The sequence below is a fragment of the Herpetosiphon geysericola genome (assembly GCF_001306135.1).
Classification (GTDB): Bacteria; Chloroflexota; Chloroflexia; order Chloroflexales; family Herpetosiphonaceae; genus Herpetosiphon; species Herpetosiphon geysericola.
Window position 1 is genome coordinate 1 of record NZ_LGKP01000018.1, and the last position, 57,671, is coordinate 57,671.

Annotated in this window: 45 protein-coding genes, 1 pseudogene and 1 CRISPR repeat array (1 of these 47 running past the window's edge); of the genes and pseudogenes, 24 read left to right on the forward strand and 22 right to left on the reverse strand. The window is 52.0% G+C overall.

Features of this window, described 5'->3' with window-relative positions; genetic code table 11:
- Positions 1–104: 104 nt before the first annotated feature.
- Complete coding sequence (locus SE18_RS10670; protein ID WP_054534446.1) at positions 105–599, reverse strand: hypothetical protein; 495 nt, start codon at positions 597–599, stop codon at positions 105–107.
- Positions 600–1,265: 666 nt separating this feature from the next.
- Between SE18_RS10670 and SE18_RS10675 the strand changes: the two genes are divergently transcribed.
- Entirely contained in the window at positions 1,266–1,697 is a 432-nt protein-coding gene (locus SE18_RS10675) for a response regulator (protein WP_054534447.1), read from the forward strand.
- A gap of 115 nt (positions 1,698–1,812) precedes the next feature.
- On the opposite strand, the gene SE18_RS10680 is transcribed toward SE18_RS10675, so the two are convergent.
- The 3 genes from SE18_RS10680 to SE18_RS10690 all read right to left on the reverse strand — a co-directional run bounded on the left by SE18_RS10680 (position 1,813) and on the right by SE18_RS10690 (position 4,296).
- Positions 1,813–2,352, reverse strand: coding sequence for an RNA polymerase sigma factor (locus tag SE18_RS10680; RefSeq protein ID WP_054534448.1), 540 nt, complete (start codon positions 2,350–2,352; stop codon positions 1,813–1,815).
- Between the two features lie 611 nt (positions 2,353–2,963).
- Positions 2,964–3,254, reverse strand: a complete 291-nt coding sequence (locus SE18_RS10685; protein ID WP_054534449.1) for a hypothetical protein — start codon at positions 3,252–3,254, stop codon at positions 2,964–2,966.
- A 169-nt stretch (positions 3,255–3,423) separates the two neighbouring features.
- A complete protein-coding gene (locus SE18_RS10690; RefSeq protein ID WP_201783490.1) occupies positions 3,424–4,296 on the reverse strand; it encodes a ketopantoate reductase family protein in 873 nt (290 codons plus the stop codon).
- Between the two features lie 751 nt (positions 4,297–5,047).
- Between SE18_RS10690 and SE18_RS10695 the strand changes: the two genes are divergently transcribed.
- The 6 genes from SE18_RS10695 (at position 5,048) to treY (ending at position 14,388) form a co-directional block, all read left to right on the forward strand.
- A complete protein-coding gene (locus SE18_RS10695) occupies positions 5,048–6,232 on the forward strand; it encodes an acetate and sugar kinases/Hsc70/actin family protein (RefSeq protein ID WP_054534450.1) in 1,185 nt (394 codons plus the stop codon).
- 2 nt (positions 6,233–6,234) lie between these two features.
- On the forward strand, positions 6,235–6,642 hold the full coding sequence (locus tag SE18_RS10700) for a hypothetical protein (RefSeq protein ID WP_054534451.1): 408 nt from the start codon (positions 6,235–6,237) through the stop codon (positions 6,640–6,642).
- Between the two features lie 187 nt (positions 6,643–6,829).
- Positions 6,830–7,471 carry a hypothetical protein gene (locus SE18_RS10705; RefSeq protein WP_054534452.1) on the forward strand — a complete coding sequence of 214 codons (642 nt, stop codon included), beginning with the start codon at positions 6,830–6,832 and terminating at the stop codon, positions 7,469–7,471.
- A 10-nt stretch (positions 7,472–7,481) separates the two neighbouring features.
- Positions 7,482–9,026 (forward strand): FtsK/SpoIIIE domain-containing protein, encoded by a 1,545-nt coding sequence (locus SE18_RS10710; protein ID WP_054534453.1) that lies wholly within the window; start codon positions 7,482–7,484, stop codon positions 9,024–9,026.
- Positions 9,027–9,454: 428 nt separating this feature from the next.
- Positions 9,455–11,350: a malto-oligosyltrehalose trehalohydrolase gene (gene treZ / locus SE18_RS10715; protein WP_054534454.1), complete on the forward strand. Its 1,896-nt coding sequence runs from the start codon at positions 9,455–9,457 to the stop codon at positions 11,348–11,350.
- Entirely contained in the window at positions 11,347–14,388 is a 3,042-nt protein-coding gene (gene treY, locus SE18_RS10720) for a malto-oligosyltrehalose synthase (RefSeq protein ID WP_054534455.1), read from the forward strand. The genes treZ and treY overlap by 4 nt, the downstream gene beginning before the upstream one ends.
- A 9-nt stretch (positions 14,389–14,397) precedes the next feature.
- Here treY and SE18_RS28330 read toward each other — a convergent pair whose 3' ends face one another.
- The 5 genes and pseudogenes from SE18_RS28330 to SE18_RS10740 all read right to left on the reverse strand — a co-directional run bounded on the left by SE18_RS28330 (position 14,398) and on the right by SE18_RS10740 (position 22,885).
- The gene (locus SE18_RS28330; protein WP_407928478.1) at positions 14,398–15,225 is read right to left on the reverse strand and encodes an alpha/beta hydrolase; all 828 of its coding nucleotides are present in this window, start codon (positions 15,223–15,225) and stop codon (positions 14,398–14,400) included.
- 9 nt (positions 15,226–15,234) lie between these two features.
- Positions 15,235–17,364, reverse strand: a pseudogene (gene glgX / locus SE18_RS10725) (glycogen debranching protein GlgX); the annotation flags it as partial.
- Positions 17,365–17,970: 606 nt separating this feature from the next.
- Positions 17,971–18,525, reverse strand: coding sequence for a hypothetical protein (locus SE18_RS10730; RefSeq protein WP_054534456.1), 555 nt, complete (start codon positions 18,523–18,525; stop codon positions 17,971–17,973).
- Positions 18,519–18,740: an SWIM zinc finger family protein gene (locus SE18_RS10735; protein WP_054534457.1), complete on the reverse strand. Its 222-nt coding sequence runs from the start codon at positions 18,738–18,740 to the stop codon at positions 18,519–18,521. The genes SE18_RS10730 and SE18_RS10735 overlap by 7 nt, the downstream gene beginning before the upstream one ends.
- A gap of 476 nt (positions 18,741–19,216) precedes the next feature.
- On the reverse strand, positions 19,217–22,885 hold the full coding sequence (locus SE18_RS10740) for an NACHT and WD40 repeat domain-containing protein (protein ID WP_054534458.1): 3,669 nt from the start codon (positions 22,883–22,885) through the stop codon (positions 19,217–19,219).
- Positions 22,886–23,071: 186 nt separating this feature from the next.
- On the opposite strand from SE18_RS10740, the gene SE18_RS10745 reads away from it, so the two are divergent.
- Entirely contained in the window at positions 23,072–25,219 is a 2,148-nt protein-coding gene (locus SE18_RS10745; protein WP_054534459.1) for a hypothetical protein, read from the forward strand.
- Positions 25,220–25,277: 58 nt separating this feature from the next.
- Here SE18_RS10745 and SE18_RS10750 read toward each other — a convergent pair whose 3' ends face one another.
- On the reverse strand, positions 25,278–26,435 hold the full coding sequence (locus SE18_RS10750) for a glycosyltransferase (RefSeq protein WP_054534460.1): 1,158 nt from the start codon (positions 26,433–26,435) through the stop codon (positions 25,278–25,280).
- 325 nt (positions 26,436–26,760) lie between these two features.
- Between SE18_RS10750 and SE18_RS10755 the strand changes: the two genes are divergently transcribed.
- Both SE18_RS10755 and SE18_RS10760 read left to right on the forward strand, forming a co-directional pair.
- Entirely contained in the window at positions 26,761–28,098 is a 1,338-nt protein-coding gene (locus SE18_RS10755; protein WP_054534461.1) for a cytochrome P450, read from the forward strand.
- An 89-nt stretch (positions 28,099–28,187) separates the two neighbouring features.
- Entirely contained in the window at positions 28,188–28,673 is a 486-nt protein-coding gene (locus SE18_RS10760) for a hypothetical protein (protein WP_152976611.1), read from the forward strand.
- A 79-nt stretch (positions 28,674–28,752) separates the two neighbouring features.
- Here SE18_RS10760 and SE18_RS10765 read toward each other — a convergent pair whose 3' ends face one another.
- From SE18_RS10765 to SE18_RS27470, 11 genes are all read right to left on the reverse strand, one after another.
- Positions 28,753–29,262, reverse strand: coding sequence for a hypothetical protein (locus SE18_RS10765; protein WP_054534463.1), 510 nt, complete (start codon positions 29,260–29,262; stop codon positions 28,753–28,755).
- Positions 29,256–29,789, reverse strand: a complete 534-nt coding sequence (locus SE18_RS10770) for an SWIM zinc finger family protein (protein WP_054534464.1) — start codon at positions 29,787–29,789, stop codon at positions 29,256–29,258. The genes SE18_RS10765 and SE18_RS10770 overlap by 7 nt, the downstream gene beginning before the upstream one ends.
- Before the next feature lie 22 nt (positions 29,790–29,811).
- Entirely contained in the window at positions 29,812–30,420 is a 609-nt protein-coding gene (locus tag SE18_RS10775) for a JAB domain-containing protein (protein ID WP_054534465.1), read from the reverse strand.
- A gap of 71 nt (positions 30,421–30,491) precedes the next feature.
- Entirely contained in the window at positions 30,492–30,716 is a 225-nt protein-coding gene (locus SE18_RS10780) for a hypothetical protein (protein WP_054534466.1), read from the reverse strand.
- Positions 30,717–30,840: 124 nt separating this feature from the next.
- Entirely contained in the window at positions 30,841–33,162 is a 2,322-nt protein-coding gene (locus tag SE18_RS10785; RefSeq protein WP_054534467.1) for a hypothetical protein, read from the reverse strand.
- Between the two features lie 93 nt (positions 33,163–33,255).
- Positions 33,256–34,671 (reverse strand): DUF6094 domain-containing protein, encoded by a 1,416-nt coding sequence (locus tag SE18_RS10790; RefSeq protein WP_054534468.1) that lies wholly within the window; start codon positions 34,669–34,671, stop codon positions 33,256–33,258.
- 74 nt (positions 34,672–34,745) lie between these two features.
- The gene (locus SE18_RS10795) at positions 34,746–35,915 is read right to left on the reverse strand and encodes a hypothetical protein (RefSeq protein WP_054534469.1); all 1,170 of its coding nucleotides are present in this window, start codon (positions 35,913–35,915) and stop codon (positions 34,746–34,748) included.
- An 86-nt stretch (positions 35,916–36,001) separates the two neighbouring features.
- Positions 36,002–36,289 (reverse strand): hypothetical protein, encoded by a 288-nt coding sequence (locus tag SE18_RS10800; RefSeq protein WP_054534470.1) that lies wholly within the window; start codon positions 36,287–36,289, stop codon positions 36,002–36,004.
- 94 nt (positions 36,290–36,383) lie between these two features.
- A complete protein-coding gene (locus SE18_RS10805; protein WP_054534471.1) occupies positions 36,384–36,950 on the reverse strand; it encodes a hypothetical protein in 567 nt (188 codons plus the stop codon).
- 80 nt (positions 36,951–37,030) lie between these two features.
- On the reverse strand, positions 37,031–37,459 hold the full coding sequence (locus SE18_RS10810; RefSeq protein ID WP_330218465.1) for an ATP-binding protein: 429 nt from the start codon (positions 37,457–37,459) through the stop codon (positions 37,031–37,033).
- A gap of 2 nt (positions 37,460–37,461) precedes the next feature.
- A complete protein-coding gene (locus tag SE18_RS27470; protein ID WP_160319497.1) occupies positions 37,462–37,629 on the reverse strand; it encodes a hypothetical protein in 168 nt (55 codons plus the stop codon).
- Positions 37,630–37,937: 308 nt separating this feature from the next.
- Here SE18_RS27470 and SE18_RS27475 point away from each other — a divergent pair, with 308 nt between their 5' ends.
- The 14 genes from SE18_RS27475 (at position 37,938) to SE18_RS10880 (ending at position 56,112) form a co-directional block, all read left to right on the forward strand.
- Positions 37,938–38,081: a hypothetical protein gene (locus tag SE18_RS27475; RefSeq protein ID WP_160319498.1), complete on the forward strand. Its 144-nt coding sequence runs from the start codon at positions 37,938–37,940 to the stop codon at positions 38,079–38,081.
- 121 nt (positions 38,082–38,202) lie between these two features.
- Positions 38,203–39,129 carry a tetratricopeptide repeat protein gene (locus tag SE18_RS10820; RefSeq protein WP_054534474.1) on the forward strand — a complete coding sequence of 309 codons (927 nt, stop codon included), beginning with the start codon at positions 38,203–38,205 and terminating at the stop codon, positions 39,127–39,129.
- A gap of 153 nt (positions 39,130–39,282) precedes the next feature.
- Positions 39,283–39,690: a CRISPR direct-repeat array (repeat unit 37 nt; unit sequence GTTCAACAAGCCATAATCCTTGCGAAGGGATTGAAAC).
- A gap of 230 nt (positions 39,691–39,920) precedes the next feature.
- The gene (locus SE18_RS10825; RefSeq protein ID WP_054534475.1) at positions 39,921–40,253 is read left to right on the forward strand and encodes a hypothetical protein; all 333 of its coding nucleotides are present in this window, start codon (positions 39,921–39,923) and stop codon (positions 40,251–40,253) included.
- A 14-nt stretch (positions 40,254–40,267) separates the two neighbouring features.
- Positions 40,268–41,032, forward strand: a complete 765-nt coding sequence (locus tag SE18_RS10830; RefSeq protein WP_054534476.1) for a hypothetical protein — start codon at positions 40,268–40,270, stop codon at positions 41,030–41,032.
- Between the two features lie 17 nt (positions 41,033–41,049).
- The gene (locus SE18_RS10835) at positions 41,050–42,282 is read left to right on the forward strand and encodes a hypothetical protein (protein WP_054534477.1); all 1,233 of its coding nucleotides are present in this window, start codon (positions 41,050–41,052) and stop codon (positions 42,280–42,282) included.
- A gap of 73 nt (positions 42,283–42,355) precedes the next feature.
- Entirely contained in the window at positions 42,356–43,216 is an 861-nt protein-coding gene (locus SE18_RS10840; protein WP_054534478.1) for a type IIL restriction-modification enzyme MmeI, read from the forward strand.
- 102 nt (positions 43,217–43,318) lie between these two features.
- Positions 43,319–44,437 carry an SAVED domain-containing protein gene (locus tag SE18_RS10845; RefSeq protein ID WP_152976612.1) on the forward strand — a complete coding sequence of 373 codons (1,119 nt, stop codon included), beginning with the start codon at positions 43,319–43,321 and terminating at the stop codon, positions 44,435–44,437.
- A 2-nt stretch (positions 44,438–44,439) separates the two neighbouring features.
- Positions 44,440–45,195: a nucleotidyltransferase domain-containing protein gene (locus SE18_RS10850; protein ID WP_054534480.1), complete on the forward strand. Its 756-nt coding sequence runs from the start codon at positions 44,440–44,442 to the stop codon at positions 45,193–45,195.
- Between the two features lie 39 nt (positions 45,196–45,234).
- Positions 45,235–46,263, forward strand: a complete 1,029-nt coding sequence (locus tag SE18_RS10855) for a tyrosine-type recombinase/integrase (protein ID WP_054534481.1) — start codon at positions 45,235–45,237, stop codon at positions 46,261–46,263.
- Positions 46,260–48,578: a tyrosine-type recombinase/integrase gene (locus SE18_RS10860; RefSeq protein ID WP_054534482.1), complete on the forward strand. Its 2,319-nt coding sequence runs from the start codon at positions 46,260–46,262 to the stop codon at positions 48,576–48,578. Before SE18_RS10855 ends, SE18_RS10860 begins: the two co-directional genes overlap by 4 nt.
- A gap of 79 nt (positions 48,579–48,657) precedes the next feature.
- Complete coding sequence (locus SE18_RS10865; RefSeq protein ID WP_054534483.1) at positions 48,658–51,459, forward strand: restriction endonuclease; 2,802 nt, start codon at positions 48,658–48,660, stop codon at positions 51,457–51,459.
- 81 nt (positions 51,460–51,540) lie between these two features.
- Positions 51,541–53,451, forward strand: coding sequence for a class I SAM-dependent DNA methyltransferase (locus tag SE18_RS10870; RefSeq protein WP_152976613.1), 1,911 nt, complete (start codon positions 51,541–51,543; stop codon positions 53,449–53,451).
- A gap of 14 nt (positions 53,452–53,465) precedes the next feature.
- Positions 53,466–54,764 (forward strand): hypothetical protein, encoded by a 1,299-nt coding sequence (locus tag SE18_RS10875; protein ID WP_054534485.1) that lies wholly within the window; start codon positions 53,466–53,468, stop codon positions 54,762–54,764.
- Between the two features lie 133 nt (positions 54,765–54,897).
- Positions 54,898–56,112, forward strand: a complete 1,215-nt coding sequence (locus SE18_RS10880; RefSeq protein ID WP_054534486.1) for a serine integrase family protein — start codon at positions 54,898–54,900, stop codon at positions 56,110–56,112.
- 1,008 nt (positions 56,113–57,120) lie between these two features.
- Here the strand turns inward: SE18_RS10880 and SE18_RS10890 are convergent.
- Positions 57,121–57,671 carry the 3' portion of an FHA domain-containing protein gene (locus tag SE18_RS10890; RefSeq protein ID WP_054534488.1) on the reverse strand. 16 nt of this gene lie beyond the right edge of the window, so 551 of the gene's 567 nt are visible here — the last part of the coding sequence; the start codon falls outside the window, past its right edge; its stop codon occupies positions 57,121–57,123.

Here is a 57,671-nt window from a genome sequence, read left to right on the forward strand (position 1 = left end):
GCTCGGCGGTGCTCAAGGTTGGTCGGTCAATTGGGTGGGTCATGTCGTCCATGGAAAGTTCCTCGCGCCCTGATCAGAACGGATCTCAGCCAATGGAATCTGTCTCATCTGATATTAGCACACAGGGAAGCGGCATGTTCGCAACGTGGTGCGCGATCCATGCGCCATGCATGGATCCAGCGTAGCGTTGAGGGCTGACAGGTGTTTTCCATCGAACATGTTGGACAGTTATGGAAGGTTATCAAAGTCTGATGACCACATGCCCAGCAGGTATAGCCAGGACATGCTTGACGGGTTGTTTGTTTCAGGAGATATCCAGGAGCAGCGGTGCGATCAACCATCCACAGCAGGTGTGATTGGGCATTCATCACGGTAGCCGTTTGAATCTGCGGGTCAGCCATGACCATCGTATCGATGCGCGCAATAAGGTGGTCAACTGATTCACCCACCTCAGGAATCCAGTAGGTAACGGTTTCGATGCCATGATACTGAATACACGCATAAGGCTTTCCTTCTTTGGCGGTATTGAGCGCATTCCGAACGGTGGTCATTGCCCAATCAGAGAAATCGCCCGCGTGGGTAATATCGAATGCTTGCATACTCGCCTTTCCGCCAACCGATTGCGATTCCTCAACCGACAAGCGCAGTGTTCATTAACGCGTGGTGTCATGGCGTGCTCTAAGGTTTTTTGCTGGCAAAAGCACCATCATGATCCACACCTCCTAAGAATACGTGCTCCTCCACGTGGGAATGTGATCGTTCTTTCACGCACGGTTAAGCGGTGGCAACCAACGAGAACAAGGTCGGTGCGCGCAACGCGCTGCGGTGTGGTGGCGAATCGATCACGCATCATTGGGGACGGAGACACCCATCGCAGGTGGTCTGGACCAAAACACTGCTTCGGTTTGGGCGGGCGTTAACGCAACGCATCTCATCCTCTCTCGTTGTATGCCATGTCTGCGCTAACCGTGCTATACTAAATGCACATGTTGTAGTCTATTGCGAAGGGACTACAACGATACGACACAAAAAGTTCCTGTCTGAGCGTACTGAAGCCTATCATCTGCTCAGACAGGAATTTTTTGTGCCCCTCCATGGCTGAGAGGACGTTGTTGGCTCCATTGACCCGCGTAGACGATCCTTCGCATGGCATCCGTGCTTGATGAATCTTAAGCAGCCGATGTCGTGTTTGCGCTTCCCCATTCCCCATGTCGTGCCATGATCGAAAGATTAAGCCCACGGGATACACGAAGGACAGAGCATCGATGCATACCCGCATCCTTGTCGTTGATGATGAACCAATCATTCGGGACTTGTTCGAAGACATGCTTGGCGATGAAGGCTCTATCGTGCATACGGTTGCCACCGGACAGCAAGCCTTAGCCGCCTATCATGCAATGCCACTCGACCTCATCTTTATCGATAGTATGATGCCTGAGATGGATGGGATAACCCTGTGTCGACTCATTACAACCGTTCCGGAGATCACCACGCCGCCCATCATTCTTATGAGTGGGGGGACAACGGTTGCCACGATCGATGGCCTCTATCAGGCCTTTCTTGCGAAACCGTTTGACCTTACGAATTTGCTTCAGCTCATTCCAGACACTCCTCCACCCTGCCGCATAATGATCATCATTGGCGTGCTGGACCGGTATAGGAGCAGCACGCCACCTCCTTTTCCTTGGAATGGATGACCGTCTGCATGCTGACGGATCTGCATCGTGTGTCGCTGGTCACACCCTGCTTCAGGATTCTACTGGAGACCATCAATAACTTCGTGATAGCACCGAGCGAACGCACGACGGTATCCTATTCGTCGCTCGTGTCTTGTTCAATCCGCATCCGTAATTGACCAAGCGATCGGCGTATGATCGTTTTAACCGTCCCTAAAGGCATCTGGCAATGCTCCGCAATCTGTTGATGGGTCATTCCCAAGAAAAAGGCGGCATGGATGATCCGCTGTGCCGGGGGTGGAAGATGTGAAACGAGGGTGGTGATGAATTGATGTTGTTCTGCTTCGATCAGGGCTGTCAATGCGGTACAGTCCGTTGCCATCGGTATGGCACTATGCCTAGCTGGGGATGCATGGCGATACATGCGGCGTAAGAAATCCAAGACGGTATGTCGGGTAATCCCTGCAATCCATGCACCCAATTCACCCTTGCTGGGGTCAAAGCGGGCGGCATGTTTCCAGACAGTCACCAAGACCTGCTGGACAAGATCATCAACATCGGTCGGGTTCTGAATCGCGGCGGCAACATGGGCACGAATCTGGTGCTGATACTGGGTGTAACACACGGCAAGCACGGTATCAGGGTGATCGACTGCTAAAGAGTGGTCAGCGAGCATCGGACATCCTTCCATACATCATAATGGTCGGCAATGCAAGCAATGATGGGGTGAGCCATAAGACACCAACGGAAGCGTGTGTGACGGTCCCAGAGAACGGCGTATGGTGGAATGTTTGGTGACAATGCACGGATCAATGGAGTCACGAGAGACCGATAGTCGTGCTGGTTGGACTAATCATGGGGTGTGATGATGTGATGCGGTGGTGTGTTTCAGTATACCGCAGGCAGGATGCGATTGCGAGGCTTTTTGTCCGGATTCAAACGGTCGCATGCCACGCACCGGATGACGATGACCAAGGATGTGCGAGGAAGGCCGGACTATCGACACAAATTGATGCTAGTAGTCTGTATGACTGCTGCATCCAGTGTCTCCAAAGACCGCTAATGCTCCGTTACAGCAGTGATTTATCGAGGACGGTATGACCACATCCTGCACGTCGCCGCTATGCTATTGCCAGGTCGCTGAGGACTCGACGGAATGCGCAGAAACCGTTAAAATAAAAAGCCCCACCCTATCTCGACCATAGGGTGGGGGTAGCATGAAGGAATGGCCGCTCAATTCCATTCCTTCGTGCGTCCTCTGCTAGTATACCATATTAATTAGTATGGTCAAACAGACGGCGGTTTTGGTCGCCGACCTCGTTTTCGACTTTGCATGTAGGTCTGCATCTGTTCATGGGTTGTGACCCAGATGCCGCCTTTCTTGGTGGCATTCGCTTGGGCATAGGCATCCATGCGCTCCCAGATCAGCGTGGGAATGGACTCGCGTTCGATCCACGTGGCCTGGAGCCGTCCGACAAAGACATATTTATAGAGCGCATTATACTTAAACCCATAGTGACTTGCCGCCTCGGTTAAGGTCATGTACGCATGGGGTGACGAGTGAGCGTTGTCCGTCACGCCGAGATCCTCCGTGCTAGCGTGTGCTGGTATCCCTCTATTGTAGCAAGCTGCGCGGATTGCGTTGTTCCTGTGGGCTCGTACCGTCGTGCGACCTCATTCCGTTGCTGGTTCATCCACCGCAAAACCACTCCCCTTTGGTGCGCCCATGGATGGTCTCCTACAGGTTTCACGCAGCGGATTGGCTCTCTGGTCGGATATGCACGAGCATCGGCGTTTGACCAGGGGCGACAGCCCGCATGGCATCAATCAACATCTGTGGCTCGCGTGGCCCTGCCGCCCCCATCGTGCGCATGAACGTGAATCGGCTGAGTACCCAGAGGAGCAGGGTGATGATCGGTGCTGGCACACGACTGAGCAGGGCGATTGGGGCTGGGGTCAGCGTGTTGCCAAGCTGCCGCACCATGCCAAACCCTTCCCGCATGGCTTCTGCTGCACGGCGGGCCTGTGACCACGACACCCCTGCCTGACGTGCATGGGCCTGAACACTGATGACCATAATGGGGACTACCAAGGCCGCATGCGTCCGGAGCCAGCTTTCCATGGCTGGTTCGACGGTCGCAGGAATACCCGCCTTGGTGAACACCGTTGCCCACCGCGCATCCGTTACGGGAGTCCGTTGGCCCCGCGTCACAATCGTTGCGCGCAGTTTGCCATCCTCAAGGCTTGCCAAAATCGATGGAAACCCAAAGGCAAAGCGCTCTTGCCCGACAGCATCACGTAGCCGATCCAGCGACGCAACCGTATTAAACATAAACATGATGGTTTTGGCGTTGCTGCCCGCAAGGGTTGGAAGCAGCACGTCGACCTGGCCGACTAGTACGGTCACGAGAACGAGATCCCACGGTGTTGTCAGGTCAAGGGTTGTGGCTACCGATACCGGAGCGCGTTGACCCGTGACGCTGATGATGGCCTGGTCATGCTGGAGTTGCGCGAGTCGTTTGCCACGGGCAACGACGGTAACCGTATGCCCTGCTTGCGCAAGGTGAAAGGCAAAGGTGCTCCCAATGGCACCGACTCCAAGAATCGCGATCGTCATCATGGCACTACCATCCTTGTCTCAAGAGCGGAACTGCATCCACACTATGGGCGAATCCTTCATGGTGGATCGCCACACCCATGAAAATCATAGCACGGTCTTCTGCTGATTTGCGTTTTAATGCAAACCCCTAATCGGCGATGCCTCGTGATTAAGCACGGGCATGGGCGACACGCCGTTGAGCATCGACTATCACGATGGACGCAGTTTCCCAATGTGCGCAAGCAAGCATCCTGGAATAATCGCGTTTTTTGGCAATGCCTGTGACTGCTGACGAGCATCATGGTCATGCCTTCACGTCGCCCAGATCCCCAAGAAAACACCCAGCGTCGTATCACGCACCATTGTTGGTCGCTGTTGTTCCAACTTCAGCTGCGCACTCCCGATGGATTCATCACGCATTCCTCCTGATCGGGGTGCTTCCCATCATCGTGCTCCAGCATTCCGTCAACAAAGCACGACGGTTTGTTGTTGGTTTATTGTCGAAACTGTGAAAGTACCAGCGGTAATTAAGAAATAAAAAAGCGCTTTATTGTTGTTTTATTCTTGCTTTGTTGTCGTTTTATTATCGGTGCATCGATACATTATGGAATATAATCGCGTTTTATTGTTGCTTCATTACTGCTTCGTTCGCGCTTCATTGTTGCTTCGTTAACATCCTTCTGTTATACTAGCGCGCAGCAACCATCAAATGTTATCGTTTTATTGTTGGTTTATTGTCGTTTTGGCAAGCGCCGCATGAAGGAGACCTCCGATGACCCTCTTAGAACGTAAACGTGCAACCGTCTATGACCATGTACGGGTAAGCCAACCACTCCGCGATACCCATTATCAATTGCCCGCCTGGATTACGATTGGGGATCAACCCTATCTTGCGGTGGGTGATGACAATGGCAATGGGGCCAAAAAGATCGCTGTCCTTGATGAAAAATCGCGTCTCATTACAACCCGTACTCCCACAGCCTATAAATTAGCAAAAGCGATTCGGGCAGGCCAAGGGGTGGTGACCTACCGCGTCAACGGGGGCGATAGCTTTTGGATTGGTGATGATGCCTTGCGCTTTGATGGTGATGCTTTGCCCATTGGTGGCACCAGCCAACGCCTCTCGGATACCCGCCAGCGCTCGTTTAACGCCGCCTGTACAGTCGAAACGCTGATTAAAGCCCGCTATAAACCAGGGGTGTATCCCCTAGCGGTGGGCTTCGCTATCCCGAACGAGGAAATTGAGGCCCGCGACAATGACAAAATGGGCGTGAATCCTGAAACGCGGAATGCGCTGAAAACCCACCTGAATGGCCAAACGTTTGTGGTTGAGCGCACTGATTCCCAAGGCATTGTGACGAACTGGACACTGCGCTATGAGAAGATCATTCCCCAAGCCCAGTCGATTGGTACCTTGTATGCGTGGTCACGGACGGTTGATGGCTCGTTAGAAGCTGATGGGATTCGCCGCGTTTCGATTGTCGACATTGGCGGTGGTGACACCCAATTGACCGAAGTGGAACTGAATCCCTACCGGATGAGTGCTGAGCGGCTCGGCGCAGGCACGATTAGTATTGCCCGTGAATTAGCCGCGAAATTCCATCGGTTACGGCTCAGTGATGCCCAAGCCCAATATGCCTTAGAAACCCAATTGCTTGAGGAATCAGGCCGTGAATTCCCGATTGAAGGCGAGGTCAATGCAGCGATTCAAAGTGCCGGGCAAGACTTGGTTGGTCGGATGCTCAAGGTGCTCCAGCAGCCGAGTGCGTATGTGATCATTACGGGTGGTGGGGTGAAACTTCAAGGGTTGCGGCGCTTGATTGAAGAACGCGCGGAAGCCTCTGGCAAGACGGCTCCCCGCAACTATACCATCATTGATCCGAGTGTGGCGGATATTCTGAATGCAACTGGTGCCCTCTTGGCCGTGGTGTATGCAGCGGCTGGGAAAGGAGCCTAAGCATGACCGTGCGTGTGAAAGGAATTCGCTGTACCGAGGATGATCTGGAGCGCAATCGGTTGTTGCGTGTGCATCGTGATAATGATGAGAGTGAATCCGAGTTAATGCTGAAGGCCATGCGCCTTGGCATGCGGTTGTTATCTGCCGAAGCGTGGGCAGGGGGTACTGGTCAATACGGCGGCTATGATCCACAAACCTTGGCCCAACGATTACAGGCTGATTTGTTGCCGGTCTTGGAGTTCTTAATTCGTCACGATGCCCTGCCAGCCTTACTTCAAGGCTACACAGCTCATGCTGGTTCTCCGCTTCCTGCGCCAGTTGCGCCCGTGCCACCGCCTGCTGGCATTCACCGGGAAGCCAGTGGTGCGGTCTTAGCCTTTAGTGGGGGGTTTTTAGATGATGATGACTAGCATCGTGTGGAGAAATCCCTGTTTGTGCCGCTGTCAAACCATATTTACAAGGATGGTATACTAGGGGCAGATTGGGTGGCAGCTTGGTGTACTAGACCAAGCTGCCATAACTGCCAATCTCGATTAAGCCAACTTGGCAGTACATGCCAGTATAGCATGGCTGCCTCAGCGAAGGATAGCAGCACATATGAACCAAGATCAGCTTCTCAAGCAACAAGCAACCCGCACGCTTCTTGAGGAACTCCTGAATGCGATTCCTGCCACTCCTGCCCCTGCGCCAACACCCAGCATTGCCCTTCCTGCGCCGACGGTCGTGGTGGAAAGTGTGAGCCAGCCGGTTGAAACGCGGACGGCAACCCAAAAAATCGTCAAGCCAGCTGTTCAAAAACAAGGTCCCACCCTCTATGATAAGCTCATGGTTAGCCTCGTGGATGCAGGCCTGCTGCTGTTTGGCTTTGGCATGTGGTGGATTGGGGCGCAGTTTACCTTGGCTTTTGCCGCCTCGATTGGGATTCCGGTAGCCAAACTTGGGGTGGCACAATGGTTGCTTCCGGCGATTATCACGGCGATTGAAATCAAGTGTTGGCCTAATAAGACGCTTGATTGGCATCACTTGAGCATTTTTGGCATTATCGCAATCGTTGACTTGTTTACGTCGACAGTCGGGGGCAAAGCCTGGTTAGCCGGTCGGATGATTGCCGAGTGGCGCTTACCGTCGGATGGAACCGTGATTTGGCTCATTGCGCTGGTTGCGTCCATTGCCTTTGCCTTTTGGCCAGAACGTCTGACCCGCTCCGCGGTGCGCAGTTTACTCAAGACCTGGCGTTAGGAGGATGAGTATGGGTTGGATGTACGGTTTTCTCTGTGGAGCCATTGTGCTCACCATCCTCCGCTATGGCCCAGGGTTATGGCGCGATTGGCGTGCCTTTCAAGCCTGGCGGCTCCAGCATGAGACCCTTGTCCCGGCGGTTGCCCTCGCGACGGCGGCTCCTGCCCCTGTTCCTACGCCCGAGCCACCGCTCACCTCCTACGAATTGCCCGCCTATGATCCGACGATCTTGGCGGGTGCAGGCCTTGCGCTGAAGAACCCACCGAGCAATATCGCCTATATTGTTAAGGCTAAATTGCACGATCCCGAGCCGTATTGGTTTCCCTTAGGCTGGAGTTATGGGGTGACTGATGTTGCCCTCAACAGCGCTAAATTCGTCGGCGATGTCAATCACGTGGCTTTGACGGGCTTTACCGACTCAGGGAAAGACTCCTGGGCCGTGCAAGCCTTGCTCTATCTGGCCCTGATGAACACGCCGGACAAGTTACAACTGGCCATTGTGGACGGCAAAGGCGGCTTAAGTTGGCTTGGCTGGGGCGATAAGGCTCATACCTGGCTCTTGGCCAAGCGCATCGACGATATTCGTCCCGCCATGGAGAAGCTGAAGCAGGAGCGTGAGCGCCGGATTGAAGTCTTGGAAGCCGCAAATTGTGAAAAATGGGAAGAATACGACAAGGGCGATATGCCACTGCTCGTCGTCTTCGTTTCAGAATTGATGTTGTTGCAAGATGCAACGAGTAAAACCGAGCTTGCCGATTGGCTCAATACCGAATTGACCAGCTCGCGCGCCGCCGGCATTCGCTACATCGTCAGTGGGCAAACGTTCACACGGATGGATACCCGCTGGCGCAGCCAAATTAGCTTGTATATTGCCGGCTATCAGCCTCGTGGCGATGCCGATGAACCCAATACGACCTTCACCACCGCCGAACTCAAGAAGTTGGGAATTCGCCGTGATGGGGCCGTGATTGGGGTTCCTCCCTCGGAATTACCGGTTCCGCCGGATGGGGCTGGGGTCTTTACCTGCGTCCAAGGCCGGATGGTCGTGACCATGCGTGCCCCCTATTACGATAAGGCGCACCGCCAAATGATCTTGTCCAAGTTGCCGGATAAGCCGAAAAAGGCTTTACACCGCAATGCGGATCAGGCCCTGCATGACAGCCTGCTACGCAACCTAATTGGCCTCGATACGACGCTTCCGAGTACTGCTTCCAGTGTGCTTCCGAGCGGTGATCTGCTTCCTGTACGTGAAGCAGCTGCTTTATCCCTTGGGAAAGGGATGGAAGCGGATTTGAGTGCTTCCGAGAAACGTGGCAAAATGGCCGGATTTGAGCCGCATCCATTGACCGTAAATGGGGTAGCACTGCCGGTGGTAGCACTCGATGAAGTGCCTCTCGATGAGCAACGACGGATTGTTGAAACCGCCGCAACCGTGTCGAGTCGTGGTCAATTGTGTCAAGCGTTATACGAGACACGCGGTGGCCGAAAATACACGATTGTCCAAATCGTGTGCGATGCCGCTGGGCTCTTGATGCCGCAAGCAAAGGCAGCATAACCCCACAAGCGCCCCTGGATGGACAAGGCCCGCGATCACACGTGTGATCGCGGGCCTTGTCCGTTCATGCTGTCGTTATTGATGGCGGCAGTCACGCATGGCGAACCTAGTGGTGCGTGCTGCTCAGCGGATGCCCAGTGCCAGTGCTTGAACGCGCAAGCACACGGCATACCATGCCGCAGTGGCACGTTAGGCATCTGCACAGATTTGTGCGCGACTTCCTGAGCACCTGCCTAATGGCGTGTCGGATCGGTGTTGGTAGACTTGTTAAGGGTGTGCGCATTCTGGGAATAGTGGCAGATGGACGATGCGCTGTGTTTGTCGGCATGGCGGTTTTTCGATGCGTCTGTCCATTCCTTGATTCGGCACATAGATTGTTGTGTGTTGTTCTCATGGCGTGCCATGCAGAATCGTTGGTTGGAGACTCTATGCATCATGATCCCTTTTGGCATCCGCCGCTTGGCCCAATTCCGGCTGAGCATGGTTGCTATCGCTTTCGCGTCTGGGCACCCCATGCTGATTCCATGACCGTGGTACTTGAAACGGTTCCGCCGCGCCGGATTCCCATGGACGCGGTTGGTGATGGCTACTATGAGGCGCTGGTCGCCGATGTTGGCCCCGGAACCCTGTATCGCTATGGCTTAACGGAAACGCTCATACGTCCTGACCCGGCTTCTCAAGCCCAGCCCCAGGGCGTGCATGGGCCATCAATGCTTGTTGATCGGGCGTTTGCCTGGCATGATGCGGATTGGGATGGCCTCGCGCTCCACGACTATGTGATCTATGAACTGCATGTCGGAACGTTCACGCGTGCTGGGACGTTTGATGCCATCATTCCTCATTTGGACGGCTTGAAAGACCTTGGCATTACCGCGATTGAATTAATGCCGCTTGGTCAGTTTCCCGGCACGCGCAATTGGGGCTACGATGGGGTCTATCCGTTTGCGGTTCAGGATTCCTACGGTGGGCCGCTTGGCCTCAAGCGCTTGGTTGATGCGTGTCACGCGCGTGGCCTCGCGGTGGTTGTGGATGTGGTCTACAATCACCTCGGGCCGGAAGGCAACTATCTTGCCGACTATGGCCCATATTTTACCGACCGCTATTCGACCCCATGGGGGACCGCCATCAATTTTGATGGGCCAGGCAGTGATGCCGTCCGCGACTTTTTTATCGCCAATGCCTGCTTCTGGTTCAGCGAGTTTCATATTGATGCGCTGCGCCTGGATGCCGTGCATGCCTACCTCGACTTTGCGGCGGTCACGTTTCTTGAACGCTTGACGGCGGCGGTGGCCGATCTGGCGACCGTCCTTAGTCGTCGCTGCTTGCTGTTTGCTGAAAGCAATCGTAATGATGCTCGCACCATTACGCCTCGTGACCAGCATGGGTTTGGGTGTGATGCGCAGTGGAATGACGATTTTCATCATGCCTTGCGTACCGTCCTTACGGGTGACCGAACGGGCTACTATCAGGATTTTGGTGCCGTGGCCGATGTGGCGACGGCTTACCGTGATGGGTTTGTCTATACGGGGCAGTATTCCCCCTTCCGTGACTGCCGCCATGGATCACCAGCTAGCCATCTGCCTGCGGCGCGCTTCATTGTCTTTGCCCAAAACCATGATCATGTTGGGAATCGCATGTATGGGGAACGACTGGGCGCGTTGGTCTCCTTTGAGCGGCTGAAAATCGCCGCTGGGCTGGTGCTGCTTGCCCCCGCAATTCCCTTGCTGTTTATGGGCGAAGAGTATGCGGAGTCCGCACCATTTCTCTACTTTGTTGATCATGGTGATCCTGATCTGCTGGCGGCGATTCGCGAGGGGCGGCGGACGGAATTTGCTGCGTTTGCCTGGGATGGAGAGCCTCCGGATCCGGCTGACCCCGCAACATTTCAGCACTCCATCCTACAACCGGAGTTGCAGATCCAGGGCCAGCATGCGGTCTTACGGGCATGGTATCGCACGCTGCTCCAGTTGCGCCGATCCATCCCCGCGCTTGCGACGCTTGACCGCACCCAGATGACCGTCACCTGCGATGCGCTCCAAGGGGTGCTCAGCATTGAACGGTGGGCCGGGTCAAGTAGGGTGATGCTGATGGTCAATTTCCATGATGTTGCACAAGCGGTACCGTTGCCTGCAGGACGCTGGCACGGTCACCTCGATTCTGCGGCGCTCGCATGGCAGCCTGATGGTCAGGCGCACGATGCGGGCCTCGCGCTGGATGATCAGGTGGTCGTTGGTGAGACGCTCATGACGCTCCCGCCAACGTCGTTTCGGGTGCTTGTGTGGGTGGCGGAGCACGTTCCTAGTAGCCATGAGGACACCGTATGAACCAATCTCCGTTGTTCGATTCACGGGCGACATCAGCGCGCCTTCCGTTGGCAACCTATCGCTTCCAGCTGCATGCGGACTTTACGTTCTTTGATGCAGCGGCCCTAGTTCCCTATCTCCACCAGCTTGGAATCAGTGATTGTTATGTATCGCCTATTTTTACGCCACGGGCGGAGAGTACGCATGGCTACGATATTTGTTCCTATGGAGAACTGACCCCGTGGCTTGGTGGCACTGATGGGTTTTGGACGCTTGCCAACGCGCTCAACGCCCATGGCATGGGCCTCATTGTCGATATGGTTCCCAATCATATGGGCATCGGTGCGGCCAATGCGTGGTGGATGGATGTGCTCGAAAATGGCATTAGCTCGGTCTATGCCCCCTATTTCGATATTGATTGGCAGCCGAGTAAGCGGGAACTGGCGAATCAGGTCTTGTTGCCCATTTTAGGTGATCACTTTGGGGTGGTGATCGAACAGGGCGCGATTCAGCTGCACTATGACCAGGGTGCATTCTTTCTCCAGTACGCCGAGACACGCTTGCCGATCGCACCACGCACGGCAGGGCTGGTGCTTGAGGATGCACGCCCGCTGCTCGAAGCACAGCTCCCTGCGGATGATCCAGGCCTCCAAGAGTTTTTGAGTATTCTGACCACGGTGGGCTATTTACCACCGCGCGGTGCGGATGATCCGCTCAAATTGATGGAACGACGGCGGGAGAAGGAGATCATCAAGGGCCGCTTGGCAAGCCTGACGACCGCCAATGCGACGGTGCGCCGTGTCCTTGATCAGACGCTTGGTCGCTACAATGGCAATCCTGACGAGCCAGCAAGTTTTACGCACCTCACCCGTCTGCTCGATGGCCAAGCCTACCGCCTTGCCTTCTGGCAGGTCTCGTCGGAAGAAATCAACTATCGGCGCTTTTTTGATATTAACGAGCTTGCCGCAATTCGGGTGGAACACGACGCGGTGTTTCGGGATACCCATACCCTGCTTTTCGATCTCATCGCTGCGGGTGCGATTACGGGGTTGCGCATCGATCACCCGGATGGGTTGTGGATGCCGGCTGCCTACTTTGCACGGCTGCAAACAGAAGCGCTCACCCGACGTATTGCCCAGGATCAAGGCCTTGCGGATGCCCAGCTTGACGACATTCGCGATCGCGCGGCGGCGTGGGTGCATGATCGTGCGCATCATGGCACCCCTGACACCTCGGCTACGCCAGCCACATGGCCCTTGTATGTGGTCGCCGAGAAAATCTTGGCCCATGGAGAGGCGTTGCCGCAGGACTGGGCGCTGCATGGAACCACGGGCTATGATTTTCTGAATGCAGTCAATGGTATCTTTGTTGATAGCCGTCATGGTCGTAGCTTCGACACGATCTATAGCACGGTGTGTGGGACTGAGCAGGCGTTCTCTGAAGTGGTGCTGGCCAAAAAAATGCTGATCATGCAGGAAGCCATGGCCAGTGAGATTGCATCGCTCAGCTATCAGTTGGAGCGGCTTACCGAGCGCACCCCACGCTATCGTGATTTTACCCTCGGTGGCTTGACGACCGCGATTCGCGACCTCATTGCACACATGCCTATCTATCGGACCTATATCGACCCGATTGCCCGGCGCGTGAGCGACCATGATCGCCAGTGCCTTGAACAGGCGACCGATGCGGCACTGCGTCAGCGCTACCGCACCAGCGGTTCCGTCCTAATCTTTCTGCGGGATACGCTGCTCTTGCGCACGCTTGATACCTTCGCACCGGACGACCGTGATCGGCTGGCCCAGTGGATTTTGCGCTTTCAGCAGATGACCGGCCCCATTATGGCCAAAGGTGTCGAAGATACCGCGTTTTATCTCTATAACCGCTTGATCTCGCTCAATGAGGTTGGCGGCGAGCCTGCCCTGTTTGGGCAATCGCTTGATGCCTTTCATCGGCAGAATCAAACACGCCACCAGGACTGGCCATCCAGCATGTTGACGCTCGCGACGCATGATACCAAGCGGGCAGGGGATGTCCGGGCGCGGATAAATGTGCTGTCAGAAATCCCGAAGCGCTGGTGGCTGCATGTCAATCGTTGGCGCAAACTCAATGCCACCCACAAAATCATGGTTGATGGCGTTCCTGCACCCGATGCGAACGATGAATATCTCCTGTATCAAACGCTGCTGGGTGCATGGCCCGCTGGGGAGTGTGATGCGGCCACGTTTGCGACCTTTCGGGACCGGATTATCAGCTTTATGCAGAAGGCCACGCGCGAAGCCAAAACCCATACCAGTTGGGTGAATCCCAACGCCGACTATGATGCGAGCTTAACCGCCTTTGTGACCGCATTGTTGCCGGACGACCGCACCACCCACTTTCTTGCTGATTTTATCCCGTTCCAGCAGGAGATTGCCCGGGTGGGGGCGGTGAATAGTTTAAGCCAAACCCTGTTCACCTTGACGGCCCCTGGTGTACCCGATTGCTATCAAGGCAGCGAGCTGTGGGATTTCAGTCTCGTCGATCCCGATAATCGACGACCGATCGATTATGCGCTTCGCCAGTGGCTGCTTGGCGAGATCCAGCAGCGCGCGCAGACCGACCGACGGGGTGTGGCGCAGGATCTGCTCGAGCATTGGGCAGATGGCCGGATGAAACTCTTCGTCATAACCACCCTGCTGACCTACCGCCGGGCCAATCCTGATCTGTTTTTAACGGGTCGGTATACGCCTCTCACCATCGTCGGCCCGCAGCGAACCATGGTCTGCGCCTATACCCGTCAGGTGGGCGATACCACGCTGCTCGTGGTTGGGCCGCGTTTGGTCGCAGCGCTGATGGCAGCGCATGATCGGTTTCCGCTTGGTGCGGAGGTGTGGCAGACCACCCGCGTCTGTTTGCCTGCCACGGACGCGGGTGTGCGGTATCGGAATCTGTTGACCTGTGCCATCATCGTTCCGGATGGGCCAGCCCATCGGCCAACGCTCGCGCTTGGCACGATTCTGTGTGATTTCCCCATCGCGGCGCTCGAAGCGATCACCAGCGATGAGGACAGCGTGGGATAAACAGCATGATCAGCGCGTGTGGAGGAATCGCTGGATGAGCGGGCCAACCCGCGTCCGCCATGTACCTTCATTGTGTTCGGCATCAGGCAGTTCGGCATACCAGAGATCACGATTGCGCGTATAGCCTTTTGTTTCAAGCATGGCGCGGAGGGTTTGCACATCAGCAACGCAGCGTGTGCCCTCCGCCGCGCCAACCTCAAGCACGATCTGTCCGCCAACGAAGGGAGCCTGTTCCACCATGGCAAGGACGGCATGGTCCGCAAACCAGAGCGCCGGACTCAGCACCCCAACAAACCCAAAGATGCTCGAATGGGCAAAAAAACCATACAGGCTGATTAATCCCCCCATCGATGATCCCACGAGCGCGGTTGTCTGCCGTTCCGGACGCGTGCGAAATTGGCGATCAATCAGTGGTTTGAGGGTTTCCACGAGAAACGTGAGATAGGCATCACCGCGTCCGCCGCCATGATCCGGATCAGCAAGTGGACTATATTCATCATTGCGGATGGCTCCCATGTTGGGAATGCCCACAATGATGGCGCCACTTCCATCGTGGGCGAGGTGCTCCATCGTTTCGTCAACCGCCCACTCGGCACCAAAACTGGTCATCTGATCAAACAGATTTTGCCCATCATGCATATATACAACCGGATAGCGCTGGTCTCCGTCATCATAGTCCGGTGGAAGATAGACCTGGATATCGCGAGCATTCCCCAGTTCGGGACTCCAGATATGGGCAAGGACGACCACCGTTCCCGTCAGCGTGTGCTGGTGGAGTTGACGCGCTGCTAAGATCGCCGCTGGTGTCTGCAGCGCGGTTGCATCCTGCGCATCCATGGACGGAATCGGATCGCCGCTCGGCTCTTGACAGAACAACGTCAGCGCATGCGCTGGCAGACGGTACGCATCACCAGGTTTCCAGCATGCATCTGGTGGCGATGGTCGGTGCGCGGTTTCGATGAGCACGGTCCATGGGGTGCCGTTGGGATCGCCAGGGAGGTGCCATGGAACGTCTTCGTCGCTCGTATTGAGGAGCAACAGTAACAGATCGTCTTCCACGAGATCACCGGTTGCGTCATGCTCATCGAGCGCTCGTCCGTTGAGCAGCATCCCAATCGTTAACACCGTGCCATCCTGCCATTCATCCGTTGTCATCTCCTGCCCATCAGGTCGATACCATTCAATATCATTGATATCTTGGCCATAGATCCGGCGACCCTGAAAAAACGTTCGTCGATGCAGGAGTGGGTGATCATGGCGCACACGCACTAAACGGCGGGTAAAGTCCAACAGCTGTTGGCGCTCGGCAGTGAGCGTCCAATCGACCCAGGTTAAGGGGCTATCGTGGCAGTAGGCATTGTTATTGCCGTCCTGCGTTCGTCCGCGTTCATCGCCTGCAAGTACCATCGGCACCCCCTGCGAGAGCAACAGTGTTGCGAGCAGATTCCGTTGTTGTTGGGCACGAAGCGCGTTAATCGCTGGGTCTGCGGTTGGGCCTTCCACGCCACAGTTCCAGCCGTTATTTTCATCGTCGCCATCAGTATTGTTGTCGCCATTGGCGTGGTTGCGTTTGCATTCGTAGGTGACTAGGTCGTGGAGGGTAAACCCATCGTGCGCCGTAATAAAATTGATGCTCGCGTAGGGTCGTCGCCCGGTATCCTGATAGAGATCACTCGATCCACTCAGGCGATACCCCAGTTCGGCAATCTGCGCCTGATCCCCCCGCCAGAAGCGGCGGACGGTATCACGATAGCGCCCATTCCATTCAGCCCAGCCCACCGGGAAGTTGCCCACTTGATAGCCCCCAGGGCCGACATCCCATGGCTCGGCAATCAACTTAACCTGCGAAAGGATGGGATCTTGATGGATCGTATCGAAAAAGGCCGAAAGCCGATCGCCATCGTATAACCCACGGGCGAGGGTTGCCGCCAGATCAAAGCGAAAGCCATCGACATGCATCTCGGTGACCCAGTAGCGCAGGCTGTCCATGACCAGCTGTAACGTCCGCGCATGCAGCATATTGAGGGTATTGCCAGTGCCGGTGTAATCAAGATAATAGCGTGGTTCATCGGGCATTAACCGATAGTAGGTTGGATTATCACAGCCCTTCATCGAAAGTGTTGGCCCCAGATGATTGCCTTCACAGGTGTGGTTATACACCACATCCAGAATGACCTCAATCCCTGCGGCATGCAAGGCTTTGACCATCTGCTTAAATTCAGTGACGTGGCCACCTGCATCGCCACACCGACTATACCGCGCGTCAGGCGCAAAAAAGCTGAGCGTATTGTACCCCCAATAATTCCGGAGTCCCCGTTCGATCAGATGCCGATCATCAAGGAAATGATGAATGGGCAATAACTCAACGGCCGTAACCCCTAAGGATTGGAGATAGGCGATCACCGGTGGCGATGCCAGCCCTGCATACGTGCCACGCAGATCAGGTGCGAGGTCAGGATGCTGTGCGGTTAACCCTTTCACATGAACTTCGTAAATCAGAGATTCGTGGAGCGGGGTGGCTGGATGGCGATCATCGCCCCAGTCGAAACGCGGATCGATCACCACACACCGTGGCATATAGGGCGCACTATCACGATCATCGGCGATGCGGTCGTCGCCGCCAATCGGATAGCCAAAGACCGCATCATGCCAGGTAAGCTGACCGTGAATCGCCTTGGCATACGGATCAAGCAGCAGTTTCTGAGGATTGAAGCGCAGTCCAGCCTCAGGATCATAGGGCCCTGTCACCCGATACGCATAGCATTGTCCTGGCTGAAGTCCAGGCACCGACCCATGCCAGACAAAATCGGTCTGCTCGGTGAGGGGCAGGCGTATTGTTTCGCGGGGTGCGGTTGCTGAATCAAAAAGGCAGAGATCAACGGCTGTCGCATGTTCGGCAAAAAGAGCAAAGTTAACGGCATGACCGTCCCAGGTTGCGCCCAGCGGGTACGGCGTGCCAGCAGTGATAAATGACATAATAGCCGAGACCTTTCCGGTTAACTGAATAGAATGCGCTGGATGCAGCGGTCGCATGGGCATGGGCAATCGTGATTGTGGATAAGCCGATCCATGTCCGTGAATCTGTGACGATTCGATCCATGCCCATACTCATGCGATGAGATCGAGTCTACCAGTCGCATGCTGCGGATCCATTAGGCAGATACCTCATGCTTCGCCGCTCATCGCGAGGGGCGCTTGGGCATTCGCCCAAATGTGCGTTTGTGCAGGGTCAGTTGCCTATCAGGATTAAGCGAGGACTGGCTATGGAAATGCATGACGACTGATATGCAGCCATCCATGCGCCAGTCTTGGTTTACATAACCGTGCAACTGTTTGCACTCTACCCGTGGATCCGCGTCGTGCCCGCAGCGTTGCTTTGCGCATGGCGACGCGGAGGATAGCAATGGGCTCGATGAATCGTGGCAGGAGTGGCCTTGGGTAGTGTGCTGCGGCACTCGTCCAAGGGTTGACGTATTATCACGATCCAGCAGTCAATCAGGGAGGGTTGATGAATCCGATTTGTGGCGGGTATCGCGTTGCGGAGATTGGGAATGAGATTCTCTTTTCTATCTCGCTAAAACGTCAACAGGGCCGTGATACATCCCTATCACAGGCCTGTTGACGTTTATAGAACGGCAGCATGGTTTGTTCCGCCTGTGGTATGGTGACCGTCGGCGGTTTGGTGATGGGCAGATGGCAGCGCGGACAGCGGTCGTGCCATTCGGCAAAGAGCGGATGGCTGTCGCGATGCTCACAGCGAGCCTGTGCCTCATGGAGGTGATAGGGGCGAAGGCGGGCAAACCAGAACTCAGCGGTATAGGCGCCTGCCTTGGGGATTTTTGCGCGCTGCTTGTCAAGGGTTGCCAACGTGGCCGGATCAACGACCTCCGCTACGAGGCTACGCAGCTCTAATCCCTTGATTTCACGCAATTGATCGTTCGTTGCAACACGCGCCAGCATTGCGTCCTTCGACGCGATGATTGCTGCAAGATCCGTGGCTGCTTGCTGCTCCGTTACCAACCAATCCGCGAGTGCGCCGCCGGGTTGTAATTCGGCGGCAAAGAGTGGGTAGCGCTTGCGCAGGCGATTGTTTTTGCGCTTGACCCGTCGCTTTACCCGCTCGTCGAAGGTCAGCATGCGAGTGCCTCCTCTGAATCAAGCGCAATCAGCACAGCAGCCAAAACATGCTTACACAATTGCCCACCGCCATGACTCCAGAATCCGCGACATTGGCAGGTAAAGCCCTCGGTATGGTCGATGCCATTGGCCAGCGTCACGGTGTAGGCTTTTGATCCCTGTACTGTAAATGTGGTCGCATCGCTGCGGGTCACCTGCTGGCTGAGGACAAGCACCACCGCATCATAGAGTTGGCGGCGCGAACAATCTCCGGCGATGAGCAGGGCTTGCTGCGCCCGAAAGCACCAACGGTCATCTGCCGTGGTGTTGCTCTAGAGCAAGCTCGCTAGCGGACTGCTGGGCGGAATCGGTTTGAGGGCCGTGGCGGTAATCGAGGTGTGTGCGCAGTGACTGGGCAGAATCTCATCACAGCGGACAAGGAGCAGCGCTGCCGAACGATGCATTGCTGGGGTGGGTGCCGCCATGGTGATGGCGGCAGTGGGTTAGCCAAAGTGGGTGAGGGTGGCGCGTTGGATGATGGTTTGCATGGTGATTCCTTTCTACCCATGCCACGCAAGCCGTCGTTCGTGTATGTTGGTAGAGCTGCCTTTGCCGATGACGAGATGCTGTCACTGCGCACGCTAGCAAGGCTGGTTATCATGATACGATCGCTCATCGTGACAGTTGCATCTTATTCTTGGTCAGACCGCGACTATAATGATCCATGGTTATTTCCTTCATTCGGCATGCTAGATGTTGAGGCTCCTAACCATTCCAAACTGTTCCGTTGTGCCGCTGTTAATCCCGTGGTCGCCGTGATCGTTAATCCTGCATACGGTTGGTTGATCGCAAGCGTTTGGGCTTTAGTGCCTGTAGGGAGATGCCATACGCTGATTGTTGCATTACCGTTGCCACAGAAGAGGTATACCCCGTCGTGACTAAACCGTACACTGCGTACCCGTCCTACATGCCCGGATAAGCATTGCATCTGCTGTCCGGTTGTCGCATCCCACACATACACATTGGGACTCGAGCCACCCGTCGCAATCCATTGCCCATGGTGAGTCCAATCAACTGTCCAGACCTGACCTTCAGGATTGGTGATGATCTGTTGGCATTCCTGCGTCGTAATATCCCAGATACGGATCGTGTGGTCATCACAGCCTGAGACGATGCGTTGCCCATCAGGGCTAAATGTAATCGCCCAGATGGAGTTTGTATGTCCGGTTAGTATGGCAAGCGGCGTTGCTTGATCATGACGCCAAATACGAATGGTGTGATCGTCGCCGCCGCTTGCTAAGTAGCGGCCATCAGGACTCCACGCGAGTGACCAAACCCATCCATGATGACCACGATACGAGTGGGTTACATGACCCGTTGTTCGGTCCCAAATATAAAGAGTGTGATCTTCTCCACAGGCTGCGATGAATTGTCCATCGGGGCTAAAACTGATGGCGCGAACCCAGCCCCGAGCATCGGTGAGCCGCATGGTTGGTTGCTTGTCCTGAAGATGCCATAGGTGAATCGTCTGTTCTTTGGCGATTGCCAGCAGGTGCGCATGGGAGGTATAGGCAATCGCTTTACAATGCTGGGTTTCGTTGGATAACCCATACGCGCGTATCGGTTCTTCCCGAAGATTCCAGATGGTGACTGGTTGTTGTTCGCCACAACTCATAAGGTAGCCATCATCGGGACTGATGACTAAATTCCAAATGAGACCATCATGACCCTGAATCTGATGGCGCAAACGTCCACTGGTGGCCTCCCACACGCGCAGACTGCGATCACTACTGATAGAAATAAGATCATGGGTTGTATGGCTAAAGAGCAGACCCCGTACCCAGTGATGATGGGCGTTGATCGTATAGTGGGGATTGCCACTGGTCATATCCCACAGCCGAATGTGCCGATCAGCTCCTCCACTGGCAAGATATGCTCCATCTGAACTCAAGCACAGCGTTAATACCGCGTCGTGATGTCCCAGCAAGGTAGTTGTTAACCGCTGATGGACATAATCCCAGATATGAATCGTACAATCGCTCCCAGCACTGATTAAGATCGGTTCGTTTGGGCTAAAAACGAGTGACCAGACTGTCCCTTGATGACCATCCAGTGTTCCTTGGCGCTGGTAGTTTGTGCTATTCCAGAGGTGTATCCGATGATCTTTGCCTGCACTGGCAAGTGTTTGCCCATCATGACTCAGGGCCACGCTACAAATCCAATCATCATGAGCGTGCACCCGCGCAATTAATCGGTTATCTTGCCAATCCCAGACGCGGAGATCGCCATCTTCCCCTCCACTGAACACGTACTGACCAGTCATATCGAAGGTAATACTGAGCACACGGCCAATATGATCGCTTAATGTCTGGATACACTGTCCGTCGGGAAGATTCCAAATCTTGATCGCGCCATCATCGCTCGCGCTGGCGAGGTGATGTCCGGTTGGACTAAATGCGAGGGCGCGAACCCAATCGTGATGCGCGGGAATCGACCAGCACAGCTTAAACTGGTGCGTATGCCAAATCAACAGCTCACCGTAGACACTTGCGCTTGCCAACAGGTTGCCATCGGGACTTTGTGCAAGCGCAATTAATCCACCAAAACTTGGAATAAAATGCGTTTGTGACAGATCGCAGCCCGTTAAATCAAGGGTTGCAATCGCGCGATCCTGAAGATTAACCTGCCATATTGGTTTAAAGCGAAAATCAAACTGCTGCAGATCTGTTTGGAGTTCGAGACAGAGATTCAAAATATTGCCAGGGGCATAGCCCATTTCTGGCATGGGGCGTGGATGAAAGGTTGCCAGCAATGCTTGGAGGGATCGGATTGTTTGGTCCCGCCCATCGATTAAGAGCAGGTGTTGGATCAGCGGTTGAATGATTGCTTGGCGTTGTTGTTCGCGAATGATTGTGATCGCGTCAGCCTTGAGCAGGGCATGCCGAATCAGGAGATGGGGGCGTTGGTGACGAATTTCCTGCACGAGTTGGTCAATCAAGCATACATTCAGATACTCTAAAATAACGCTATGTAAGCGAAAACCTGCGTTGTGCTGTTCAATCAACGAACGGCGTACCAGCGATTCAAGGGTCTCTAAAAGGACATGCTGCCATGGCGAGCGCACTAAGTTGGCCTTAAGCGTCGCAATGGTCGTGGGCTGGCGTTCGATGCTCAACCAATACATGACTTCTTGTTCATGCTCCGATAAACGACTTAATTGTTGATGGAGTATCGTGCGAATATCACCGACCAACGGCTGTTGGTGGAGTAAAAACGCCGCAATATCCCCGGCACATAACGCTTGAATACTTTGCGCCACTAACTTGAGCGTTAACGGATTGCCCGTGTACTGCGTGGTTAATTGCTGCCAACTGGGTTCATCTCCATGAAGGTGATACGGCTGAAGTAAGAGCTGGGTCTCATGCTCGGCAAGGCCAGTCAGCGTGAGGATACGGGTTGTGTCACTCTGGATGTGATTGAACCCGACTGGTTTTTCACGACTGGTGATGATGATGCAGCTCTGATGCCGACGTTGACTGATCGCAGCGAGCAGCTCAGCATATTCACGATACTGCTGATGATATTGTCCAGCAGGGTAATCCGATCGCAGTAATGATTCGAAATTATCTAAAATCAGCAGGCAGCGATAGCGTGTGAGATACATGATGAAGCAATTCAGCCGTTGTTGAAAGTCGGTTGGATACGCATCTGGTGGATTTGGCTCAATCCGATAGAGGCAGTCTAAAAGATACTCATTGGCCGAGAGTGGGCGATTGAGGGAACGCCAGATAATGACGGTGACGTCCGGTTTGAGCATCTGTGCCAGGGTAGTGATTAACGTTGTTTTGCCCATCCCCCCGAGTCCAAGTACCGCAATAACTCGACAGCGGTCGTGGGTCACCCAGGTGGTTAATTGGGTTAGTTCTGTGCTGCGGCCAACAAAATGCTGAATGTCCGGGGCTTCTCCCCAATCATAGACAGTATATGGTGCTGATTGTGCTGGTGATTGAATTCGGATGTTCGGTGGGGCTGGACGTTTCCCATAGTGAGATGCAAGATCCACCACCTCAGTCCATGTAGACAATGGTTTAAACCCAGAGTGTTGAAAAACGACGTTTAGTAACCTCAGGAGTTGTTGCTGTGCCTCGATCGGCTGATGGTTTGCAAGGTGTTCCCATATCAGCGTGGCCAAGGCGGCAATGTAGCTTGGTGGACAACGAATCTGATCCTGTTCATAGCGCATAATGGTGGTATGGGCAACACCAAAATACCGTGCTGCCTCTTTTTTTGAACGAAAGACCCATGATCGCAGATCACCCAGAAATGCACCGAGGCCATCATCGGGATCAAAGCTGGGAAGTGTAAGCGGTTGGTGGAACATCGCAACGCATCCAATGCTACTAAATCGTCCAGATATCTGATCGAAAGGAGCTGTCAATCTTGCATAGACAGCTCCTTCTATAATACGCAATCTATTGCCAAAATGGTGCGCACATCGTGCGCACCGTGTCCAACTACCCAGCTATGCTCAATGCGTATCGATCAGTTAGGTTAGGAAGGAATTGCAATGCGATTGTTTCATGCACGGATGCTGCCTGTGTGGTTGATTGGAATGCTTGTAAGCTTCGTTGGGTTTCATCAACCAAGTGCGGCCTCGCTTACAAGTAGCCAAACCATTCTTGGCTCGTGGGATACGACGCTTGGTCGTCAGTTTGCGCGGCCTGGAACGCTGACAACCTTAACGCTTGATGCGCAAGGACATTTATATGTCCTTGGCGATTTTGCCTATACGAATAATGTTGAGACGAATGGTCTTGCTCGTTGGAATGGTACAGAGTGGGAGCAGTTTGGTTTAACCCCCGCTGATCGCGGTCGTATTTCGGAGCTAACACCCTACCACGATGGCTTTGTCGTTGGGGGAAACTTTTCACGGCTCCAGAATCAACCACGTAATCATGTTGCCCGATGGGATGGAACCAGTTTTCAAGGGCTTGGGAGTGGGCTGACCGATCGTTTAGATTATGCTGCTGGTGATGTGCAGGTTCATAGTTTCGCCGTGTTCAGTGATACGTTGATGATTGGAGGGAATTTTCGCCATTTCAATCAAGGATTATCAACGGGGATTGCCCATTGGGATGGTGCAGCGCAACCACAAGGCCAGCTTTTTAATAAACCGGTGTTTAGTCTCGCAAGGACTGATCAGGATGTCATTGCCGCAGGGTCATTTACTACGGTGTCGGGGCAATCGGCACGCTATCTCGCGCTTTGGGCGAATCAGCAATGGCAGCCAATTGTCAACAATTTTACAACCCATTATCTTAACCTGTATGAGGTTAATCAGACCATCTATTTGGTCGCGCAAGAACGTAACGTGGTGACGAGCCGCTTGTATCGCTGGGATGGCAGCGGATTTGTGGCGGAAAGTACTGCTGTGAGTGGAATCCTCCATGATGTTACTAGCTGGAACAATCAGATCTATGCTGTCCATAATAATCAACTTGTACGGTTAAATGGTGGTGTTTGGCAATCAGTGACGTTACCCATGACAACGACCGCAGTTACGGCACTCGTTGGGAATGCGACCACGCTCTATATTGGGGGACGTTTTTCACTCAACGGTGTTGCGAGTGATCTTGTTGCATGGGATGGGACGACCCTTCAGTCGTTAGCCGTGTTTACAACCCCTGATTCAATGACGCAGTTGGCGGGCGATGCTGGGTATCCCGTGGTGCTGCAAGAGCAATATGCCTTCGATCAAAGCTTTTTGAAACGCTGGAATGGTACGAGCTGGCAAACCTTAGCTCACGGTCGCTATGAATTGCTTGGCGGCTTGATGTTCCACACCCTGAATCAACAGCTGTATCTCTTTTTACCCCAAACCCAAACGCTTGCTCCTGGAGAAGCATCAAGTGCCGTTTGGCGTTTAGACGGGGCTTCGCTGGAGAGTGCAGAAATTCCAACCAGCCAACACTTAACGTGGTATCCCTCAGGGCCACGCATCTTCACGGTTCAACCCATGAGCCAGCCAACGATTCCGATGACGGGGATTATCGAATTCGATGCAATCCGTTTCAATCAAATTGCTGCCGAAGCGCGGATTAGTAGTGATGAAATGCTCTTTGTTGCTGGTTCAACGATCTTTAAGGTTTTTATTCATCTTGACCAATTTGAAGATTATCTTGATCTTACCCGTTGGGATGGGCAAGAATGGGAATACCTAGGCTCACGCTCAATTCCCAAAGGCTATCATCGTGGAACCGTATGGAATAATCAATTGTATTTGTTATTGGGCCATACACTGTATCGAGTGAGTGACACTGGTGTATTTAGCCAAGTTGGAATATTTGATGGTCCTATCAATGCCGTAGCTGGGGTTGCGGGTGGTGGTTTGTATATCGCTGGTGATTTCAGTCAAGTCAATAGTACCCATACCGGGCCTATTGTACGTTATAACGGGAGTACCTTTGACGGATTAAGTCAGCAACCCAATGGTGCGGTGACCCATCTTAGTGCTGACCACGAGCAATTGTATGTTGGTGGGAGTTTTACCCACGTTGGGTCAACCCCATCATTGGGGGTTGCGGTTTTCCGTTTTGCGCAAGCCGAGCCAACCGCAACTCCAAGCCTAAGCCCAACTCCAAGCCCCAGTCTTACCCCCACAGTTTCAGTGAATCCTTTACCGAAATGGGTCTATTTACCCGCTATCACTCGTTAGTCATCATTCCACCCACGATCAAGGCTGCGCCAAGGATTCTGGCGCAGCCTTGATGTACTTAATCGCCTAGATTGCTCGCAACAAGCTGTTCAAGGAAAGGAACAGCAGTGCTGATAGGGGGATACGCTTCCATTGTCGCTTGCAAGGCTTGAGCCTTTGCCCGATAGCATGGATTCTGGATTAACTCCCTGAGGGTTTGCTGGATCACCAAAGGAGTTAACTGCTGGCTATCAAGGGCAATCCCAACCCCTAACTCAGCACACCGTTGGGCATGGTCAGGCTGATCTGCCCCAAGTGGAATAATGATTACGGGAAGTCCATGGCTCAGTGCCCCGACAAGACTACTAAACCCTCCATGACAGATCACTGCATCACAGTGCGGTAAGATCTGCCATTGGGGAAGATAGCGAACAATCGTGATATGTGCTGGTTGCACCCCGAAAACCATTGGATCGTGTTGTTGACCAATGCTCATAACAAGGTGATAGGGTTCAGTTTGAAAGGCGTGAAGAATCGTTTCAAAAATATGGAGGTTATAGCCATAAATGGTGCCAAGTGTGACATAGATAGTGGGTCGATCGGATGGAAGGATAATTCGTTCGGAGGTGGAGCGTGTTTCGCGGTAGAGCGTTGGGCGAAATCGCAATGTTGTGGGTGGTAAGGCCACATGGGGCAATTGATAGGGTTCTGCAAAACAGGAAAGATGGGCATAACGATAGAGCAGTGCATACCCTTCAGCACATTCAAGATTAAATTGTTGACATAATTTTTGAACTGCCAAGCCTAATAACGATGGATCACGATTGGCATTAGCGAAAAAACTTACTTCAAATGAAACATGGGGAATAGTGCATGCCTCGGCGGCGATACATCCACTATACTCAAAAGAATTGCGCACAATTAAATCAGGCTGCCATTGATACCCAATCGCTAATAGATCGGGCAACATTGCGCTTGCAAGTTGGCCTGCATACATATTCGCCAAGATCCATGCTCGTTGATCTACCTCATGAACTGGGGGATTTACGGGTGGAACAGCATGTAAGCTCGGATAGCCTGCCTGGAACCATTGAAAACCCGCATGTTCAACGGCTTGTTGCAGATCGCCCCCTGTTGCGAATGCAACCTGATGGCCTGCATCCACACATGCTTGGGCTAGTGGTACGAGCGGATGAAAATGACCAATCACGGGATGGGTGGTAAACAGTATTCGCATCGAATGAATCCTCTGAGTTGAGCATATTCACCGAGCATACTCCTGATGGATTAATAGGTGCATGCACCGGCTTTATGTGCGTCGATCGTGCGTGCGCACGCTTTATGCACCCCCCATTAAAGTACGTATGTGGTTGATAACAACCGCATGGAACACTTTTATTAGGAGGAATGTCGTTATGAAGAAGGTACTGCACAAAGTGGCAATTCGCTTAGGCTGGGTTAACCGTGTTGGCCCTGGTCCAGTGTATCGCTACTACTAAACCGATGATGCCGTTGCTGGGCTATGCTTATAGCCCAGCAGCCTTGTTGAAAATGTGTGTGCTATGCCTTTTTCTATCCTGACGACTAATCAACCGCCTGGCTTGACGGGTGACTATGCTGACATTCTCATGCGCTTTAGCCATGATCCGCTGTCGTTTTTAACGACAGCCGCTCAAACCTATGGCGATATTGTCCAGATTGGACCAAATCAATATTTGCTTGTTCATCCACGTGATATTGAAACTGTTTTCGTCCAGACCAATACACGCTTTGCCAAACTAGCGCTTGATTCCAAGGGACGGCTCGAACAATCTGCCTTTCCTTGGGCAACCATGAATACCGAGGGGCCTGTTTGGCTCCAAAAACGTCGCCATATCCAGCCTTTTTTTCAGCGTCAGCATGTGTTTCGCATGCTCCACACGATGCATAACGATATTCTTATGATGCTGGACACATGGTCAACCAATCAGCCAACGAATTTGCAGCATTGCTTAATGGAGCTTTCCTTAACCCTGATTTGTCGCTTTTTGTTTCATCGAACGGTGCCAGAGGCAGCGCAACGAATCCATACCGCCGTTGATGCGATTATGCAGATTACCCGTAGTCCGATTCGGATTCCTAGCTTTATTCCAACCCCTGCCAATCGACGGTTACGAAAGTCCATGCGACAGCTTGATCAATTAATTTATGAGATCATTGCCACTCCTTCTGATGATGCTTCCGTCGAATCAATCCTCACCCTGTTGCAAAATCAACCATCGACTGCGCTTCATGATGAATGGGGGGAAACCTTTATTCGTGATGAATTAGCGACCCTCTTGTTATCGGGCCATGAAACGATGGCGAATGCAATTGCTTGGGCCTGCGTCTTGATTGCCAACCATCCTGAAGTGGAGCAACGCATTGTTGATGACGTTGCGTTAATAACCCATCATGGATGTTTGCAGCTTGACCAGTTTGGGGAATTGAAATATACCACGGCTGTGGTCAATGAAGCCCTGCGGTTATATCCGCCTGCATGGATTACCAGTCGTCGCGCGTTAGTTCCATGTCAGTTTGGAGATTATTCCTTTAAAGAGCAAACATCATTTACGATCAGCCCATGGGTAACCCAACGTGATGAACGTTTTTTTGTTGAACCCACCGTGTTTAATCCGCAACGCTGGCTTGGAGATGATGCACGGTCAAGCCCGCGCTATGCATTTATTCCCTTTGGAGCTGGCCCGCGTGTCTGTATTGGTGAAGATTTGGCACGCTTAGAAATGCTGTTAACGATAGCATTAGTGGTATCACGCTATCATATTGAGGTCTTGCCAACGAGTGATTGCACACCGTTTCCTGCATTGGCATTACGACCAACCACGCTCAACGTGATATTTCGTCCACGAAAAAGCGATTAATAAAGATAAGACGAACCATAATGGAGTTTATGATGCGGAATCATTGGAAAATAATCATTGGGGTGCTCCTGTTTGCTTGCTCTGGAGTTATGCTTTTTTTGGTATGGCAACGCAATCAAGCAAAACAACCGATACCGTTACCCGTTGTAGCCCAATCAACTATCGTTGAAGGTGCTGGCTATAGTCTCTATCGCTGGGAAGCAGGACTTCAACTTGTGGTGCTGTATGATGGAGCCTATACAACCAATGCTTGTACGATTGGATCGGTTGATACCGTGTCATCGACCGTCTATGGATGTAGGATTCCATTTCACAATGGAACGATTACCACATGGTCTGTTCAGACCACTGATGGCAAAACTGGTATACTCAGTGTTGATGGCAGAACCTATCAACTGCCGCGCGAGGCAGGAGTTATTCGGGTACAGGCTGATGGAGGAGAAAATCGGATAACGGCTTTTCAACGAAACTTGCCGATGTTTCAGCATGATACGGCTGATCGTCAATTGTACCAGTGGCTAGTGCAAGATCCCGAGCTTTCGGTATTTGCTACACAGTTTGGGCTAGGAAACTAAAGTACTCACACTGGATACGGTATATCAAAAACAACGCCAAGCGGCCCGTGATCAATCTCGATCACGGGCCGCTTGGTGTTTAGAACGGCAGCATGGTTTGTTCCGCCTGCGGTATGGTAACCGTCGGCGGTTTGGTGAGGGGCAGATGGCAACGCGGACAGCGGTCGTGCCATTCGGCAAACTCGCCATGGTTTTTGCGGTGCTCACAGCGAGCCTGTGCCGCATGGAGACAATGCTCACGAAGTCGAGCAAACCAGAACGAGTGCGTATAGACCCCTGCGATCGGTATTTTTGCTCGTCGGGTATCAAGGGTTCCGATCGTGACCGCATCGACCACCGCTGCTGTGAGACTGCGGAGGATTAATCCACGTGCTTCGCAGCGGGCATCATGGGCGGCTACGCGCGCCAGCATTGCGTCCTTCGACGCGATGATTGCTGCAAGATCCGTGGCTGCTTGCTGCTCCGTTACCAGCCAATCCGCGAGTGCGCCGCCCGGTTGTAATTCGGCGGCAAAGAGTGGGTAGCGCTTGCGCAGGCGATTGTTTTTGCGCTTGACCCGTCGTCGGACACGCTCGTCGAAGGTCAGCATGCGAGTGCCTCCTCTGAATCAAGCGCAATCAGCGCGGCAGCCAAGACATGCTTGCAGAGTTGCCCGCCTCCATGGCTCCAAAAGCCTTTGCATTGGCAGGTAAAGCCCTCGATATGATCAATGCCATTGGCCAGTGTCACGGTGTAGGCTTTTGACCCCTGCACCGTGAACGTGGTCGCATCGCTACGGGTCACTTGCTGGCTAAGGACGAGCACGACCGCATCATAGAGTTGGCGGCGCGAACAATCCCCGGCAATTAACAGGGCTTGCTGCACCCGAAAACACCAGCGGTCATCCGCCGTGGTTTTGCTCTGGAGCAACGTGGCCAAGGGGCTGCTCGGCGGAATCGGTTTGAGGGCCGTGGCCGTGATCGAGGTGGGTGCGCAGGAACTGGGCACAATCTCGTCACAGCGGGCAAGGAGCAGTGCTGCCGAGGTATGCAGCGCTGGAATGGGTGCGGCCATGGTGATCGCCGCAGCGAGTTGGCCGAAGTGGGTGCGCATGGCGGTTTGGATGACGGTCTGCATGGGTCGATTCCTTTCTGATTCATTACCACGCAAGTCGTCGCTCGCGCATGCTGGTATAGCTGCCTTTGCCGATGATGAGATGGTCAAGTACATCGATCTCCAAGAGCTGGCCTGCCTGAATGACCTGCTTGGTGAGCAGGATGTCCTCTGGCGAAGCCCACACCATCCCCGAAGGGTGGTTGTGCGCGAGGATGATCGAGGCGGCATTGCGGCGCAGCGGTTCGCGAAACAGGTCGGCGATGCGGCAATGGGCGGTATTGAGGGTTCCGACCACAACGGTATGCATGCTGATGACGTGCGCTCGCGTTGAAAGGCTGATCACCCGCAGTTCTTCCTGCGGTAAGTGACTCATCTCGGCTTGGAGCAAGGCCACCACATCCATCGGACTGGTGATCGGCTCGCCCATGACGGCTTCCGCGAGTTTGGCGTGGCTGATCGCGAAGGCGGTGCGGAGTCGGATGGCATGAGCACGGCCAACGAGTGGGATCAACTCCTCCTCGGTCATCCGATAGAGGGTATTCCACGACTGGTCGGCGGCCTGCCAGAGGTCGGCAGCACACATCTGATCGCGGGCGGTTGGGCGGGTCGGATTGAACAGGTCAATCAAGGTAGGAATGGCATCAATCGCCATGGGTAGACTCCTTCACCGCTGGGGAGCAGCGGTGCGCTACTCCCCAAACGGGGAAGAAGAATCAGGATTGGTTAGCGCTGTAACCAGCGCATGATCATGCCAAGACCGTCATAGACATAGTTGCCAATCACATCGGAGATGATCGGGGCCACAAGGATCTTGACGGCGACGAGGCTGGTGATCATGCGCAGGGTCTGGATGCGCTGCTGGTTTTGCCGTCGTCGCGCGCGATCGCTTCGGCGGTTGGGCCAGTGCTGGCTACGGCTGCGGCGACGGTGGCGGGTATGGTGCTTCATCGGTCACCTGCCCGTAGGGTAGGGTGGTTCGTCATGGTGACGGCTCCCGTGCCATTCCGCCACGACGCGGAACAGCACACAGGGTGGTGTCCCGAATCGTCGTGGGGGCAGGACTAACGGATGCTTACAGCACCATGGCGAACTGGTGGGCAACCTGCGTTGCTTTGCGGGTCGGGACATCGACGACCGTGAACAAGTCGGCCCAACGGATGGGCTGCTCGGCAGGCTCGTCGATGGTTGACGGGGTTGCGGTCGCAGGAAACACCAGACTGGGGCGCTCGGCCTCCGCCTTGATGGCCTGTCCGACGTTGCGGAATTGATCACGGAGGGCATTCGCATCGTCCATGGGGTTAGCAGAGCGTAATTGCTTGGCCAACTCTTGGAGGAGACTCATGCCCGGATCAAATTCCAGCAAGCCGCCCTCGCTGTCGTCACCACTTAACATGGTTGCGGCAGCGGCTTTGCGGCCCACAATCCCTAAGGCGCGCTGACTCATGGTCTTGGTGTACCCAAGAAAGGTCACCTCGCAGCCCTGGGTTTGGGTGGGTCGAAAGGCACGACGCTTGGCCTGAAAGAGATCGTAGAGGCTGTAGAGCGGCTCGACGACCACAATGCTGGGCCATGCGATCAGATTGAGTCCGGTTTTGACTAGGCGTGGATTACAAATGACGACATTCGTTCCCTGCGCCACCTGTTCGGTAAACCACGCGTTGCGTTCGCCCGGAGCCACGGTCGTGGCACGGAGGATCGCAATCTTGAGCGTGGTTTGGTGCTGCTCGTGGGCAAGGGCAGTGACTTTTTCCGCCAGATCGACGGCAATGTCATCGTTGCCTGTATGCTCGGCAAACAGCAACACGCGTCGGCCTTGCTGGATCTGCGCAGCGCAATACTGGGCCAACCACGTATGGTGGGGCAAAATGCGTTCGGCAGGCAGTTCGGGCGTGGTCACCTTCTCATTCACTAGCTGTGAGCTGATGGTTTTGCGTCGCCATGGCTGATAGGGCCATGACAAGGTGGCTTGGAGGTAGGTGGACAGGGCATCGTAGCCGCCGTTGCCAATGATGGCTTTGCCGTCGTCCTCGATGCGCCGATACTGCGGCTGCATGTCGGTGGGCAGATCGAGCAGCACGACATCCTCACGGTAGTCGGGCAACTGAAAGCCCATATCCTTCAAGAGCACCGTATAGGTGCAGTTTTGGACGATGGTGATCAGGTCGGCGGTAATGCCTGCCCGTTCTTGTACCTCGGTGCTGGTGCGGGTTTGGCCATCGTAATGGCCAGCGGTTGCCGCGCGCGTAATTTCCTTGGTCATGACATCGACGACTCCGACATCGCGCACAAAGGCGCTGCGATTGTTCCAGCCCCAGCGATCCCGAATCACGGTATTGCCAAGGCGGAGCAAGAGGTCGTAGAGCGTCGAGGCCATGCCGCCATAGGCAGTTCCGGTCATGCCAACCGTCGTGCGGCTGGCGGCGACCATCGCGCCAAAGGCTTGGCCGAGCGCGGTGCGTGCCCCTTTGCATTCATGCACTTCGTCATGGACGTAGAGATCGACGCGTTGGGGATAGCGGCGCTGGATGAAGGAGGCTAAGGCCATCCGAGGATTCGAGCGCGGACGCTGGCCCCACGGAATAGCGCGGCGACCGTTGGCATCGACGGCGTAGGTTTGCCAGTCATCGGACTGAAAGATCGGCAGGCTGCGATCCTGGACATTGTCACGCTCCCGGCACTGTTGGCCGAGGTGCTCGTGACAATGGGGACAGGTCACGGTGGCGAGGCCGCGTTGCTTGAGCTGTTTGGCATCGAGCACGGCCCCATCAGCTTTGCGTTGCAGCCAGCCACAGCGGGGGCAGGCAAGGCCACCCATACGCAGTAGCGGGATCGCGCGCCGAATGGGGCGATCCGTCGTGGTTGCATCGGCGGCAATGCTGCCTTCGGTGCTGGTTTTGGCTTTTTTGGCCAGTGCGATGCGGGTATCGGATTCATGGGTGGCACTGCCCCACCGGGCATCGACCCAATCATCGCGGCGCATGAGCATGCCTTCAATCGTGGCCACCGAGCCAAAACGGGCATAGCGCTGTTGCATGGCTTCCGGCAGGGACTGCCAGTAGTGGTGCAGGCGCTGGGCCGTGTGGTCGTAGTCGCGATCCTCCGCGCCAAGCACATAGCCCGACTCCAATTTGAGTTTGGAGTTCGAGATAAAGCCGACGCGCGGCAGGTCGGGATGGATTTCGGCTGCGCGCATAAAGCGACTGACATCACTGGGGGATTCCAGAATGTCCATCGCCCAGCTGTCGCCTAAGAGTTGATCCCATTCCGCCCACCATGGTGGCAATTCGCCGGTGCCATGGGTGTAATAGGCCGCGACTTGGTCGGACGTGCCGACGAGGTGAATCGGGCCAGCAACGATGGTGGTAAAAGCGGGTTTGGTGGTTGATGTGGTCATCGCAGGGACTCCTGAACTAGCGAGAACGCCCTGCGCAGACCATCCCCCACGGGATGGCCGCATGCGTGCGGTTCCCGTGGCAGAATCATCAATTTATTTGGTTAAGGATTGTTGGTGAAACCAGTGGGCAATCGCAATGCCCATGGTGGACTTGCCACTTCCCATTTCGGCATTGAGCAGCGTGCCTTTCGGAAGCGTGCGCGTGCGCGGGTCGGGAGTGGTCAAGTAGCGGGTAATTCCGGCTACGACATGCTTTTGCATCGGCAGCAGGCCATTCTCGTAGCCCGGCAACGTGCGGCCATCCTTGCGTTTGAGCATGGCCAGCGTCGCGGCGGTCTGATCATCCATATCATAGGCATAGATGGGTGGGGCGACGGCGGTGATGGCGGCGAGCAATGCCTCAGCGGTGGCCGGATCAGCAAGAAGCTTCTGTAATCCGGCATCGCCTTCATAGCGGCACACACTGCCATCGGCCACATCGACCGTCATGACCACTGGCACCTGTCGCGTGACATGGTGGGTAATCAGGGTGGTCGTATCGCCTTCTTCCTTGGTTTCGACCCAGACCGTTTGGTCTTCGCTGGTCGAGCCTTTGATGATCTGGGGCCGACCGTTAATGATGATGGTCGCGCCGTTAATTTCCCCGGTCGCAATCCGTGCCGCCGCAGCGGTGGCGGACAGCGGGCCGAGGGGGCGCAGATGGGCGATGCGCAGGGCATCAATCGCACTCCGATAGGCGCGGGTATTGGTGGCTCCACCGGTTACCACCACATCGGTGGTGGCTTGGTCGGGTGTGCCAATCGTGGCATCCTCCCACACGATGGTGGAGTTAGTGGCCACGGGAATGGTGTAGCGTGGCGCGGCTTGCATGGTTAATTCCGGCAAGGGCTGCGCGAGCTGGGTGGTGAGAGTGGTGATCAGGTCGCTCAGGGCTTGGCCACTGCGGGCACGGGCGCGCCGAACGCCGATCACGATGGCTTCCCGCCAGCGCCGCAGGGCGGCAGGCAGGGCCATGATGGTGAGGTTGTCATAATGGCGAGCGAGATGCTGGGTGACCGCAGGCTTGGCAAACACATCTTGGGGAGTCACGAGGATCGCGATCCCACCTGGCTGAAGCCAATTGCCTTCTTCAATCACGCGGCGAAAGAACTGGAGTTCACTCCGTTCGTCGCCAGCGGCTTGGGTGCCGAAGGGGGGATTGAGATAGACCAGTTGCAAGCCATGGTGGTTGGCGCGCAGCCAGCGCACGGTGTCACAACTGGTGGTGTTTGACGTCATCCCTCGGCAGGCCGCAGCCCGCTCCGTATGGAGTTCGTTGAGATAGAGCTGATCCGCTGGAATGCCCCATGCACGGGCCAACTGCCACGCAGCTGCGCCTTCGCCCGCACACGGATCAGCGATCCGACAGGCGGCAGGGTTGGCAGCGGTAACATAGGTGGCGAGCAGGGCAACGGCAGCGGGATCGAGCGCTTGAAAGCCATGATTGGCGGTATTGGCAAGACGGGCCATAACAACTCCTTGGATAGAAGGCATGACCCGACGACCCGTGGGGCCGCAGATGCATGCCCCAGAGGGATGAAGAATTAATGAGCGGCCTTTTCTGGGGCAGCACTCTTTTTGCCGATGGTCGTGATGGCCACGCCAGCGGTCGAGACAGGCGATTTCGTGACAATGGCGCGGATGATCCGTGCCCAGCGCTCAATCGCCGATGTTTTGAGCCAATAGCTCCGACAGCCCCATGAAGGGAGCGGAACAATCAGGCCGTGGGTCAGCCCCAACTGCCAGAGATCATCCAGCCAATGCGACTGGAGTGGCAGCGGGCAGGCCCGTTCAAGTTGCGCCCACAGAATCGCATGATTGGGAATCCCGTCCATGCCCGTGAGGTGCAGACAATCCTCGCCCGCGTGCGGGGTTAAGACCGAACGGTGGAGGATGGTGGTGGTGGCCAGTCGCGAGGACGGCAACGGCATTTCATTGCGCAGCGTGCGGTACTGTTGCGTCCCACTGGCTTTCTGGGCGAGTTGTTTCCCGACTTGGTAGTAGGGCATGGGTTCGCCGAGGGCCATGGTGGGGACGAGCGGCTGCTGCGGGAGGGTGATGGCGTGGCGCGACCCATCAAGGATCGAGGCCCACGCGGCAGCACATTTGGCGCTACTGCCAACAACGGTCAACGCCCCAATGGTGGGGATGTCGCTGCCCGTTGGCAAGAGATTCGGGGGAAGAACACACCACGCAACCACGGGCACGGTTTCCTTGGAGGGAAGATCGAGCATGCGGTGGTGGAGGGTGTGCGGGCGACCCCGAAACGGATTGGTGGCGGCGAGTGTCCTCGTCACATGGTCGTCAGCAACAACCCATGGGGCATCGGGACACGCGAGGCCGTGGAGCATGATCGCGGTCAGGATCTGGTCATGCGCGGTTGGTTCCGTGCTGAACAGGCCCGACCGTGATCGTTGGTGCATGGTGATCAGGGCCTGCTTCATCGCATCGGCGCTGAGCGTTTGGGTGATGGAATTGTCTTCATTGCGGTGGCTGGTGATCGCGGCCTGCATGGCCTCGACCACCGGAAGCATGCCCACAAACACTGCTTGACTCATCAGGTGATGCGGGCTATGCGTAGATGTGGCAGCTGCGACGGCGGTGATGAATGGATCATCCCATTCCTCCTCAGAAAGCAGGGGGAATCGACGCAGGCGGGTGAAGGCGTGCCAGAAGCGGGCGGCTTCGGGCAGGAGGGCAAACAGGGACGACATGGTGACATCCTTTCGGATCACGAGGCCGTCCCCACGAGGAGCGGGCGCATCGTGATGATACGCCCGCAGGGGGCAACAGAACAGATTTAGGCAGCGGGTGCTTCGTCAGCGTCGCTGCTGGTGTTGGTGGCTGGCTCGTCGGCTTCTTGGGGCATAACGCCTTTCGTGAGTCGATCATAGACCAGCTGGTTTAAGCGCGTTTCGCCGTCGAAATAGCTTGGGCTGGAGCCGACGTATGCGCCGTCCAGGTACAAGCTGAAATCGCCCGTTGTGCGATCATAATTGATGGTTTTCCCCACCGGATTGATCACGGGCATGAATGGGACAACGGGTTTGCGCGTGGTTTTTTTGGTGCGTTGTTTGGTCGCGGCCATGATGATGTCCTCCGTATGAGCGGTGGAAACTCCATGGCCACCCGCGTTGGGTCGCCAGTGGCGTTCCCAACGGGGATTTGACATACAACAACGATTAGGCGGCATCCGTGTCGGCAGCTCGTTGCGCATGGCGCTCGCGCTGCTCCCGAATGCGGTGGTATTCATAGGTTCCCTGACGGTGGGCTAAATGGGCCTGAAGTTCCAAGGCCAGCATGGTCATGTCATCGATGCTCAGGCGAATATCGGCAACGCTCGTTGGTTTTCCAATCGGGCTAATGCCGCCCGTGTCCAGCAGTCTGCCTGGTCCAATCCCAATGACGATGCGCCATGGCATGGTGGCAAACTGGCCGTTTTGTCCCGCGTCGAAGACGAACTTCAGAATGCGAGACTCCACCACCCCGTCGCGGCTGCTGCCGCCGATGACTTCAAAACAGAAGCCGTCGCTTGGCGGTAAGACCGGATCAAGGATGCGGTGGATGAGCAGGCGTGCTTTTGGCACGGGGATATAGGCGCTGAGCATGGGGATGACCTTCTGGCCGTAACCACCGATGGCAATCTTGATCTTGCCAATCAGCAAGGCCGAGATGACATAACAATAGCGGCTTTTGGTCACCATGGTCCAAATATCGTAGTCAGGGGTGTGGGTTTCTTGATTGGTCATGGGGATGCTCCTTTAACAAAACAGCATCGCCCATGGGATGGCCGATGCAGAAACAACGGCCACCGTGCTGGTGGAATGACTTAATACTCAGTTTCCCGCCACATACGCAGGATAACCCGCACCGGAACGCGCCGTTCGCGTCGCCAATTCCGCCAGAGGCAGACCAGCAACGGCGTGCGCACCCAGTGGATGCGGATTGGAACCTGCAACTCAGCAGCAAGGCGTTCCCAGCGCTGTCGCCAGGCACGGCGGAGGTTGGTTGCATCGAGTACAACCCACTGACCGCTGAGCAAGGCAGCTTCCACGCGCATCTGGGCAATGGCCAAGACATCCGTGTTACGGGACTGGTCGTTGACATCGCCGAGTTCGGCGCGGATTGCGTCAAGGGAAACAATGATTGCGCCAAGGGCTTTAAGGCGGCGGGTGAGGGTACTCTTGCCACTCCCCGGAAGTCCGGCGAGCAGGGTGAGTGAGGGCGTTTCACAGAAAATCATCGGGTGGTACCTCATTCCTACAAGGCTTTGACGACCGCACCCGTGTGGGCGCAGCGAATTTCAAAGCGGAAGCAGTTGCCGAGTTGGATTGCAGTTGCGTGGGCAGTTAAGGCTTCAACGGAAGATGAGGTAAACGATGAGACACGTTCGCGACCGTGACGGCCAATCAGGGCTAAAGCGTACATCAGACACTCCTAAGAGATAACAGATGCCGCCAGCGAGAGACGGCAATCGAAAGATCGAAAGACCGTCCCCCTGAAGGGAGACACAGCAGCGGGCAAACCAAAACGGGCATGCAAAAACAGCCATCCGTGTCAAACACGCATGGAATGGCGCATGGCCAGTGGGTAAAAACGTCACAGGTGACGGAGAAAATGGACGGAATGTCCAGTGAAGCGCCGTGAGAGAGGATACGGCGATGTCCCCCACCACGCAGTTGCAGAAGCCTCTCGGCGTGGTGTTCGGTTTGCTATCCGTTCTGAAGGTGCGTGCAATGCTGAATTGGAATCGGCTGATTGGTCAATCGTCGCTTCGGGCGACTGGGCGGTGGTGGCGGCTGGCGGTTGGGATTGAATGTCAGAACGACATCCCAACGGCGGGCGGCGACCATGGCGCAGCGGCGCGATCCTTCGATTGAAAATCAGCGAGGCCGTTGTCGGCATCACATAGGGATGAGTATAGCAAGCGGGCATGGGCTTGTCAACTCGATCTTGACGCATGGGCTAGGATAGAACCAGTGTTGAACGGAAGGATAACGCATGGAACGCGAACCGATTCACTGGCAACCGATCACGATGCTGCCCACACTGGTGATGATGGCCGATGAAGCCTTGGCCGAGGCTGAGGAGCAGCTGGAGAATATGCAGGTCGCGGTGCAACGACCGGGCCTGCTCGATGCGGCCACCATTGCCCGCGCCGTCCAGATCTACGAGGAGCAACGCCACTTTTTGACGATCTACGCGGAGCAAGGTCGGCGCTGGCAGCAGCTCAATCCCACCGGAGCCACACTCCGCCAGCTTGAAACCCTGTTGGCCACGACCGCCAAAGCGACCACGGTCAATGCCGAATTGCTGGCGGTATTGGCGCAGCTGCAAGCCCAGCCAACGAGTCCGCAGGATGAAGACTGGTACACGGCGGTTGGCGAGATTGCCATGGCGTTAGCCGATGGGCGGGTCGTCGAGGCTATGGCGTGGGCGGATGAGGCGCTAGAAACGGTAGGGTGGACGGCGCGGCAGCGGGCCGAGTTGTTGGGCTTACGCGGCTTAGCATGGGTAGATTACGGCGAGTTCGGGGAAGCCGTGCGGGATTATCGGGCGGCGCTCGCGCTATGGGCGATGCTGCCAGAGGATGCTGATCGGGTGAAACACATCCAAACGTGGGATTTGCTGATTCAGGCGCTTTTACATCAGGAAGATTTCCCGCAGGCAACCGAGGCGGTAACAACCCTCGTGCAGCTCGTGGACACACACAAGGATGGCCTGTTTAAGCAGCCAGATGGGCCACGGTTGTGGATGGCGACGGCCTATCATCGCGCCTTGGTGGCTGAATTCGCCTTGGATTATCCGACGGCTGCGACGTGGTACGCAGAAGCGCAGCAGCGCGCACAAACGATTGCCCTTGCACCCGATCATCCGCTGGCCCGCTTGATTGCTGAAGGGATTGAGCGCAACGAGCAAGGATCTTGACGGTACTGGTATACTGGACACAAGAAACCAAACAATCTCGTATTGAATTGACATAATAGAGAAGGATGTTCGCGCGATGGATGGGTCTGGTCAGCAAGCGGTGGTGCAGCGCACACAGCGAGCGGCTCCCATCCAAAAAGTGGACACAGCGGAGTTCAACAAGCCATAATCCTTGCGAAGGGATTGAAACTCTGTAACAACTAAATCACGGCCACTCGATTTATTAGTTCAACAAGCCATAATCCTTGCGAAGGGATTGAAACGTCATTGCCACGCATTGATTAATTTCTGAATCCTTCAGCGTTCAACAAGCCATAATCCTTGCGAAGGGATTGAAACTCGATCAACCCCGTGCTGGGGATCATCGCAGTTGCCTTGTTCAACAAGCCATAATCCTTGCGAAGGGATTGAAACATCAAGTGTCTGGCGGCTGGCGGTGGTGTTGGTGTTCGTTCAACAAGCCATAATCCTTGCGAAGGGATTGAAACTTTGTGCCATTGCCGCCGGTGAATTCGCCGTCTCGGGTTCAACAAGCCATAATCCTTGCGAAGGGATTGAAACTCTAAACAACCTCAAACTGTGACAATTTGGGCTAAAATGCATAACGCCCTCCATCAAAATCAGGTCTTTTTTATCTTCGATTCCACTATCTTGCACGATATTGGAATAACCCGATTAATCCGTGCATTGCTCTATCAAAAATCCTCCAAAACTCCCAACAAATCATTGACATTCACGCACAATCATCTACAATTCCACTATCTTGAATGATTCTGGAATAGGAGCCTATGATGCGACGAATTACCGCCGAAACCTATGATGCCTGCGCGACTGAATGGGAAAGCCATCTTCGTGATCGCTTTTCTCATTGCCGCTGGAACCTTGCCCGCTACGCCGATCTCGAGGCCAATCATCAGGTTTCCCAGGATACCGATGGCAATGACATTACCGTTGGATTCATCGTCGTTGGAGCCAATCCAAGGGGTGAGGAATACAGCCTGATGGTGGCCAATCACGATGCGGCGGCGGGGTTGCTTCCGCTGACCGCCGTGCTTGCAACACTCGACGATGTTGGGGCGACGATTGAACGGATGGTGGGCATTGACCTGCTCCGCGCCGCATAACGAAGGAGCAGCCCATGTCGCATCGCCGTGTGACCGTCAACAGCCATACGCGGGTCATGCCGCTCAAAACCTTTGCTATCGTCTGTCGCTGGTGTGGGCAGACGGCAACGGTCGAAACCTATCCCGGTCGGAAACCAACCCTGTGTAGCGCGGAATGTGCAATCGAGGCTCGCAAAGATCACGACCGACGGCGCAAGGCTGCCAAAAAGGCGGGTCAGCCAGCGCCGCGTGCTGCTGCTGTGGTTGCGCCAATAGAGTTACCTACACGCTTCGTGCTCTGGCCATCGCAGGTTGACCGGACGCTGGATCGGTCATTGATGGGGCCATTTGGAACAGGTTTGTTGGGGACACTGAAAACCAAGGCAGATGGGCGGCAAATTCTGGCGATCCTCGACGCACTGCTCATCGAGCTGTGGGCCGTGACGGTGCGTTGGTTGGTCCTGGACTGTGTTCGGCGTGAACCGGAAGCCTTGACGGCGCGGCTGGCGGTGGCGCTCACACCTGATCCGCTGCGCAAGGATGTTCAATGGCAGCGTGAGGTTACTGATCTGTGCAGCCAGATGCAGGGCCAAGGTCGATTAAATGCAGCCCAACGCGCGCAGCTGCGATCGGTTGGCGCAACCGTATCAAATGATTTCGTTGGGAGACAGATGCGCGGTCTTGGGGAAGAAGAAGCCTTGGATGCTACACAGCGTGCAGTGGCCGAGCGCGAATTGGCAGTAGCATTGATACAGCTGGAAGCAGTTATGAGAACGGATGGCGACTTACTCCGAGCATAGCAGAATGGGAGCGGACGATGATAGATTTTTCCGAAGGCGAGCTTCAGCGGATTCAGGATGAGTTGTACCGATCAGGCTATCCTTTAGAACATCGCGTAGCGGCCATCTGTCGGGCCGCTATTCGTGGGCCAGAACTGGGGAGCGGTAGTTTTCAGCATCGTGACGATGGGTATTATCGTCGTTTGCCTGATGATACATGGGAGCATGTCCCAACGCCATTCCTTTCATACCCTGCTTGGCCGCATGCGGATTCCATGTGGTCTGCGCAGCGGGTTGTGTATCGCGATACCCGCCAACCGACCGGTCATCCGGCGGTCTGGCGTGAGGTTGATCGTGAGGCCACGTTTCAATGTTTTGCCCATGTGGGTTTCGATGACACTGATGACGCAACGATCAGCCTTGAGACGCAGATGCTGATTGAGTGTAAGCATCGCGAGCAGGTGATGCTGGTGGGGTTTATCGACGATGATCGACCGCAAACGGTGTTCCCCATCCTCTCGCCGTTGGCCCATACGCGGCTCATCAAGTCGATTGCACGGCAGATTCCACAGCCCTTTGCCCATATTCCGCGTGTGATCCCCAGTGCGCTGGAGAAGAAGGATAAGACAGGCTGGCATAGTTATAAAGAAAATTTGGTGTACAACGCAGCGGGAAGTCTCTATGACTATCTTACCCATCGCTGGAGTGGCTGGGCTGGTCATGAGATTCACCCGTTTTTACATGAACAGGGCTTGTGGCAACAGGTTGAATCGCAGCTGGACTCGCCCTATTTTTCGCTCGGAAGCTGGATGTATCATCATGTGACGGAGGAGCAGTATCGCGCCTTTAATGCCACGCATGCCCAATGGAACAGCATTCCGCCAGTGGTGCTAACCGTGCCTATTGTCTGTGTGGATATGCCCTTATACCAAGTCAGTGTAGCCCACGATGGGACACTGGGGGAGCTTATGCCAACACAGGCGATGATCGTGGAAGAACGGGTCCAGGCATGGCCAACCCCGTGTCTCTCGGCACTCGTTCCTGATCAGGTTGGCTATCGGCCAACGACGGCAGCGCCCGTCTTGATCGTGCATCGGGATGGATTAATGGATATCTTCTGTCGGGTTGCGACGTGGGTTACGGCATGGCATGAGGCGCTTGATGAAGGAAGGGCTGATCCAAGCTTGGTCGCCGCGTGGCCGCTGGAGGAAGCGCTGTGGAATGCCTATTATTTGCATCGAGCTGGAATTCACGATCTCGATGATGCATAACAAATCTACTTTTGGAGTTGCTAGGGACTATGCTATGATGCTCCACATCCAATCCAGTGTGGAGCAACGCATCATGCAACCGCAAGAATTTGTTCAGAAATGGCGGGCAGTCCAAGTCAAAGAAAAATCAGGCTATCAAGAGCATTTTTTCGATCTCTGCGCGTTGCTTGGCGCAAAGACCCCCATTCAGGAAGATCCCAAGGGAACCTTTTATTTATTTGAGGCAGGCGCGAGGAAGCAGCAGGGCGGTCAAGGCTGGGCGGATGTGTGGCGCAAGGGAAGCTTTGCCATCGAATACAAAGGCAAACGGGCCAACCTCGACAAAGCCTATGAACAACTCCTTCAATACCGAGAATCTTTAGAGAATCCCCCGCTGTTGATGGTGAGCGATATGGATCGCATCGTGATTCATACCAACTTCACGAATACGGTGAAGCAGGTCTTTGAATTTACCCTTGATGATTTGCTCGATGCGAAAAAGCTCAGCCTGCTCAAAAATATTTTTGACAACCCTGAAGCCTTTAAAGCCAAAACCACGACCGAGCAGGTGACGAAAGAGGCTGCTGCTGAGTTTGCCAAGTTAGCTCAGTTGCTGGCTCGCTATGAAAAAGACAAAACGCCTCATGAAATTGCCCACTTTCTGATTCGCGTGTTGTTCTGTTTGTTTGCGGAAGATGTGGAACTGCTGCCCAAGGGGATGTTCTCGCGCCTGGTGAAACAGGTCGGCCATAATGCCACGGCGTTCTCAGCGCAACTGCGGGTACTGTTTCAAGCGATGGCCGCGGGCGGCTATTTTGGCAGCGATGCGATTCGCCACTTTAATGGCTCGCTGTTTGATAATGACACGGTGATCCCACTGGGCAGCGATGCACTAGCGATTCTCCAGAAGGTTTCCAAGCTCGATTGGTCGTCAATTGAGCCTGCGATTCTTTAAGTTAAGTGGAATTTTAACTTTTTTTCGTGTAATCTAGGTGTCGCCAAGGGTTTTATCTGCAAATGTAATCTTACTGGAGTTGCTGTTAGACGCAGGTTAGATATGGCTAAAGGATCGTCACGAAATTATAGCGACCGAACACTTAAGATCTTATGGGGGCGTGCCGCTGGTCGCTGTGCTGTCCCAACGTGTCGCATCGAGTTGATTGTTGATGCAACTAATTATGACCCTATGGTGATAATTGGTCAGATAGCCCATATTGAAGCCTCAAGTGATATTGGCCCACGCGCTAACCCAACGAAGTCAGCAAAAGATCGTGATGAGTACGACAATTTAATTCTTCTCTGCCAGAATTGCCATGCGCGATTGGATGGTCAGAAGAATACTAATACTGTTGAATATATACGGCAACTTCGGGATGACCATGAGGTCTGGGTGCGGAATAGCTTGCCTGAAAGAGGTAAGAGTACTACCGGCTGGTTCGTAATACTTCTTCAAGGTATACATCCATTCGATTTGGAACCAACAATTTCAGCTCTAATACCCGATTTTCCTGCTGGAAATCCAAAAATAATTAAGGTGAATCCTGATAAGGAAAATTGGACTAGTTTACATGACACGTTAAGAGAAGAGGTTGAATTATCCTTTGCGCTTAGTGATCCCTTTGAGTCAAGAATTGCTGTTTTTCCTTTAGCACCGATTTCAGCTTGCATTACTCTGGGGTATCATCTTACTAATCGCCCAAGAGTTCGCCTATTTCAATATCACCGGGATAATCAATCATGGCGGTGGCCTGATATACCTACACCAGAGGATAGTCTTTCAATCATAAATCTGCCAGCCGAAGTAGATAATAATAGTGGAGAATTGGCCATATGCTTTAACCTGAGTTCATATATCACCGAGGATTGTATTTCTGAACTTGGGCAAAGTTTTATCAACAGAATAAATGTAACTCTAGATGACCCTTCAACTGGCTGGCTTCAACATCCTGATCAGCTTATAGAACTTGCCAGTAAAGCTAGGCATACATTTGAGAAGTGTGTATCTAAATATCCTAAGTCTTATAAGTGGCATATCTTTTATGCTGGACCTGCCCCTGGTGCAGTTGCAGTGGGGCAGCAAATCAATCCTACTATGTGTCCTCCTGTTCAACTCTATGAATATGTTCATGGGCGGAAACCTCGTTATCAGCCCAGTATTCTTTTATTCAAGGAGTAGATATGACGAACGATGAGTATTTTCAGGGCTTGCTAAAACAACAAGACCTAACTACCGCCGAGTATAATGTCCTTCGAGGTATCCGCGATAAGGTAGAAAAACTCTTGGCCGTATTGGAAGGCAGGCCTCGGTTTTATTATGGTGGATCATATGGTAAGAATACCATTATCCGCCAAAAATATGACTTAGATATTGTTGTGTACTGGCCAAAAGATACATCTTATACCATAAAAGGTATATACGAAGGTGTTGGCAAGCAACTTAAGAAGGAATGGGGAAGTGTTAATTCTAAGACTGTAGCCTGGGAAATACCTTTTCAGAGCGGCTTTCATGTTGATGTTGTTCCTGGAAGAGCATTGGACGATGGCTATGTAGAAGCAAATCTGTATCGAACTGATACTGGAACTACACTCAAGACGAGTATAAAGACTCATATTGGTGTTGTGCGAAATAGCAACCGGAGAGATGCTATAAGGTTAATGAAGTTGTGGAGAGAGAGAAAGCGTGTCCCATTCAAGAAATCCTTTCTTTTGGAGATAATGACTATAGAAGGCTCGAAAGGTCAGAATAGCTTAGAAAATCAATTAATCTACGCATTCCGTTATATACGCGATAAAATTGAAACCACTAAGATCCAAGATCCTGCAAATAGCAATAACTCCCTGTCAGACGATATTTCATATACGGACAAAGTGTTAATTAAATTAGCCGCTCAGGCGGCACTTGATGCGAAGTCCTGGGGGGAGGTTTTTTCTTGATACAGAGTTATATTTGATACTGTCTGCATAGAGGTGGATATGGCTGGAATATTTTGGGAACGATTTCCGAGCATGGCAGCCTCCCCGCAAGTACGAAGTTGGATTAGTATTCAAATTAATCTTGGCCTTTCTCCAAACACCGTTGATGCATATGGGCGAGCACTTGAGGATTTTCTTTTGTTTAGCCAAAATGAGAATCAAGACTTACTGAGTTTCAAACGAGAACATATATCACGTTATGTTAGTTATCTTGCAACGTGCCCTAATCAAAGGACACGCTCAAGAGTAGGTCTTGCAAATGCCACGATGCAGCAACGCCTTACAGCAGTTCGGCTCTTTTACGACTACCTGATCGAAGAAGGAATCCGACCAGATAACCCAGTCGGTAGGGGACGATACACGCCAGGTAAGTCTTTTGGTGGGCAGCGGGATCGAGGACTGATTCCGAAATATGAAAAGCTCCCGTGGGTACCGACCGAGGAGCAGTGGCAGGTCATTGTTGGCATTGTTCGGCAGGAGGGAGTACGCAATAGGATTATGTTTGCGCTAGCCTATGAAGCGGCTCTACGCCGAGAGGAGTTGTGTTCCTTAGAGACTGGCGACATCGATCCTGCTCACCGTCTGCTTCGCATCCGTGCCGAGACAACCAAGAACCGACGCGAGCGTATTGTGCCCTATTCTGAAGCTACAGGCATGCTCTACAAGGCATACCTGGATCATCGGCGCACGATCAGTCGTGAACAAGGCTTGCTCTTTCTCTCAGAGTCTCCGAGGAATCATGGCAAGCCCCTCACCATCTGGACTTGGTCGAAGGTGGTCAAGGATCTGGCAAACCGATCAGGAATAGATCAGCTGACGACACACACAACGCGCCACCTTCGGATTACCGATCTTGCTCGGGCTGACTGGGATATTCATGATATTGCTGCGTTTGCTGGTCATCGTAGCATTGAATCGACCTTACGCTATATTCATCTCAGCGGAAGAGACTTGGCTGCAAAGCTAGAACGTAGCATGCGTGACATCCATACACGTCGTCTCCAACATATAACTGGGAATATGGAATGAGTAATCAGACTTCAGGAAGATGGATATGGCCTATTGATCTCTCACGCTACGACTGTTGTGGGGATTTGAGCGTTGAAGAGCAGAATGAGTTGCATGATCTTAACTGCCGATCGGTAACCGATCGCAAGAACTGGTCGCCTCGCAGCCAAAGAGTATTAGGACGACTCATTTCTCCAATAGATGATGTTCTTGATAGTACAGGTTGCACACGGCAGCTTGCGCGTCAAGATGTCTATGGCTTTTTTGTTCGAGAAATGTACCTTCGAGGTAGAGCTTTTTGGGTGTGGGAATCCACAGAATGGCCTGAGATATTAGATACTTCAAGAGCTGATACACGGCAAAGAGACAAGCTATGGAACGTTCGTCAGTATACTGTTGCCGTTGCTTATCTACTCTGTAGCTTTTCCGAATTCCGGGCAATAGGGCCATTCCTCCATCGATCCTTCGCTGAGAAGATTTTTGGCACAGAGCTATTACATCAGTCTACTCGCTCAGTAATTGATGTATTGGTGGGCTGGGGATATTCTGAAAAGCGCCTTTCCTCTTCGGTGCAGGAAGCGATGGCTGAGTTGCTACTTCGCAATAGAAGCCCTTATATCGCTGATTTGAAGTATGAAACGCTTACGAGTGCTTTAAATATCGCCCGGTCAAAAGTCTCACGGCAAGGAATCCTGCTTATTTCTCGTGTCCTACATGGACTTAAGATTACGTCTCGCGAAGTGGCTATCCGAGCAAAACAGGATGAGCGATTTCAGGAGGAATCGCTCCTGTCTGGTATTGATTCAATATGGGTAGAGTGGTGTCGGCGCTGGAGAAATACTTCAACGTTAGCTAATAATACACGGCTAGCAAATTACACTCGGCTGCTTCGCATGGGGCGATGGCTGACCCAATATCATCCTACTATTACTGCTCCTGATCAGTGGACACGAGAACTAGCGGCTGAATTTGTTGCGGCTGTTGATCGCTGGTCTGTGGGAGATTTAGTCCGAACAGAGCGTCTGAACCAACAGAAAGTCGGTAAACCTCTGTCACCAGGTGCGAAAACAGCGCTCCTCGGCGCAGCTAGGGTGTTCTTCCGTGACTGTCAGGAATGGGGCTGGATCCCTCGCCGTCTCGATCCCTCCCGATCTTTTGGTACGCCTCGCTCCATACGCTCACTTATCGGGCCAGCACCTCGTGTTATTGCAGACGATGTTTGGGCTAAACTACTCTGGGCTGGCCTTAATCTTCAGGCAGACGATTTGCCTGGAGCTATGTGGAAAAGAGGTCCGCACGATTATACGGATCGCTCCCTTTGGTATCCCATTGAGATGGTTCGAGCACTGGTGATTGTCTGGCTATTTGCTGGTCTAAGGCGAGATGAGATCATCCGCCTTCGCATTGGTTGTATTCGTTGGAGCCAAGGAGATACCTCTATATCGAGTGAGGAATCAGCTACAGCGAAAGATGTAACTTGTTGGTTAGACGTGCCAGTCAATAAGACTACAACAGCATTTACGAAGCCTATTGACCGTCTTGTTGGTGAGGCCATTGAGGCATGGCAACGGGTACGCCCTGAGCAACCATCTAATGTCGATCAGAAAACTGGAGAGGTCGTAGATTATCTTTTCTCATATCGTGGACAACGAGTGGGGAAAGGTTTCCTGAATGACACCCTTATCCCGATTTTATGCCGAAAGGCTGGTGTCCCAGAACACGATGCGCGTGGAAATATTACGAGCCACCGGGCTCGCTCAACAATAGCAAGTCAGCTAGCTAATTCAAAAGAGCCAATGAGCCTGTTTGAACTACAGACATGGCTTGGCCACGCATCCCCTGAATCTACGCTCTCCTACGTGCGCGTAACGCCAACTAAGCTTGGGCAGTCGTACACAAGCGCTAGCTACTTTGAGCGCAACATACGCACGATTGAGGTACTCATCGACCAGGATGCTGTACGCAGCGGAGCTGCGGCGGCGGGAGAACCTTGGCGGTTCTATGATCTGGGACATGGCTACTGTACATATGACTTCTTTAACCAGTGTCCTCACCGAATGGCGTGTGCTAAGTGTTCATTTTATGTCTCAAAAGCATCAAGCCAATCACAATTATTAGAGGCAAAAGCAAACCTCTTACGGATGAGCCAAGAAATTCATCTGACGGAGGATGAACGATTAGCAGTTGAAGATGGTGCTGCTGCAATAGAGCAACTACTATCCAAACTTGTAAACGTTTCTGCTCCAGATGGATTTATTCCTCGAGAATATTCTGCAAGTAAACAGGATATTATGCTATTAGAGGCCTACAACAAAAACCTTTTGAATAATCGATAAGTAATATTGTAACCAAATCGAATTATTTGCTAAAACATCTTTGCTTAGCAAATGACATAAACCTATAGGCGAGGATTGCATGCATATTGAAGTCGCAGTACATGATGGTGTTTCTTCAACAGTTAGAGGCAGTCTTTTAGAGCAACTAGTAGAAGAATTTCTTGAAGCTCAAAACTATGAAGTTTTTACACAGATTCGCAAAATTGGGTCAGAATTGGATATAGTATGTAGACATAAAGTTAATCGCAAAGAAATATATGTAGAATGTAAAGCATATCGGGAAACTCTATCTGCTGTAGAACTTCGTAAACTCTTGGGAACCATTGAATTTGAACATTATGAAGAAGGATGGCTAATATCAACAGGACCATTAGGAAAAGATGCTAAAGGATGGCAAAATGATTGGGAAAATAGACCAACTAGGGAATCTCAAAAATTAAGTATTTATACTCCTGAACGTATCATTGGTTCACTTATAGCATCAAAGGTTATAAAACCATTTCCTAATATTATAGCCCTAGATATAGTAAAAGATGAGAATCTACTTGGTGAAGGTATGTTACTGGTTACCGAAGCTGGTACTTACTGGGTTATGTCTTGCTTATCAGGCGGTGTACCGTCGGGTGTACTAGTTTTTTCCTCAAAAACCGGCTTACTTATTGAAGATTCTCCTTTATTGAAAAATCTATCTAAGACTGACAATAGTCTAAGTACACTTGATTTTGAATATTATCTTAAATTTAATGAACAAACATCTGTTTCGAACGATATAAGTGGATTGAGGAAGGTTATTGAGGTGCAAATTGGTGATACCTGGTCAGACTATAGACCTTCCAAACCAGAACATTTTGTAGGTCGTATGGATGCTCAAACGAATATAATGCGTTTTCTTGACACAGTAATTAGTAAAGAGAGCAATACTAGAATATTCGCCATTCGAGGTGATTCTGGTATGGGAAAAAGCTCTCTAATAGCAAAGATTCGCTCAAAAGTTAAAAATAAGATGTATAGAAAGAAATTTTTTATATATGCGGTTGATGTACGTGCTGCAACAGGAGGAACATATATACATTGGTCTCTTCTTTCATGTTTCAGAAAGGCAGCTAGTCATGGATTTGGTTACACTAATTCAGATGATATTCGTATCAGCAATGCAACATCACCTTTAGAGAGTGATAGTATACAATTATTCTTATCGGAACTTGAGAAGAAAGAAGAGGTAGTATGCCTTGTATTCGACCAGTTTGAGGAGTTATATTCAAAACCAGACTTATTTGATGTATTTGATGTTGCTAAACGATTATTTTTAGATACCGCAGCATTAAAATCCAATTTTGTACTTGGCTTTGCGTGGAAAAATGATAGTACTGTTCAGCAAGATAATTCTGCTTATTTCTTTTGGCAAAGTCTTGCAGATCATCGGCGAGAGATATATCTAGCCCCTTTTAATCATACAGATGTATCCGCAGCAATTACAATTTTTGAGAAAGAATTAGGTGAGAAAATTCATCCCGACTTACGAAGACAGTTAATAGAGAATAGTCAAGGATATCCTTGGTTATTAAAGAAACTATGTATTCATGTGTATGATCAAGTTAGATCAGGAGTTAGCCAAATTGAGTTGATCAATAAAGCTCTTGATGTTAAATCGTTATTTGATAGAGATTTACAAAACCTTACACAAGCAGAGAATACCTGCTTAAAGATCATAGCTGAAACTGCACCTGCAGATTGGTATGAAATATTAGAGTCATCAGGTCAAGAAATACTAAGGAATCTCTTAGATAAGAGACTTGTGGTTAGAAGCGGCGATAGAGTTAATTTATACTGGGATATTTTCAAGGAATATGTATTAACTCAAACTATTCCTTTTATACCCTTGACGTATCTTCCATCATCACCGTCCATTCAAAAAATGTTACAGGTTGCACTTTATTTAGATCACGATCAAATTTATAACTATACATATCTTGGAAACGTTACTAAAGCTAGTGAAAAAACTGTAGGCAATATTATACGTGATCTAATAATGTTTGGTGCAGCAAAAGGAAGCCAATCACAAGTTCTTTTAGATCAATCAGTTCCTAGTTCTAGCCCAATAGATATCTTACGCAGACTCAGACATGTCTTTAAGCGACATGCTTTAACTATCGAGCTGTCTAAAAATAAGCAAGATGCGTATATAACTCTACAAGATATTATTACTATACTGAAACAAATAAATCCAGCAGCCCAACATAATGAAAATACATGGAAGGTATATGCTGAGCGAATGTTACATTGGTTATTAGCAACAGGATATGTAGTAGAAAATGATAATGATTGGATATTTAAAGATAAAGGAGATGTAGTTATTACAAGTTTTAGAAAAGTATTAAGACGAGTTACAAAAAACGCATTTTTATCAGCATCTTCTCCTGCTAAAACGTTAGAAGCTTTTCAATGGTTAAATAAAAATCAACCTCAATCTCGGCTAGATATTAAGATAGCCGGATATAGAAATGCTATTATGATATTAAGAAGTTTAAAGTTAGTTAAGAATGAAAAGAAATTATTTACTACTATTTTTGAAAGAAATTCGCCTGATGAAGATCTATTAAAATTATTATGGCAATCTATAAATGAAGATCGTAGTATTCAAAATGTTTTGAGATTTATGCAAAATAATCCTTATGCAACAGGATCTGATATAGGTCGGTTTATTAATCAAGAATACAAAAAAAATTGGACTACCTCATCTGAGCAAAGAAATGGTAATGTTTTACGGAAATGGGGTATTTGGTTATTAGAGGGAAGTAAAAGTGATAATATCATTAATCCTATATCTAAAAGCGATAAAGAAAAATTTAGTAATTTGCAAATTCGTATAGATATAATTTAGAAAGATTTAACAAAAAGCTAGATATTTTTTTAGAACAAATATTCTTTATTGGGTTTTGTTCTAAAATTCAAATTCCACATAATGGGAACGCTGTTTGAGCGATCGCTGGACCCGAATAAGCGCTCACAGCTTGGCGCACACTACACGAGCAAAGATGATATTTTGCTGGTGGTGGAGCCGGTGGTGATGCAGCCACTGCGGCGTGAATGGGTAGAACTCCAAGGGGTCATCAATACGCTGGATGTGCAACGCGTGGCCGCCAGTCCTGCGCAACAGGCAACAATCACAACCAAGATGCGAACGCTTATTGATACGTTTATCTATCGCTTGCACACTCTCAAGGTTCTTGATCCGGCCTGTGGGAGTGGGAATTTTCTGTATGTAGCCTTGAAGTCGGTGCTGGACTTGGAAAAGGAAGTGATTACGTTTGGGGCCGACGTGGGGCTGGGTTATCGCTTTCCCATGGTCAGTCCAGAACAATTCTTGGGGATTGAAGTCAATGAGTATGCCCACGAGCTGGCCCAAATCACGGTCTGGATTGGCTACATTCAATGGTTGCGCGATAACGGCTTTGGCGATCCGTCCGATCCAATCCTCAAAACGTTGGCCACGATTACCAATATGGATGCGATTCTGGCATTTGATGCCCATGGGAATCCGATTAAGCCCAAATGGCCACAGGCTGATTACATTATTGGGAATCCACCATTTTTGGGAAATAAGAAGATGCGGGCTGAATTAGGGGATATGTATGTAGACTCACTTCGGGAACTCTACCAAGAACACGATCTCGGTGGCATCGATTTTGTTGCTTATTGGTTTGAACAGGCGCGAAATATGATTGCTAGTGATTTGTCGCAACGTGCAGGACTTATTGCGACGAACTCAATTCGTGGCGGGGCAAATCGTAAAGTTTTAGAGCGTATCAAAACATCCGGTGATATTTTTATAGCGTGGTCAGATCGTGAATGGGTTTTGGATGGCGCAGCGGTTCGTGTCTCTATTGTTGGATTTGATAAGGGTGTAGAGCACACGTATGTGCTTGATGGCAAGAATGTCCTTTCGATTAACCCAGATCTTTCTACGAATACAAATGTTTCAAAAGCTTATGGATTAGCCGAAAATAAAAATATTGCGTTCTTAGGTATTTTTAAAGTTGGACCTTTTGACATTGATTCCACTCTTGCCCAAAAGTTTCTTCGGCAACCAATAAATCTTAACGGAAAATATAATCATGATGTTGTTTTGCCTTGGGTAAATGCATTGGATATTGTCCGTAGACCACGAAATATGTGGATTATTGATTTTGGAGATTTATCACAAGACGAGGCATCACTCTACGAGGCTCCATTTGAATATATACGGGAGGTCGTTAAGCCTATCCGAGATACCAATAGAAGAGAAAGGCGCAAGAATTACTGGTGGCAACATGGTGAGACTTCGCCCGGAATGCATAGAGCGATAGATCGATTAGATCGATTTATTGCAACACCATGTATATCAAAGTACAGGCTTTTTGTCTGGATAAAACATCCAGTTTCACCTGACCATGCTCTTACCGTATTTGCCCGTGACGATGACTATTTCATGGGCGTATTGCATTCACGAATCCACGAACTATGGGCCTTGCGCCAAGGAACTTCATTAGAAGATCGTCCACGTTATACCCCAACCTCAACCTTCGAAACCTTTCCCTTCCCATGGCCGCCAGCGAAGGAACCCATAGACTCCCCACTGGTCACGGCCATTGCCGAGGCAGCAAAAGAGTTAGTTGAGAAGCGGGATCGCTGGCTGAATCCAGCGGGAGCCAGCGAGGCTGAGTTGAAAAAGCGCACGTTGACCAATCTCTATAACGAGCGCCCCACGTGGCTGGACTTGGCGCACACGAAGCTCGATAAAGCCGTGTTTGCCGCCTATGGCTGGCCTGATACGTTGACGGATGATGATATTCTTGGCCGCTTACTGGCGCTTAATCATGAACGTGCAAAGTAATTTGGGAGGATTATATGGAACCTTTAACTATCTTTTATTCGTGGCAATCTGACTTACCAAATAGTACAAACCGTGGTCTCATTCAACAGGCATTAAAAAATGCGGTGCAAGATTTAAATAGGGGTGATGCGGTTTCCATGGAGTTGGCTGTTGATCGCGATACACAGAATGTACAAGGCGCAAGACATATTGCAGAGACTATTTTAGAAAAGATTCGGCGCGCAGCCATCTTTGTGTGCGATGTTTCATTTATTAATAGTCAATCTATTAATCCCGAAGATCAAGATCGTCCACGGTTAACTCCAAACCCAAATGTGTTAATAGAACTAGGATATGCATTCCATGCCTTGGGGGATGATCGTATTCTTCTCGTATTTAATAATGCCTTTGGCAAGGTAGAGGATCTTCCTTTTGATATTCGCTTTCGTAAGGTACTTCAATATACCTCGTATGAAACCGATCATGATCGGGCAACAGTCAGAAATCCGTTAATTGGTCAGCTTAAAAGCATTCTTCCAGCAATGATTAAGAGCGTCGAAACTACACGCCATATAAATATGCAGGAATTGATAAACAAAGCCACAGAATTTCATAGACAGCGAATAGAATTCGTGAATAAAGATGAAGAATGCCTACAAGTTAATTCAATCAAGCCGTTCTTATTGTTCCACGTCATTCCTTTATATCAGCATGGAGGAGAAAGTATTATTGATCTTGGGCGCGAGGAAGTCCGAGAACAATGCGAGATGGTTCATCCATTCATGAGGTTTCCCGACTCCTCACGAATATCTAGGGGTAGTTTTAAGAACAAGATAGAACCAAAATATATGGATGAAAAGGATGGTGATTATAGACGCTCTTATAGTCAGATATTTGTTGATGGAACAATAGAGTTCGCAGATGTTTACCTCCTTTCAGATGCGGCTTGGAACATTGGAACTCTGAAAAAAGGTTTTCGCATTCCAGCAATAGATATTGCTACTATTAAGGCTACACGACGAGCGCTGAGATTTTATCAAAGTCAGAACATTACAGCACCAGTTGCTTTTTTTCTTACACTTTGCAACGCTGAGGGATTATCAATTCTTATGGATGAACGAGGTGACTTATTAGGACGACCACTGGTTGGCAATGAACCTCTAACATTTAGAGGAGCAATTATGAACAATATCGCAGATTTGAATGCAGTTGAAATTGCTCTTAAACCAATATTGGCTGAAATATGCCAATGTTTTGGTTTACCTAGCTCACTTAGTTATTTAGATGATGGTAGCCTTCATCCTCTGGTAGCAAGAAAAAGTAAACTGGATTAACATCTCTCAAAAAAGATACGCATTCACCTTCAAAAGATTAACCCCCTTTTCGTGATACACTTTGAGGACAACTTTAGGGCGACAAAACAACCCAAAAACGCGAAAAATGTTGTATCACGAAAAGGGGTAGGGTATGTGGCTCAATTATGGCATTTCTGATGAGCGGGGCTTAGTGCATATTAGCGACACGCCGCGTGGGCGATCCGATCTGCACTGCCCCTATTGCCATACGATCCTGATTGCGAAGAAAGGCCACATGCTCGCGCATCATTTTGCGCATGATGGGCCAACCTGCAATCCTGCAAATCGTACCACTGAGTTGCCCATATTGCCTTTCTTTCACTCATTTACCCTCCATTTGACCCCCAAACTCCTTGACCAACTCGAAGCATTTAAGGATGGCCGCCGCAGTGCGACCCACTGGCTGCAACAAGAACACTTGATTCGCTACAACGAGTTTACCCAACGCCATGAACTAACCAAGCTTGGCCAAATTCCCTTCGGCATGCTGTCCGTTAATTTATTTAGCCAGGTCCATGATGCGCGTTTGGCCGACCATCACGACCAGATGGATTGGTGGTTGCACAAAGCATGGAAGGAAGGGAATCCAGTCGCGATAGCGGATGCCAAGACGGATTTAATGTTGTACCGCGCCCAGTGGCAGCGGGTGTTGCAGTGCGCGTTGTATGTGGTGGAGATTCAGACTGACACCGATAGGTTTTATAAGGTTGGGATGACGAGCCGTCCAATCGAGGAGCGGATTGTAGAGATTCAGGCCACCATCAAGCCCCATATCGGCGCGGCCACCATCAAGCCTTTAGGGGTATTTCCCCAGCGCGGCCACGTGGAGCCATACGTGAAGTTTAAGTATGCAGGCCAGCGCCGCGCGATCGGCAATTTCACGGAATATTTCGATTTTGCTGACCTGAAAGCGACGCTGCGAGATCTGCGCCGGATGCCTACGAAGGTGTTGAGCGATCTTGAACAGAGCATCGTTGATGGCATGCCCTCATTAACGATGCAGGCGATGGTTCAGGCGCAGCTGGAGCAGGAACTCGCTGCGCAGCGGGCAGCACAGATAGCGTATCACCGCGAACAAACGAAGGCAGGCATGGAGGCGGCGCGGCAGGCAGGCGTGCATGTTGGCCGACCAAAAGGCTCACGCCAGGTGAACGCGGTGTTGCTGGCCAAGCCCAGCAGTCAGGCGATTATCCAGTTCCTACATGCAGGTATGTCGCTGCGGGCAACAGCGGCAGCAGCTGGCGCGGCGGTCAATACCGTGCGCAAGGTGAAAGCGGCCTTGGAGGAGATTGACAGGCTTGATAAAATGGACACAGCAACGGAATGAATCACTCGTCATTTGACATAATTTTATTGGTTAGCATCATGATGCAAACACGTGGCCACTTGATCGGGCTGCATGCTACTTAGCGAGCTGGTTTGTTTGCGAAAGTGGACACAGAGGACTTGGAATGGACACAATCCTCTGGCGGGGATTAAAACCCAATTGGCGCAGTGACAACAGTGACCGTCTTTTGAGCCTTGGAATGGACACAATCCTCTGGCGGGGATTAAAACGAGGTTTCCGTCTGCGGTTCTGCGGTACGTATTGATTGATAGAATAGGCCCAATCCTCCGGCGGGGATTGCCTACACCTTAAGGCCTAAACCCAAGTTTCTCGCAGCCGGGCGCAATAGCATTAAAAAAAGTTTATTTGTTAGATAATTCCGCTATTTTGCCTCAAAAAATCGCCAAAATAGCGTGGGATAGCGTCACTTTTTTATGAATATTGGAAGATAATCGCAAAGATGGCAATCATTGTTTTAGGCTATTCTAATGGCCTAAAACACGCCATGTTGCGGCTGGATGTAAAAATCTTGGGTTTGGGCCTAATAGGTGGGTGCTAGGGGAGGGCTCTCTCCCCCAGTTTCACACAGTGGCTGCCACGACTCGTGCGAGGTGCAATCAGATACATGTGGCTAACAATGGTCAAGTGTTCTTTTTAGAGGAAGCATATGTTCGGCACTCGTTCTCGGAAACGGCACCTACTCATCATGGGTATGATGATCGGCACGTTCGTCTTGGTGCCTAATCCATCACGTGCCTTCGCGTCACGCGGCCGCACCAAGAGTGCAAAACTATTTGGAAATTAAATGTTAGTTTGCTCCCATCCGAATAAAACTCTTTCATAATTTGAAGTGTAATTAACCCAATCGGCGCTCCATGAAGAATTATTTCAAGATAGCCATTAATACCAAGATCAGTGTTAAGGGTTTCACACCAAATCATCCCCATTTGATTTGCTACCAGCCATATATAGTGCACGCCTTGACGTTCGGTAACCGCTGCGAAAAAGTTATTTTGTTGGAATGACCTTTTCATACTGGTGAAATAAAAAAACCGCTGACTCAGTATTTTGGTTCGGCCCCAAGGTGATTTGATCACCAACCTTCAATTGATGGCGATCTTGTATTTTATCATCGTTGAGATATGTTCCCCTCCGACTTTCAAGATCTTGAATAAACATACGTCGGCCTTGCCTGATTATTGCGCAGTGAAGATTACTCACCATACCGTACGTTTGCGCAATGATAATGGCACATTGAGATCGCCCCATTGTCACATAATCAAACGCAAGTCCGTGGGTACTTAAGCGTTGATTATCCTTCATCAAGGACAAGTAGGCATATGGAGCGTTGGCATTAATTTCAGCCATCGCTATAGGTTCTGCTTGGCGAAACTCGAACTCAGCCATAATTGATTCAATCGCTTGCTGTTCGCGATAAATACTATTATTTAATTCCGTGGAGATGTGAATCCCAACTTGAGAGGCTTGAATTTCAAGTATACCTAGATTTCTCCGATGGATGTTCAGGATTTCCCGGAGGTCTTTAGTCAAAATTTGTG

Bases quoted from the DNA above. Each gene is read 5' to 3' on its own strand.
- SE18_RS10770 (WP_054534464.1), bottom strand. From the start codon at position 29,789: ATGCAGACCGTCATCCAAACCGCCATGCGCACCCACTTCGGCCAACTC.
- SE18_RS10850 (WP_054534480.1), top strand. From the start codon at position 44,440: ATGACGAACGATGAGTATTTTCAGGGCTTGCTAAAACAACAAGACCTA.
- SE18_RS10810 (WP_330218465.1), bottom strand. From the start codon at position 37,459: ATGAGGTACCACCCGATGATTTTCTGTGAAACGCCCTCACTCACCCTG.
- SE18_RS10795 (WP_054534469.1), bottom strand. From the start codon at position 35,915: ATGTCGTCCCTGTTTGCCCTCCTGCCCGAAGCCGCCCGCTTCTGGCAC.
- SE18_RS10765 (WP_054534463.1), bottom strand. From the start codon at position 29,262: ATGCTGACCTTCGACGAGCGTGTCCGACGACGGGTCAAGCGCAAAAAC.
- SE18_RS10700 (WP_054534451.1), top strand. From the start codon at position 6,235: ATGACCGTGCGTGTGAAAGGAATTCGCTGTACCGAGGATGATCTGGAG.
- SE18_RS10880 (WP_054534486.1), top strand. From the start codon at position 54,898: ATGTGGCTCAATTATGGCATTTCTGATGAGCGGGGCTTAGTGCATATT.
- SE18_RS10875 (WP_054534485.1), top strand. From the start codon at position 53,466: ATGGAACCTTTAACTATCTTTTATTCGTGGCAATCTGACTTACCAAAT.
- SE18_RS28330 (WP_407928478.1), bottom strand. From the start codon at position 15,225: ATGGATGCGCAGGATGCAACCGCGCTGCAGACACCAGCGGCGATCTTA.
- SE18_RS10695 (WP_054534450.1), top strand. From the start codon at position 5,048: ATGACCCTCTTAGAACGTAAACGTGCAACCGTCTATGACCATGTACGG.
- SE18_RS10855 (WP_054534481.1), top strand. From the start codon at position 45,235: ATGGCTGGAATATTTTGGGAACGATTTCCGAGCATGGCAGCCTCCCCG.
- SE18_RS10690 (WP_201783490.1), bottom strand. From the start codon at position 4,296: ATGATGACGATCGCGATTCTTGGAGTCGGTGCCATTGGGAGCACCTTT.
- SE18_RS10825 (WP_054534475.1), top strand. From the start codon at position 39,921: ATGCGACGAATTACCGCCGAAACCTATGATGCCTGCGCGACTGAATGG.
- SE18_RS10750 (WP_054534460.1), bottom strand. From the start codon at position 26,435: ATGCGAATACTGTTTACCACCCATCCCGTGATTGGTCATTTTCATCCG.
- SE18_RS10675 (WP_054534447.1), top strand. From the start codon at position 1,266: ATGCATACCCGCATCCTTGTCGTTGATGATGAACCAATCATTCGGGAC.
- SE18_RS10705 (WP_054534452.1), top strand. From the start codon at position 6,830: ATGAACCAAGATCAGCTTCTCAAGCAACAAGCAACCCGCACGCTTCTT.
- SE18_RS10785 (WP_054534467.1), bottom strand. From the start codon at position 33,162: ATGACCACATCAACCACCAAACCCGCTTTTACCACCATCGTTGCTGGC.
- SE18_RS10870 (WP_152976613.1), top strand. From the start codon at position 51,541: ATGGGAACGCTGTTTGAGCGATCGCTGGACCCGAATAAGCGCTCACAG.
- SE18_RS10740 (WP_054534458.1), bottom strand. From the start codon at position 22,885: ATGTTCCACCAACCGCTTACACTTCCCAGCTTTGATCCCGATGATGGC.
- SE18_RS10800 (WP_054534470.1), bottom strand. From the start codon at position 36,289: ATGGCCGCGACCAAACAACGCACCAAAAAAACCACGCGCAAACCCGTT.
- SE18_RS10790 (WP_054534468.1), bottom strand. From the start codon at position 34,671: ATGGCCCGTCTTGCCAATACCGCCAATCATGGCTTTCAAGCGCTCGAT.
- SE18_RS10835 (WP_054534477.1), top strand. From the start codon at position 41,050: ATGATAGATTTTTCCGAAGGCGAGCTTCAGCGGATTCAGGATGAGTTG.
- SE18_RS10745 (WP_054534459.1), top strand. From the start codon at position 23,072: ATGCGATTGTTTCATGCACGGATGCTGCCTGTGTGGTTGATTGGAATG.
- SE18_RS27470 (WP_160319497.1), bottom strand. From the start codon at position 37,629: ATGTACGCTTTAGCCCTGATTGGCCGTCACGGTCGCGAACGTGTCTCA.
- SE18_RS10760 (WP_152976611.1), top strand. From the start codon at position 28,188: ATGCTTTTTTTGGTATGGCAACGCAATCAAGCAAAACAACCGATACCG.
- SE18_RS10860 (WP_054534482.1), top strand. From the start codon at position 46,260: ATGAGTAATCAGACTTCAGGAAGATGGATATGGCCTATTGATCTCTCA.
- SE18_RS10670 (WP_054534446.1), bottom strand. From the start codon at position 599: ATGCAAGCATTCGATATTACCCACGCGGGCGATTTCTCTGATTGGGCA.
- SE18_RS10730 (WP_054534456.1), bottom strand. From the start codon at position 18,525: ATGCTGACCTTCGACGAGCGGGTAAAGCGACGGGTCAAGCGCAAAAAC.
- SE18_RS27475 (WP_160319498.1), top strand. From the start codon at position 37,938: ATGCTGAATTGGAATCGGCTGATTGGTCAATCGTCGCTTCGGGCGACT.
- SE18_RS10830 (WP_054534476.1), top strand. From the start codon at position 40,268: ATGTCGCATCGCCGTGTGACCGTCAACAGCCATACGCGGGTCATGCCG.
- SE18_RS10755 (WP_054534461.1), top strand. From the start codon at position 26,761: ATGCCTTTTTCTATCCTGACGACTAATCAACCGCCTGGCTTGACGGGT.
- SE18_RS10840 (WP_054534478.1), top strand. From the start codon at position 42,356: ATGCAACCGCAAGAATTTGTTCAGAAATGGCGGGCAGTCCAAGTCAAA.
- SE18_RS10805 (WP_054534471.1), bottom strand. From the start codon at position 36,950: ATGACCAATCAAGAAACCCACACCCCTGACTACGATATTTGGACCATG.
- SE18_RS10680 (WP_054534448.1), bottom strand. From the start codon at position 2,352: ATGCTCGCTGACCACTCTTTAGCAGTCGATCACCCTGATACCGTGCTT.
- treY (WP_054534455.1), top strand. From the start codon at position 11,347: ATGAACCAATCTCCGTTGTTCGATTCACGGGCGACATCAGCGCGCCTT.
- SE18_RS10775 (WP_054534465.1), bottom strand. From the start codon at position 30,420: ATGGCGATTGATGCCATTCCTACCTTGATTGACCTGTTCAATCCGACC.
- SE18_RS10845 (WP_152976612.1), top strand. From the start codon at position 43,319: ATGGCTAAAGGATCGTCACGAAATTATAGCGACCGAACACTTAAGATC.
- SE18_RS10710 (WP_054534453.1), top strand. From the start codon at position 7,482: ATGGGTTGGATGTACGGTTTTCTCTGTGGAGCCATTGTGCTCACCATC.
- SE18_RS10780 (WP_054534466.1), bottom strand. From the start codon at position 30,716: ATGAAGCACCATACCCGCCACCGTCGCCGCAGCCGTAGCCAGCACTGG.
- SE18_RS10820 (WP_054534474.1), top strand. From the start codon at position 38,203: ATGGAACGCGAACCGATTCACTGGCAACCGATCACGATGCTGCCCACA.
- SE18_RS10865 (WP_054534483.1), top strand. From the start codon at position 48,658: ATGCATATTGAAGTCGCAGTACATGATGGTGTTTCTTCAACAGTTAGA.
- treZ (WP_054534454.1), top strand. From the start codon at position 9,455: ATGCATCATGATCCCTTTTGGCATCCGCCGCTTGGCCCAATTCCGGCT.